Below are 57,671 nucleotides of genomic sequence, written 5' to 3'. Positions count from 1 at the left end.
GGGCCAGGCCCAGCGGCAGGCGGCGCAGGTGGTGGATCTCTCGAACCTTCAGCATGCCATCCGGACCTTCGAGGCGGGCGAAGGGCGGAGGCCCGGGCGTCTGGAGGAACTGGTCGAGGAGGGCTACCTGCCGCGATTGCCGGCGGCGCCGGCGGGGCAGCGGTTCCAGTACGATCCGCGGACCGGGTCGGTGGGACTGGTGGCGCAGGGCGGGACCCCGTGACGCGGCGTCAGACGAGGCCCTGTTCGAGCATGGCGTCGGCCACCTTGACGAAGCCGGCGATGTTGGCGCCGACGACGAGATTGCCTGGACAGCCGTACTCGGCGGCGGTCTCGAAGGCCTCGCGGTGGATGGTGACCATGATCAACTGAAGGCGACGCTCGACTTCGTCCCGGGTCCAGGGGAGGCGCATGGAGTTCTGGGCCATCTCGAGACCAGAGGTGGCGACGCCGCCGGCATTGGCGGCCTTGCCGGGCGCGAAGAGGATCCTGCGGGCGAGGAAGCGGTCCACGGCGGCGGGTTCGGAAGGCATGTTGGCGCCTTCGGCGACGAGGGTGCAGCCCTGGTCCAGGAGGGTCTGGGCGTCCTCGCCGCCGATTTCGTTCTGGGTGGCGCAGGGAAAGGCGCAGTGGCAGGGGACCTGCCAGGGGCGGCGGCCCTCCTGGTACTCCGCGCCGAAGCGGGCGGCGTATTCCCGGATGCGACCGCGGCGGACGTTCTTGAGGTCCTTGATCCAGGCGAGCTTTTCCTCGTTGATGCCGTCGGGATCGTGGATGAAGCCGTTGGAATCGGAGAGGGTGACCACCCTGGCGCCATGATGGAGGAGTTTTTCGACGGTGAATTGGGCGGCATTGCCCGAGCCGGAGACGGTGCAGACCTTGCCCTCGAGGGATTCGCTGCGGGTCTTGAGCATTTCCTGGGCGAAATAAACGCATCCGTACCCGGTGGCTTCGGGGCGGATCAGGGAGCCGCCCCACTTGATGCCCTTGCCGGTGAGGACGCCGGTGAATTCGTTGGCCAGGCGTTTGTACTGCCCGAAGAGGAATCCGATTTCGCGGGCGCCCACCCCGATATCGCCGGCGGGAACGTCGGTGTCGGGACCGACATGACGAAACAGTTCGGTCATGAAGGACTGGCAGAAGCGCATGACCTCATGATCGCTGCGGCCTTTGGGGTCGAAATCGGAGCCGCCCTTGCCGCCGCCCATGGGCAGGGTGGTCAGGGCGTTCTTGTAGACCTGCTCGAAGGCCAGGAATTTCAGGATGCTGGCGCTGACCGTGGCGTGGAAGCGAAGGCCGCCCTTGTAGGGCCCGATGGTGCTGCTGAACTGGACCCGGAACCCGCGGTTCACCTGGAACTGGCCACGGTCGTCCTGCCAGGGGACGCGGAAGGAGACCAACCGTTCCGGCTCGACCATCCGTTCGAGCACACGGCCCTCGCGGTACTTGCGATGGCGTTGCAGGGCCGGATCGATGGACTCCACGAATTCCGTCACGGCCTGAAGGAACTCCGGTTCGCCGGGATTCCGGCGGGCCACCAGTTCGAGGATTTCCTGAACAATTGCCATGGGCTGGGGGTTGCGTCTTGGGTTGATGTTGTCCTGCTGGATCGGAATGCCCGCCGAACGGGGCACCCGGGGAGCCGCCATGATCGGTGGCCTGCCGGGTTGGTTTGCGCCCGGGATCCCGGGTGCCGCCCTGAGCCCGGCGGATCGAGCCGGGCTTTCAGGTCGTCAGGCCATTCGAAACACGCGCAGGGCTCCTAGAGGAACGGGCCGAAGGTGTCGATGGTTTTGAGGCGGGATGCACGAGGGAGGAAGGGATGCTGCAAGGGCGGCTTGCCCGGGGGGAGACGGGAGGCTTCTACTGGCCGGCATGGAGTCCGATGTGGCAACGGGCGGGCTGCCCGGTCCGGAACGGCTCAGCACGGGCATGCCGGGTCTGGACGCGGTGATCCAGGGATTGCATGCGGGGGACAACGTGGTTTGGGAGGTGGATACGCTGGACGACTACCTGCCGGTTCTCGAGCCGCTGGCGGGGGAGGCCCGGAGGTTGGGGCGGCGGTTCGTGTATTTCCGGTTTGCCCGGCACGCGCCGTTGTTCGCCGCCGGGGCTGGAAGGGAGATCCATGAACTGGATCCGCAGGCGGGATTCGAGCGGTTCTTGTCGGGCATCCTGGATCGGATCGAGGCGACGGGCCGCGGCGCGTACTACGTGTTCGACTGTCTGTCGGATCTGGCGGCGGACTGGTTGAGCGACCGCATGCTGGGGAACTTCTTCATGATCGCCTGTCCGTACCTGCACGAACTGGACACGATCGCCTACTTCGCGCTGCTGAAACACGAGCATTCGTTCCATGCCACCGACTGCATCAATCGGACGTCCCAGGTGGTGCTGGAACTGTTCCGCAAGGAGGAACGGCGGTACCTGCATCCGCTGAAGGTCTGGCGCCGGTATTCGCCGACGTTGTATATGCTGCACAGCTGGGAGGGTGCGGCATTCCGGCCGGTCACCCGCAGCGCCACGATTACGGACATCCTGGGGGCGGTGCCCAAGCCGTGGCTGGAGTTCACGATTCACCGGCCGGGGATCTGGGTGCGGACGTTCCAGCGGGCGCAGCAGATGGCCCAGGCGTTGGAGCGGGGCGAGGCGGTGGGGCGTGAGGCGGGGGAATTGTTCGAGGACCTCCTGCGGATGGTGGTGACCCGGGACGAGCGGTTGTCGCGGCTGGCCCGCGAGTATTTCGATCTTCGGGCCGTGGTGGAGATCATGCAGCGGATGATCGGGACGGGGCAGATTGGCGGGAAGAGTCTCGGCATGCTGCTGGCGCGGGCCATCCTGCTGCGGTCGGATCCGGCCTGGGCGGGGCGGTTGGAGAGCCACGACTCGTTCTATGTGGGATCGGATGTGTTCTACACGTACCTGGTCCAGAACGGTTGCTGGTGGCTGCGGCGGCGGGCCCGGGACTTCGAGGTTCACCTGGAGCGGGCGGAGGAGGCGCGGCGACGGATTCTGACGGGGACGTTTCCGGATTTCATCCGGGACCAGTTCCTCGAGGTGATCGAGTATTTCGGGCAATCGCCGCTGATCGTGCGATCGAGCAGCCTGCTGGAGGACAATTACGGCAACGCCTTTTCGGGGAAGTACGAGAGTGTGTTCTGCGTCAACCAGGGGACCCCGGAGGAACGGCTGGCGGCCTTCATGGCGGCCGTGCGGACGGTGTACGCGAGCGCCCTGAGCGAGGAGGGGCTGAGGTATCGCCTGCAACACGAGCTGCTGGACCATGACGAGCAGATGGCCCTGCTGGTGCAGAGGGTTTCGGGGGAGATGCACGGGCACCTTTTCCTGCCCCAGGTGGCGGGCGTCGGCTTTTCCTTCAACCCGTATGTGTGGCACGAGGACATCGACCCGGCGGCGGGCGTGCTCCGGCTGGTCTTCGGGCTGGGGACGCGGGCGGTGGACCGCACCGGGGACGACTACACCCGGCTGGTTGCCCTGAACGCCCCCGGGAAGCGGGTGGAATCGAGTCCGGAGGAAGTGCGGGAATTCGCTCAACGCCGGGTGGACGGGCTCGATTTGCGGGCCAACCGGATGGTGAGCCCGGAGTCCGGGACGGTGGCCGGACTGCTGCCGGAGGCGGTGCGGGGCTGGTTTTTTCCCGACGATGGGAGCGGGGCCGGGGGGGCGCCCTGGATGCTCGATTTCGAGCGGGTGCTGGGTGAGACCCGGTTCGTCCCGGCGATGCGGGCACTGTGCGCCACGCTTCAGGAGGCGTACGACTACCCGGTGGACATCGAGTTCACCGCCAATTTCGAGGCGGACGGGAGCTTCCGGGTGAATGTGGTGCAGTGCCGGCCGTTCCAGGTGACGCTGCGGGGCCAGGGGAGCCGGATCCAGTTCCCGGAGGACCTCGACCCTGCGGACGTGCTGTTCCAGTCGCGGGGACCGGTGGTGGGGCAGAGTCTGGCCACGGTGATCGACCGGCTGATCTACGTGGTGCCGGCGGTGTACGGGCGGATGAGCATGACGCAGCGATACTCGATTGCGCGGACGATCGGCAGGCTCACGCACCTGGAGACGGCGGGGGTCCGTCCGATCGTGCTGCTGCTGGGGCCCGGGCGGTGGGGTACATCGACGCCGTCGCTGGGGGTTCCGGTGTCCTTTGCCGAGATCGACACCGTGTCGGTGCTGGTCGAGATGACGGTGATGCACGAGGGGTTGGTACCGGACGTGTCGTTGGGGACGCATTTTTTCAACGACCTGGTGGAGATGGACATGCTGTATCTGGCGATCTCGCCCGGGCGTGAGGGGCATCACCTGCGGGAGGATTTGCTGCGGCGGCATCCCAACCAGCTGGTCCGGCTGCTGCCATCGGCGGAGCCGTTGGCCGACGCCTTGTGGGTGATCGATTCGGACCCGCCCGGTCCGGCGGGTGGCCGGTTGCTGTTGAACGTCGATGCGATGGGGCAGCGGGCCTTGTGCTACCGGGAGCCGGTGGTGTGAGGGAGCGGGTGGCAGCTTCGGCTTGGCCGACGGGAGGCGGGTCTGGCAGCCTGCGGTTCTCGTGCACGACTTTCGTTACCGGGGCGGGCAACTGTATTGCGAAGAGGTGTCGATCGAGGCGCTGGTGGAGCGTTTCGGGACGCCGCTTTTCGTGTATTCGCGGCATACCCTGCGCGACCACTTCGAGAAGCTGGACCGGGCGCTGGACCCGCTCGACCACCTGATTTGTTACGCGGTGAAGGCCAACTCGAATCTGGCGGTGCTGCGGGCCCTGGCGAACCAGGGGAGCGGGTTCGATGTGGTGAGCGAGGGGGAGTTGCGCCGGGTCGAGGCGGCGGGGGGCGATCCGGGGCGTTGCGTATTTGCGGGGGTGGGCAAGACGGAGCGGGAGATCGAGTACGCACTGCGGCGGGAGATTTATTCGTTCAATGTGGAGAGCGCGCCGGAGCTCGAGCGAATCCAGCGGGTGGCGCGGCGGTTGGGACGCAAGGCGCCGGTGGCGGTGCGGGTGAATCCGAACGTGGATGCCGGGACGCACGCGAAGATCACGACGGGGACCTACGAGAACAAGTTCGGCATTGCCTTCGAACGGGTGGAGCGGCTTTACGCGGCGGCGTCGAAGCTTTCGAACATTCGGTTGCGCGGGATCCAGATGCACATCGGCTCGCAGTTGACGGATGTGGAGCCGTTCCGGCGGGCGGTGGAGAAGATCGTTCCGATGGCGGAGCGCCTGCACCGGCGGCACGGGTTCGACTTTCTCAGCATTGGCGGTGGCATCGGTATTGTGTACGACCCGGCCCTGGCCAGCGGCGATCCGGACTGGTGGCGGAAGGAGCCGGAGGCGCGCCGGATTCTGACGCCCTCGACCTATGCCGAGGCGTTGAAGCCGCTGCTGGCGCCGCTGGGGTTGAGGATCCTGCTCGAGCCGGGGCGGTTCATCGTGGGCAACGCGGGGGCTTTGGTGACGCGGGTGGAGTTCGTGAAGCGCACCGGGAAGAAGAACTTCGTGATTGTGGATGCGGCGATGAACGACCTGATCCGGCCGGCCTTTTACGATGCGTTCCACGAGATTGTCCCGGTGACGCGGAAGCGTGGCCGGGCGGTCCCTTCGGACGTGGTCGGGCCGATCTGCGAGAGCGGGGATTACTTTGCCAAGGACCGGCCGTTGCCGCGGGTCGGGGAGGGGGATCATCTGGCGTTGCTGAGTGCCGGGGCCTACGGGTCGGTGATGGGGTCGAACTACAATTCGCGACCGCTGGCGGCGGAGGCGCTGGTGGACGGACGGCGGTTCGCCCTGGTGCGGGAGCGGCAGCGTGTCGAGGACATCTGGAGCCGGGAACGGGTGCCGGCGTGGTTGCAGCGGTCGTCCCGGCGATGAGGCGGCCCGATCCGATGCGGCGCGGGGCGGGTTCCATCGATGCGGGGACGGTGGCCGGGGTGGGGCGGTCTGGCTGCGTGCTGGCTTGTGACGCTGGGTTGGGGGCCCGGAGTCTGGGCGTGGTGCGCTGGCTGCTGGGTTGCTGGCTGGTCTGGGCGACGACGGGATGCAGCGGGGCTCCGGGGCTGGAGGGTCGGGCGGCGAGCCGGTCGGAGGGCAGGGTACGGGTGGTTGAGGCTCCGCAGGAGGGCGGGTTGCGGCTGAGTGTGGAGAACACCCATCTGGCGGCGGTGACCCTGACGCTCTGGGTGACGGGGGAAAACTGCGTCCCTGATCGGGCCATGCCGGTGGTGCTGAGCTGCCCGGGGCCGGGGGCGTTTCCATTTGTGCGCATCCGGCCGGGGAACGAGCGGGAGGATTTCAGCTACCGGGTGCGGTACCACTGGCAGTTTGGTCAGACGGGGGTGCGCCACGACCGCGGGGCGGAGTACCGGGTGCCATTTGCTTCGGGGGTACGGGCGAGGGTGTCGCAGGGTTGGGGCGGCACGTTCACGCATTCCGGGAACGACGCCTACGCGGTGGACTTCGATCTGCCGGTGGGGACCGCGGTCCACGCGGCGCGGGAGGGCCGGGTGGAAGTCGTGGTGGACGAGCATGCCGAGGGCGGGCTGGATCCGCGGCTGCGGGACCGGGTGAACCGGATCCTGATCCGGCACCCCGACGGCACCTATGGGGAATACGTCCATTTGCAGCATCGGGGAGCGCGGGTGCATCCGGGCATGCGGGTGGCGGCGGGGGATTTTCTGGGGTACTCGGGGAACACCGGGTATTCGCAGGGACCGCACCTGCATTTCGCGGTATTCCGGGCGGTGGATGGCGAGCGGCGGGAGACCTTCCCGGTACGGTTTCGGGCGCGGGAGGGAAGGGCGGTGGAGCCGGCGGAGGGAAGGTACCTGACGGCGCCCTGAGAGCCTGTGCATCGCGGAGTTGTGGGGCGAGGTGCGAACTCCGCCAGGCGGTGCTTCGGAGGGCCGGGTTCCACGAGGCGGCAACGGTGGGGGGCGTTGGGTGGAGGACTCGCAGAGCTCGTCCCTCCGGTTCGCTGCCTCCTCACCCACCACACCGGGATGCACCGGGGGGAATCTACGGGGCCGAGATTCCGGTCGCGGCGGGTTCGGGGGGGCGGTAGCCTGCGCCCATGCTCGATGTTCTCACGGAAGGAATCCGGCAGGGCCGGGAGCTGGTCTCGACGGAGATTTCGAAGGCGGTGGCGGCATTGACGGACGAGGGGGTGCCGGCGGAGGTGAAGGCGGAGTTTCTGATGGCCCTGGCGCGGCGGGGAGAGACGCCGGCGGAGATTGCTGGATTTGCGTTGGAATTGCGGGATCTGGCGGTGGCGCCGCCGATCCGGGTGGCGACGCGGGAGCGGGGGATTGTGGATGTGTGCGGCACGGGGGGGGACCATCGGAACACGTTCAACATTTCGACGACCGTGGCGCTGGTGTTGGCGAGCGCGGGGGTGCCGGTGGCCAAGCACGGGAACCGGGCCATCACGTCGAAGGCAGGGAGCGCGGATGTGCTGGAGGCGCTGGGGATTCCCATCGAACTGCCGCCGGCGGAGGCGGCGGAGGCGTTGGAGGCGAAGGATTTCGCCTTCTTTTTTGCGCCACGGTATCACCCGGCGTTCAAGCATCTGGCGGCGGCCCGGAAGCTGTGTGCCGGACAGGGGCAGCGTACGATCTTCAATTTCCTCGGGCCGCTGTTGAATCCGGCCCGTCCGTCAGGGCAGTTGGTGGGGGTGTCGGTGCCGTCGCTGTGCGCTCCGCTGGCGCGGGTCTTGCAGGAGCTGGGGCTGCGGCGGGCCATGGTGGTGTGCGGGGAGACGCCGGAAGGGGCGCTGGACGAGCTGTCCGTTCTGGGGGACACGCAGGTGGCGGAGTTTCACCATGAGCGGGGGTTTTCGACCGGCACATTGTCGGCGGCGGACTGGGATCTGCCGCCGGCGACGCTGGCGGATCTGGCCGGGGGGGATCGCGAGGAGAATGCGGCGATCGTGCGCCGGATTCTGGCGGGCGAAGAGCGGGGTGTGAAGCGGGAGGCGGTGTTGTTGAACGCCGGGGCGGCGCTGTTCGTGGCGGGTCGGGCGGGGAGCATCCAGGAAGGGCGGGAACGGGCGGCTGAGGAGATCGATTCCGGCGCGGCGGCGGCGAAGCTGGACCAACTCCGAGCTTAGATCACGGATTCCGGCTTGCGGGCCGGAGGCTGGTTCGGGAACGTCGTTGCCGAAGGGCACCGGAAGGGCATCCATGTACAAGATCATTGGCGGCGACCAAAAGGAATACGGGCCGGTCAGTTTCGATCAACTTTGCCAGTGGGTTCGGGACAACCGGGCCAATGCGCAGACCCGGGTGCAGAAGGAGGGCGGGGAATGGGCGCCGATGGGGGCCCTTCCGGAGTTTGCCGAGGTGCTGGGCGAGCAGGCCCAGCAGGCCCGATTGAGGGAGTCGAGGGAGGTCTCCGCCCCCGGCATGGCGGGCGGTTCGGCGATGGGTTCGGGGCCGGCCATGGCGCCCGTGCCGCTGCCGGCCTTTGGAGGAGGGCTGGACGGACGGGAGCAGGTGCGGGCGATGGTGCGGGGTCCGGCGACGGCGCTGCTGGTCACCGGCATTCTGTGCGTGGTGCTGGCCCTGATCGGGCTGGTGGCCAACATGTTCGGCAGCGGGTTCCAACCGTCGCCGGAGGATGTCCCGCCGGAGATGCGGCAGATGTTCGAGATGCTCTCGCAGATGCAGGGACCGATGGCGGTGGTGAGTTCGCTGATCGGGCTGGCGATCTCCGGATTGATGATCTACGCGGCGCAGAAGATGCAGGCGCTGGAGAGCTTCGGGCTGGTGGTGGCCGCCGCCGTTCTGGGCATGGTGCCCTGCACGTCGCCCTGCTGCTGCATTGGCCTGCCGGTTGGGATCTGGGTGCTGGTGGTCCTGTTCAAGCCCGAGGTGAAGTCGATGTTCCAGTAGGGACGGGAGCGGCGGTGCCATGATGAACGAGGCGCCGCCCATGATGGATGCGAAGTCCGATTCTGAACCGACGGGCTCGGGTTGGCGGTGGTGGGGATGGGGCCTGGCGGCGGTCGCGGGTGTGGCCGTTCTGGGGGTGCTGCACTTCCACCGACCCGAGGGTCAGATCTTCTTTCCGCGATGTTCGTTCCACGCCATCACCGGGCTGCTGTGCCCGGGGTGCGGCGGGATGCGGTCGGTGCATGAACTGCTGAATGGCGACGTCATTGCGGCGGCCCGGAGCAACGGGCTGTTCGTGATTGGGTTGCCGGCGGTGCTGGCGTGGTGGGGATGGCGGAGGCGACGGGGGCTTCCGGCGGCGGTCACAACCCGTGCGATCTGGGGGTTGCTGTTGGCAGTGCTGGTGTTCACGGTGGCCCGCAATCTTCCCTGGGCCGTGTTTGATGGGTTGCGGCCTTGAGGCGTGGGCGGGGCTCGATGGGGGTGAAGCAGTCATGCTTCACTTCCTTGCCGGCCTCGTGGAACCCGGCCCTCCGAAGACAGGATGCCTCGTGGAACTCGGCCCTCCGAAGACAGGATGCCTCGTGGAATTGGGCGCTCCGAAGGCAGACGGCGCGGGGCACTTCCTTTGCCGGGAGCGGACGGATTCAGCGGCATTCAGCGGGGGTGCGGGGCCTGTCGCGCGAGGGTGCGCCAGAGGATGGCGGGGTGGTCGGTGATGATGCCGTCCACGCCCATGGAGAGGAGTTCGGCAGCCAGCGGGCCTTCGTTGATGGTGTAGATCCAGACCTTGAGGCCGCGGTCGTGGGCGTGGCGCACGGCGGCGGCATCGATCTGGCGGTTCCAGACGACGAGGCGGGCACCGAGGGCATGGATCTGATCGATCCAGTCGGCGTTGAGGAACTTCTCGGCATCGGTGAGGCGGCGTCCGTCGCGGCTGCCGGGGGGGCCGAGGGCACCGAGAATCTGGCGGGGTTCGAGTTGCCGGAAGTCGGCGAGGAACGACCAGTCGAAGGCCTGGACGACCACCTGGTTGACCCAGCCGCGATCCTGGAGGAGGCGGACGAGCGTGGCGGCGTCCCCGGCCTTTCGTTCGATCAGGGTGACGCCGCGGGTCTGGATGGCTGCCACCGCGGATTCGAGGGTGGGGAGCTTCAATCCCGGGAAGGGGGGTGTGAACCAGCTTCCCGCATCGAGCGTGGCCAGTTCCGCGGCGGTGCGGCGGGCGACGGGCAAGTCCTTCCCGCCCCAGCGGGCGATGGCGTCGGTGGTGCGATCGAGGGTGGTGTCGTGGAGGACGATGGGGACGCCGTCGGAGGAGTGGTGGTAATCGAGTTCGACCAGATCGGCGCCGGCGACGAGGGCGTACTGGAAGGCGGGCAGGGTGTTTTCGGGGGCCCAGGCGGAATAGCCGCGATGGGCGATGACGAGGGGGTGTGGCGCATGGACCAGCCGTTCAGCCGGGCTGGGAGGCTCGGAGGCGGGGAGTGCCGGCATGAGGAGGGCGGCGGCGAGGAACCCGGCGAGGGCGAACCGGGACAGCCGACGAGGGCTGGGGGTTGGGACGAGGTTCATGGCTGCACGGGCTGGACCCAGGCGACCTCGAACTCGCCTTCGCGGTAGGGGTTTTCCTTGAGCTTCGAGGAGATCACGCGGGCACGGACGTAGAGTTCCTGTCCGGTGAAGGTGTAGGACGGCGTCGTGCCTTCGACGGTGGCGAGGACGCGGCCGACGTCATCGGTGTAGCGGTGGGTGACTCGGAGGGGCGAGCCGGCGGGATTGCGGATCGGCTCGTTGGTGCGGTCGAAGTCGCGGAGGGTGCCGATGAATTCGGTGCGGTAGGTGACGCCGGGTTCGGGATCGACGGCGATCTCGAGGGTGTTTCCCCGTCGGCCGAAGGTCCGGAGGGTCACGCCGCTGCTGGCGTAGAAGTCGCCGGCTTCGAGGGCGAGGATGAGGGATTCGGGGGTGAGGAAGGGGGCACGGACCATGACCCAGCCGCGGCCCGGATTGCTCTGGGGGATGGCCCAGTCGTGGTAGTTGTGGGAGTCGTCCACGGCGAGGCCGTACATGATGGGGAGGTCGAGGACGGCGAGGCGCCAGGTGAGGACGATGTCCCATATCCGCTCCATGCTGGCGTGGGTGGCATCGCCTTCGTTCCGGACGGCGGGGTGGCCGTTGTACACTTCGAAGAACTGTTCTCCCTGGAGTTGCATCAATTCCTCGGCGGTGATGGCCCAGCCGAAGTTGGGATGATTGACGTGGGGTATCATGACCTGGCCGGTGGCCTCGCGCTGGGCGAGGACGGCATCGACGTTGCGCTGGAGGACGTCGAGGACATTGGTGCCGCCCTGGGGCGGGATGAGGTCGCGGAGGTTGGTGGCATTGAGATGGACCGGTGCGACGAGGTGGCGGTCGGTGATTTCCTCGGCGGGGATGAGGAGGAAACGGTCGGGTTCCTCGAAGCGCGTGCGGAACTCGGAGAGCGGTTTGAGGCGGACCTCGGGCATGCCGCGGTGGATGCGGCGCTCGACCCACGGCGTGCCGAAACGTTCGAGGTATTTGTCGAGGACCCGTCCCCCTCCGCGCTGGTCGGTCACGGGGAACCAGCGGGTGCCTTCGGGCACGACGTTGTGCTCGGAGAAGGCGAGGAAGTGGTAGCCCTGGCGCTTGTACCAGTCGGCGATCATTTCCGGGTAGTCATCGCCGTCGCTCCAGAGGGAATGCGTGTGGAGATTGCCCTTCCACCAGCGGGGTTCCTGGGAGTCGGCGGCGTGCAGGTGGGCGGGACCCAGGGTGAGGGCGGCGGCGAGCGCGGTGAGCGCCGCGAGGAGCGGGCGGTGGAGCGGTGTGGGATGCATGAGCCGGGAAGGGGGGCGGTCGGGGGAGGTGTCGGAGGGTTACTGGGCGCCGCGGACGCGGAGTTTCACGCCGTAGATCGACTTGCCGGCGGTGATGAAGAGGAGATCGCGGTCGGGACCGGCGAAGGTGACGTTGGCGGTCCAGGGTTCGGGCACGGTGATGCGTTCGCGTTCGCGTCCGTCGCGATCGAAGACGGTGACGCCCCGGCCGGTGAGGTAGAGGTTGCCCTCGGCGTCGAGGGTCATGCCGTCGGAGCCGAGTTCGCAGAAGAGGCGTTTGTCGGCGAGGGAACCGTCGGGGCGGATGGTGTAGGCGTAGGTGCGGGCGGCGCGGATGTCGGCGACGTAGAGGGTGGTGCCGTCGGGGGTGCCGATGATGCCGTTGGGCTGGACGAGGTCGGTGGCGACGGGTTTCACGGCGCGGCGGTCGGCGCTCATGAAGTACACGTGCTGGCCGGTCTGCTGCATGGCCGGGTCGCGGTCCCAGTAGGACCGGCGGTAAAGGGGGTCGGTGAAGTAGAGGCCGCCATCGGGACGGATCCAGAGGTCATTGGGGCCATTGAGGCGTTTGCCGGCGTAGTCTTCGAGCAGGACGGTGACCGTCTTGTCGGGGGCGATGGACCAGAGCTGGTTTTTTTCGTCGGCGCAGGCGAGGAGGTTGCCGTCGCGGTCGAAATACATGCCGTTGGCGCGGCCGGAGGGTTTGAGCCAGTCGAGGGTGGAACCGTCGGCGGCGATCCATTTCACGATGCGATCGTTGGGCTGGTCGGTGAAGAAGACGTTGCCGTGGCGGTCGGTGGCGGGGCCTTCGGTGAACTCGTAGCCGGTGGCGAGGCGTTCGAGGCGGGCGCCCGGGGCGAGGAGGGATTCGGCGGCGCGGAGCGGGACGGCGGCGGCGGCGGCGGCAAGGAAGAGGGCGATGGTTTTCATGGCGGTCGAGTGCGGACATTCCGGGTGCGGAACGGGGTGGACGTCAACAGGGGAGTGCCGCGGGGGTGGAAACGATTCGGGAACAATGGCGCTTGCGGGGGGTTTCGGTCCTTCGGCATCAATGGGCCCGCATGAGCACCGGTATTGCGGCCATCAACGAGGAGGTCCAGCAGGCAGCCGCCTTCGTGCGCCCGCTGTTCACCGAGATCAACAAGGTGATCGTGGGGCAGAAGTACCTGGTGGAGCGGCTGGTGATCGGGCTGCTGGCGAACGGGCATGTGTTGCTGGAGGGCGTGCCGGGGCTGGCCAAGACGCTTTCGGTGAAGTCGCTGGCGTCGGCGTTGAACGTGCGGTTTTCCCGGCTGCAGTTCACGCCGGACATGCTGCCGGCGGACGTGATCGGGACGCAGGTGTACAACCCGCAGTCGGGGGCGTTCAGCACGCGGAAGGGGCCGATCTTCGCCAACCTGGTGCTGGCCGATGAGATCAACCGGGCGCCGGCCAAGGTGCAGAGCGCGCTGCTGGAGGCGATGCAGGAGAAGCAGGTCACCATCGGGGAGGTGTCGTTTCCGCTGGAGGAGCCGTTCCTGGTCCTGGCCACGCAGAACCCGATCGAGCAGGAGGGCACCTATCCGCTGCCCGAGGCGCAGGTGGACCGGTTCATGTTGAAGTTGAAGATCGGGTATCCGAGCCGGGAGGAGGAACGGCAGATCCTCGACCTGATGGCCCACACGGTGAATCTGCCGGCGGTGCAGGCGGTGGTGGACGCCTCGTCGATTCTGCAGGCGCGGCGGGTGATCAACGAGGTGTACATCGACGAGAAGGTGAAGGATTACATCGTGGACCTGGTCTGCGCCACGCGGACGCCGGAGGCATACAAGATCGACGTGAAGGACTTCATCCAGCTCGGCGCCTCGCCCCGCGCCACCATTGCCCTGGCGCTGGCGGCCAAGGCGTATGCCTTTCTGCACGGGCGGGGGTATGTCACGCCGCAGGACGTCAAGAGCATCGGTCTGGATGTGCTGCGCCACCGGGTGGCCATCACCTACGAGGCGGAGGCCGAGGACAAGACCAGCGAGACGGTGATCCAGAAGATCTTCGACGAAATGCCGGTGCCGTGACCGGGCCGGGGTTTGAGGGAAGGGTTGATCGCAGCCTGCCGCCGCCATGATTCCGCGCGAGATACTGAGGAAGATCCGGCAGATCGAGATCCGCACCAAGCGGCTGGTCTCGGAGTCGGCGGCCGGGCAGTACCATTCCGCGTTCAAGGGGCAGGGCATGGATTTCGACGAGGTGCGGGAGTACCAGCCGGGGGACGACGTGCGGGCCATCGACTGGAACGTCACCGCGCGGATGAACCATCCGTTCATCAAGAAGTTCGTCGAGGAACGGGAGCTGACGGTCGTGCTGGTGGTGGACGTGAGCGGGTCGGGGTTGTTCGGGTCGTCGGACTACACCAAACGGGAACTTGCGGCGGAGCTGGCGTCGGTGCTGGCCTTCTCGGCGATCCGCAACAACGACAAGGTGGGGCTGCTGTTGTTCAGCGAGGAGGTCGAGGCCTTCATTCCGCCGCGGAAGGGGCGGCGCCATGTGTTGCGGGTGATCCGGGAGATCCTGTTCTTCGAGCCGCGCCACCGGGGCACCGACATCCAGGCGGCCCTGGACTTTGTGCAGCGGGTGGTGACGCGGCGCGCCGTCGTGGTGTTGATCTCGGACTTTCTCGGGCAGACGCGCACGGCGCAGCGGGACATTGCGGGGCATCTTCGGCGCGGGGTCGTGTTCAGCGCCACGCTCGGGCAGGTGCCGCTTTCGTCGCTGCGCCAGGCGCGGCGGCGGCATGACGTGGTCGCGGTGCAGGTTGTGGATCGATTCGAACTGGAGCTGCCCCCGCTGGGCCGGATGATCCTGAAGGATGCGGAGACCGGGGAGGTGGTGGAGATCGACACCGGCCACCGGCTGCGGCGGGAGGGGTTCACGGAGCGGCAGCGTCGCGGGCAACGGGAGCTGGAGAAGCTGTTCCGGTCGGCGGCGATCGACTTCATCCAACTGCGAACCGACCAGCCTTATGCCCGGGCGCTGGCGCGGTTCTTCGAGACCCGCGAGAAGCGCCGCCTCCGCGGTTGAGCTGCGTTGCCATGGCCAGTCCCGCGTCCCCGCCACCGCCTGCGCCCGACAGTCCGTCCCTTGCCGACGGCCTGCGGGACATTGCGGGCCCGGTGCCGGTGGGGTCGGTGTGGGATTGGATCCTGTGGGGGTTGGTGACGGCCCTGCTGCTCGGGGCCGTGGCGGCGGCCCTGTATCTGTGGTGGCGGGCCCGGCAACGCCGGCTGAACCGGAAGGAGCCGGAACCGCCGCCGTTGCCGGCGCATGTGCGGGCCCGGCAGGCGCTCGATCGGGCCCTTGCCCTGCTGTCCGACCCCGACCGTTTCTGCACCGAGGTATCGCGGATCCTGCGGGGGTACCTGGAGGAGCGGTTCGGGTGGAATGCGCCGGACCGGACCACCGAGGAGTTTCTGGCGGAGATGGGCGGGGCGGCGGAGTTGCCGGAATCGCATCGGGAACTGCTGGCGGATTTTCTGACCCGGTGTGATCTGGTGAAGTTCGCGCGGCACGATCCGACGGAGGGCGAGTTGCGGGGATTGCATTCGGCGGCGATCCGGTTGGTGGAGGACACGGTGCCGCCACCGCCTCCGGTGGGCGGGGTGCCGGCGGAACTGGCGAGGTTGAAGGCATGAGTTTCGCGCATCCATGGTGGTTGCTGCTGCTGCTGGGGCTGCCCTGGCTGGCATGGTACCGGCGTCGGCGGGCGCGGGACGCGGCCTTCCTCTATTCCTCGGTGCAACTGGTGCAGGGGGTGGCGTCGCTGCGTCAGTCCTATGCCGCCCTGGTGTTGCGACGGCTCCGGTGGCTGGCCCTGGCGCTGCTGATCGTGGCCCTGGCGCGTCCCCGGGTGGGGGAGGGGGAGGTCACGGTGACGGCCAGCGGGATCGACATCGTGGTGGCGCTGGACCTTTCGATGAGCATGGCGGCGGAGGATTTTCAACTGGGCGGACAGCGGGCCAACCGGGTGGCGGTGGCCAAGGACGTGCTCGAGCGGTTCGTGGCGCGGCGCCCCAACGATCGGATCGGGCTGGTGGCCTTTGCGGGGCGGGCCTATGTCGCGGCGCCGTTGACGCTGGACCATCGGTTTCTCCGGGAACGGATCGAGCAATTGAGGCTTGGCATCGTCGAGGATGGCACGGCGATCGGCTCGGCGATTGCGGCCTCGCTGAACCGCCTGCGGGACGTGCCGTCCCGGAGCCGCGTGGTGATCCTGATGACCGACGGGCAGAACAACGCCGGGAAGATCCCGCCGCTGACCGCCGCGCAGGCGGCCGAAGCCCTGGGCGTGCGGGTGTACACGATCGGGGTGGGGACGCGGGGGGTGGCGCCGTTTCCGCAGACGGACGTGTTCGGGCAGACGCGTTATGTGCCGATGAACGTGGACATCGACGAGGAACTCCTGGAGAGGATTGCGGAGAGCACGGGTGGAAAATACTTTCGGGCGGTCAGCACGGACACCTTGCGCGCGATTTACGATGAGATTGACCGGCTGGAAAAGACCGAGACCGAGGTGCGACGATATCAGCGGTTCCACGAGGTTTTCGGGTGGTTTGCCGTGCCCGGGCTGATCCTGCTGCTGATGGAACTGGTATTGGGACACACGATCTGGCGGAAGCTGCCATGACCTTTGCGCATCCCAGGCTGTTGTGGGTTCTGCTGATCGGGCTGCCGGCGGTGGCGGTGTTCCTGTGGTGGTCGTGGCGGGAGCGGCGCCGCCTGATCGGGCTGTTCGTCCCGCAGCGGCTGCAGGATGCGCTGACCATCGGGTTGTCGCCGCGGCGGGCGCGGGTGCGGGGGCTGCTGCTGGTGTTGGGGCTGGGGGCGTTGGTGGTGGCCCTGGCGCGGCCCCGCTACGGTGTGGGCACTGTCGAAGTCACGCAGCGCGGACTGGACATCCTGGTGGCCGTGGACACGTCGAGGAGCATGCTGGCGGAGGATGCGGGACCGGGTTTGTCCCGGCTGCGGAGGGCGAAGCTGGCGGCGTTGGATCTGGGGCGGTTGGCGCGGACGGACCGGGTCGGGTTGATCGCCTTTGCCGGGACGGCGTTTCTCCAGTGCCCGCTGACCATTGACGACGAGGCGTTCCGGCAGAGCGTGGAATTGCTCGACACCGAGATCATCCAGCAGGGGGGCACGTCGCTGGCGGCGGCGATCCGTACCGCCATGGAGGCGTTCCGGTCGCAGCCCGAGGGCATCCGGGTTCTGGTTTTGATCACGGACGGCGAAGATCACGAAGCCGGCGCGGTGGAGGCGGCCCGGGAGGCGGCGTCCCAGGGGGTGCGGATCTTTACGGTGGGTGTGGGGACGAGCCGGGGAGAGATCATCCGGTTGCTGGCGCCCGACGGGACGGAGACGTATTTGAAGGATGCCGAGGGACATGTGGTGAAGTCGTCGTTGAACGAGCCGTTGCTGCGGGAGCTGGCGGTGGCCACGGGGGGGCTCTACATGCCGTTGCAGGGGCCGCGGGCGATGGCGGAGCTGTTCACGCGGGGGCTCGAACCGTTGCCGCGGGTGGAGATGGCGACACGTTCGATTGAGGAGTTTGAGGAACGGTTTCAGTGGCCGCTGGTGCTGGCGCTGGTGCTGCTGGCGATCGAGGCGGTCCTGCCCGAGCGGCGCGGCCGGTCCGGGACCGTCCGTCCGGTCCGGCAGTCGCATCCGTCGCTGGCCCAGGTTGCCGGGACGTGGATTGTGCTGCTGCTGCCACTGGCCGCGATCGGGTCGCCACGGTCGGCCATGAGGGACTTCCGGGAAGGCCGTTTTCGGGAGGCGGAGAGTGAGTTTGATCGATTGGCCAGGGAACGGCCCGACGATGCACGGCTGCGATTCAATGCCGGGGCGGCGGCCTACCGGGCCGAGGACTATGAACGGGCCATGAGCCATTTTGCGGAGACGCTGCGGACGTCGGACCTGGAGTTGCAGCGGCGGGCGTTTTACAACCTTGGGAACACGCAGTTTTCACGGGGCGAACGGATTTCCGAGGCGGAACAGCGTCAGCGGCTCTGGCGGGAGGCCATCCGCAATTTCGAGGCGGCGTTGAAGCTGGCCCCGGAGGCCGAGGACGCACGCCATAATCTGGATTACGTCCGGCAACGACTGGAGGAACTCGAACAGGAACAGCAGCAGTCCCAGCCGCAGCCGCAGCCGCAGCCGCAGCCGCAGCCGCAGCCGCAGTCGGAACGGTCCGACGAGTCCGGGGAACCGGAGCGTTCCCCTGCGGAGGCGCCCGAGGAACCCGACCAAGGCGATTCGCAGGAGGAACGGTCGCGTCCGGAGGAGAGTCCCGGCGTTTCCTCCAAGGCCGATTCCGAGTCGGAAGGCGGGGCTGACCCGGGTCAGGCTGGGGAATCGGCTCCCGAGGACGGCGAGGGGGAGCAGGGCGAATCGTCCGCGGACGGCTCCAGCCCCACGGATCGGGGGGAGCCCGAGGCCACGGATCGGATGACTCCGGAGCAGGCCATGCGGGTGCTGGACGCAGCGCGGGGGGAGGAGCAGCCCATGCCGCAGGAACGACGTCGGAGCCGGGAACGCATCTGGAAGGACTGGTGACGTGACGCAACGATCTTCGCGAACCTGCCGCCTGCCGGGGGCCTCGTCGGACGGGGTTCGGAAGGGTGGCTTTTCGAGGTTCGGGCGGGTTTGGGCGGTACTGTCCGGGATGATGGTCCTGTGGATGACGGCTCCGGCGTGGGCGGCCGGCCTGACCGCCACGTTGGATCGGGAAGTGCTGGGAATGGGGGACAGCGCCATGCTGAAGGTGGTGGTCGAAGGGGGTGGCGGGAGCGAATCGCCGCGGATCCCGACGGTGGCGGGGATCCGGGTCACACCGGCGGGCCGGGCGACGCGGTTCGAGATGGTCAATCGACGGCAGCGGGTGTTCGTGGAGCTGTCCTACCTGGTGACGGCCACCCGGGTTGGCCGGTATTCGATCGGACCGATCACGGTGAACGTGGGCGGGCAGACCTTGCAGGCAGAGGCACTGGACCTGAACGTCGTGGCAGCGGGGGATCCGGCCGCCAACACGGGCGACGGGATGGACCAGGCGGCGTTTCTGGAGCTGCGTGTGCCGGAGCGGGATGTGTACGTGGGCGAGCCATGGGTGGCCGAGGTATGGCTGTACGCGCTGGGCGGGCGCCTGCTGCAGGCGCCGCAGTTGCAGGAGGAAGGGTTCCTGCTGGGCAAACTGCAGGACGGAGGGCAGGAACCCAACATCCGGACCAATAACCGGCTCTACATGCGGGCCAGGTTCCTCCAGCCCCTCACGGCGGCACGTGCGGGGGATCTGCCGGTTCAAGCGGCGAATTGCATCATCGAGATCCCGGTGTCGCGTCGCTCCGGGCTGTCGGACTTGTTCGACGACACCTTCTTCGGACTGCGCGAGAATCGCCGCTTCAGCCTGTCGTCGCCGTCCCGCACGGTGCGGGTACGGTCGCTCCCGGTCGACGGCGTTCCGGAGGGATTCCAGGGAGCGGTGGGCGACTTCGAGGTCGCTCTCAGCGCCTCGCCCACCAACCTGACGGCCGGCGATCCGATCACGGTGCGTGTCGAAGTGCGCGGCCGCGGCAATTTCGATGCGGTCCAGCTTTCCGAGCAACCCGGATGGCGTGGGTTTCGGGTGTACCCACCCACGGCGAACTTCGTCACCCAGGATTCCCTGGGTCTGTCCGGCACCAAGCGATTCGAGCAGGTCATCACGCCGGAGGCCGCCGGGTTGGCGGAAATACCGCCCTTGGTGTTCAGCTACTTTTCGCCCTCGGCAGGGGCCTACCGGACGGTGCGGACGGCGCCACTGCCGATCCGCGTGGAACCGGGCACGGGAACCCCGGCGCTGGCGGCTTCGGCGATCGGCGGGGGGGCGACCGGCACGTCCGCGCCCGAGTTGCCGCCTCTGCGGCCGCACCTGGGAACCGGACCGGGAATGGCGGTGGCGTGGGCAGCGCGCCCGTGGTTTCTCGGGTTGGCCGTCCTGCCATGGGGGATATGGCTTGGGGCATGGGTGGCGACGCGCTACCGGGAGCGGGCGGGGGCCGACATCGAGGGGCGGCGTCGGAGGCAGTTGGAGCGGCGCATCGAGGCCGGTTCGGTGGCACTGGGGCAATGGGCGGACGCAGGGGATTCAGAGGCCTTTTTTGCCGGGCTTTTTCGGCTGCTCCAGGACATGGTCGGCGCGCGGGTGGGGTTGCCACCGGCATCGATCACCGAGGGGGACGTGGAAGGGTTGCTGTCGGCCCGAGGGGTGGATCGGGAGACCATCGAGGGGTTGCAGCGGCTTTTTCAGGCCTGCAATCAGGCACGTTACGCCCGAACCGGCGGCTGGGTGGATCTGCAGGGGCTGCGAGGCGAGGTTGACCGGGTGCGGGCCATGCTTCGGCAGCCTGGCGATTCCCGTCGAGAAACGCATTGACAGTTTTTCGCCGGATCCGTAACAAGTCCCTTCCAAGCTGGGCCGCAGCGCTACGGACAACACAGCCCGAGCCAAAAGTTGGGACGGGCTGAGTGTCTTTTCGTCGTCTCGCGGGGTCAGCATGGAACGTGGAACGAGCGCCCATGTAGCTCAGTTGGTAGAGCACGTCCTTGGTAAGGACGAGGTCACCGGTTCAAGCCCGGTCATGGGCTCCAAGCCTCGGATTTGATTTAGTCAACGCACGCGAGAAACGAACGACCGCAAGTAGGAGTCAGGCAATGGCAAAGGAAAACTTCCAACGGACGAAACCGCACGTGAACGTCGGCACGATCGGGCATGTCGATCACGGCAAGTCCACCCTCACCGCCGCGATCGTAGAGGTTCAGGCCCGCAAGGGATTGGCCCAGCGCATCTCGTATGCGGACATCACCAAGGGCGGCACGGTGCGCGACGAAACCAAGACGGTCACCATCGCGGTGTCCCATGTGGAGTATCAGAGCGATCAGCGCCATTACGCCCACGTGGATTGCCCGGGGCATGCGGACTACATCAAGAACATGATCACCGGGGCGGCCCAGATGGACGGCGCCATTCTGGTGGTCAGCGCGGCGGACGGACCGATGCCGCAGACCCGCGAGCACATCCTGCTGGCCCGTCAGGTCGGTGTGCCGGCGATCGTGGTGTTCCTGAACAAGATTGACCTGGTGGACGATCCTGAGCTCCTCGACCTGGTCGAGATGGAGATCCGCGACCTGCTCTCCAAGTACCAGTTCCCGGGGGACACCACCCCGGTGGTGCGGGGCAGTGCGACGGCGGCCATGGCGGGCAAGCCGGAAGGCGAGAAGGCGATCGCGGATCTGCTGGGCGCGATCGATTCGTTCGTCCCGCTGCCGACCCGTGAGGTGGACAAGCCGTTCCTGATGTGCATTGAAGACGTGTTCAACATTGAGGGACGCGGCACCGTCGTCACGGGCCGGGTGGAGCGCGGCATCCTGAACCGGATGGACGACGTCGAGATCGTCGGATTGCGCGACACGCGCAAGACGGTGGCCACCGACATCGAGATGTTCCGCAAGCTGCTCGACAAGGCCGAGGCGGGCGACAACGTCGGGGTCCTGTTGCGCGGCACCAAGAAGGACGACGTCGAGCGCGGAATGGTGTTGGCAAAGCCGGGAACCATCAAGCCGCACACCAAGTTCAAGGCCGAGGTGTACGTGCTGTCGAAGGAGGAAGGCGGCCGGCACACGCCGTTCTTCACCAACTATCGTCCCCAGTTCTATTTCCGGACGTCGGACGTGACCGGGACGGTGGCTCTGCCGCAGGGGGTGGAGATGGTCATGCCGGGCGACAACGTCTCGGTTGAGATTTCGCTGATCGCCCCGGTGGCGATGGAGCGCGGGCAGCGGTTCGCCATCCGCGAGGGTGGGCGAACGATCGGTGCCGGACGCATTACGGAAGTGTTGAACGACTAACGAGAACGGGGTTCCCCCGCCGGGGGAACCCCGCCTCCCTCCCCGGTTGGGGCTTGCCAAGGCAGGTCCCATCGGTTTTGGATCGGTGACTGTCGCATCGCAGGGCGTTAGCTCAATTGGTAGAGTAGCGGTCTCCAAAACCGTTGGTTGGGGGTTCGAGTCCCTCACGCCCTGCCAGCGACCGGTCAAGTGGAGGGGTGGCAGAGTGGTCGAATGCGACGGTCTTGAAAACCGTAGTGCGGGAAACTGCACCGGGGGTTCGAATCCCTCCCCCTCCGCCACAATCCAGCTTTAATCCATGACAAGTTTCATCGTATGGTCCGTGATCGTGGCGGTCGCCTTCGCGATCGCCTGGCGATTCGGTTGGTTCGCCCGCATTACCAAGTTCGTCCAGGAGACGCGCGAGGAATTGCGGAAATGCACGTGGCCGAACCGGGAGGAACTGTGGGGTTCGACCGTGCTGGTCATGGTGGCCACCGCCATGCTGGCCGTCTTCACCGTGGTGGTGGATATGGTGCTTACCTGGGTGGTGAGCAGTATTGTCTGATCGACCCTTTTCTCCCCCTTCCATGCGCCACCGCTGGTTCGTCCTCCACACACTGTCCGGGCAGGAGCAGAAGGTTAAGGACAATATCGAGAAGCGCGCCCGGGCGGAGGAGATGTCCGAGTACATCTCGGAAGTGCTCGTCCCGATGGAAAAGGTGGCGGAGGTGCGTAACGGGAAGAAGACCGTCACGTCACGGAAGCTGCATCCCGGGTACGTGTACATCCAGATGGCCCTGGTGGACGAAGAGCACCGGCTGCTGGACCGGCCCTGGTATTTCATCCGGGAGACGCCGGGGATCATCGGGTTCGTGGGGGGGGAGCGGCCGGTGGAAGTGGGTGAGGACGAGATGGCGGCGATCAAGGTGCAGATCGCGGAGTCGGAGGATGCCGAGCGCCCGAAGGTGAGCTTCACGGTGGGCGAGACGGTCAAGATCAACGACGGTCCGTTCCTCAACTTCAACGGGGTGATCGAGGAGATCGACAACGACAAGGGCAAGCTGAAGATCTCGGTGAACGTGTTCGGCCGGAACACCCCGGTGGAACTCGAGTATTGGAAGGTGGAGAAGGCTTAATCCGTTACGCACATGGCAAAGAAGGTTACTGCGAGCATCAAACTGCAGATTCCCGGCGGGCAGGCGAATCCGGCGCCGCCCGTGGGTCCCGCGCTCGGTCAGCACGGGGTCAACATCATGGCTTTCTGCAAGGAGTTCAACGCGCGCACCAAGGACTCGGGCGGCATGGTGGTGCCGGTGGTCATCACCGTTTACCAGGACAAGTCGTTCACCTTTATCACCAAGTCCCCGCCCGCCGCGGCCCTGCTCAAGCAGGCGGCAGGGATCGCATCGGGAGCCAAGGCACCCAACAAGGACAAGGTTGGCAAGGTGACCCGGAAACAGATTCTTGAGATCATCAAGACCAAGAAGGACGACCTCAATGCCTCGTCGGAGGATGCCGCGATCCGGGTGATTGCCGGCACTGCCCGAAGCATGGGCATCGAGGTGGTCGATTAACCCCAGCGGCGGGAGGGTCTTCCAGGCCCGGTTGCACCGCCAATTCCCATGCCCAGCAAACGCTATCGAAAAGCCCTCGCCCTGGTCGATGCCGGCAAGTCCTACCCGCTCAAGGCAGCGGTGGAACTGCTTGCCAAGATGCCCAGAGCCAAGTTCAACGAAACCCTGGACCTCGCCTTCCGGCTCGGGGTCGATCCCCGGCAGTCCGACCAGATGGTGCGCGGAACCGTCCCCCTGCCGCACGGCAGCGGCAAGACGGTCCGGGTCCTGGTCTTCGCCAAGCCCGGTGCCGCGGCGGATGCCGCCCGCCAGGCGGGTGCGGAGTTCGTCGGGTTCGACGACATGATCAAGAAGTGCACGGACGGGTGGACGGACTTCGACATCGCGGTGGCCACGCCGGAGGCGATGGTGGAAGTCAGGAAACTTGGCAAGGTGCTCGGGCCGCGCGGGCTCATGCCCAATCCGAAGACGGGGACGGTGACCGATGACACGGCCAAGGCGGTGCGGGAGTTCAAGGCGGGCCGGGTTGAGTTCAAGGTGGACAAAACGGCCAATCTCCACGTGGCCATTGGCAAGGTCTCATTCACCCCGGAGCAGATCGAGGAGAATGCCCGGGCCGTGTTTGAGGCGGTGCTCAAGGCCAAACCAGGTTCCGCCAAGGGTATCTTCATTCGCAATTGCGCGCTCAGCTCGACCATGGGTCCGGCCATCCGGATCGACGCCCGCGACATCGCCCACTAACGCCCCCTCCCCATGCGCGAAGAAAAGAAGTCCATCAGCGCGGAGTATCTGGAGCGACTCAACAAGTCGCCGTACTTCATCGTCACCGACTACACCGGTCTCCAGGTGCACCATTTCAGCGAGTTGCGGAAGCGGCTGAACAAGGCGCACGCCGAGATCCACGTCGTCAAGAACAACATCTTCAAGATCGCCACCCGGGAGGCCGGCATTGCGGATCTTGGGGCGACTCTCGCCGGGCCCATTGCGGTGGTCACCGGATCCCAGGAGATCTCGACGGCGGCCAAGGTCATCAAGACGTTTGCCTCGGAGTTCGATCGTCCGAAGGTCCGGTTCGGTTTCCTGGACAACCGCCACTTGAGCGCCGCCGACGTGGGGGCCATGGCGGACCTGCCGTCCCTGGAGGTTCTCCGGGCCAGGTTGCTGGGGCTGTTCCAGGCCCCCGCCGGGCAGCTGGTCCGCCTGTTGAACGAGCCCGCGGCACAGCTCGCGCGGGTGCTCCAGGCCAAGGCCGACCGCGACGGGAAGGGCGGCGCCTGATCCTCGATCCACACTTTCGCCCCGGCAGCGGCGGTCCGTTGCCGGGGCACAACACCAACCCTGAAGAGTCCCTCGTCGGCGGGCAGGCTTGCCCGCTGAAATCCGCAGCGGCCGCGGCGGGCGACGAAACTGAACGAAGCAGACCATGGCAGACATCAACGCAATCGCATCGGAACTCGGAAAACTGACCATCCTGGAGGTGGCCGAGTTGGTTAAGAAACTGGAAGCCGACTGGGGGGTGAGCGCCGCCGCACCGGTGGCCATCGCCGCCGCAGTTCCTGGCGCCGGGGCCGCCGCTCCTGCCGCCGCGGAGGCCAAGACCGAGTTCGACGTCGTTCTCGTGTCCTTCCCGGCCGACAAGAAGATCGCCATCATCAAGGTGGTGCGCGAGATCAAGGCGGGGCTCGGCCTGGCCGAGGCCAAGAAGCTGGTCGAAGAGGCTCCCAAGCCCGTGCTGGAAGCGGCGAATCAAGCCGACGCCGACGCCGCCAAGAAGAAGCTCGAGGAAGCTGGCGCGAAGGTGGAAATCAAGTAGAATCGCGATCCGCAACCGGGGTGGTTCGCCACCCCGGTTGCATAACTTATTCCAACGACGATCAACCAGCCCACTGTGTCCGATGGCCGTCCCGGGCGGAGGGACGCAGGGGGCTCAAAACCAATCGAGCGGGAAGCCGGCGCCGGCCGGGCTCCTGCTTTTTTATTCTCCGCCCAAACACCCAACCCTGGCCGGCCGACGATCAAGCCCTAAGCCCCCATCACCATGCCACAGCGCGCGACGGAACGGACGAACTTCGGCAGGATCCGCGAGGTCATCGCCCCGCCCAATCTGATTGAGTTGCAGGTCAATTCCTACGAGGAATTCCTTCAACGGGACCTCGCGCCCTCCCGGCGCAAGAATACCGGGCTGCAGGCCGTCTTTACCGAGGTCTTCCCCATCGAGAGCTACGACGGCAAGGTCGTACTGAAATTCCACAGTTACGAGATTGGCGATCCGAAGATCGACTGGCTCGAGTGCATCCGGGAGGGCCTTACCTATGGGGCGCCCCTTCATGTGACCTTCCACCTCGAGGAGGAGGCGGGGACCAAGGAGGAAAAGGTGTTCATGGGCGAACTGCCCCTGATGACCCCCCAGGGCACGTTCGTCATCAACGGCGCCGAACGCGTCATCGTCAGCCAGCTCCATCGCTCCCCCGGTCTGGCCTTCGAAGCGACCCAGCATGCCAACGGCAAGATGCTGCACGGATTTCGTATCATCCCCGATCGGGGCTCGTGGTACGAGGCCCAGTTCGACACCAGCGATCTCCTCTACGTCTATCTCGACCGCAAGAAACGCCGCCGCAAATTTCTGGTCACCACGTTCTTCCGGGCGCTTGCCTTTCTCGATGACCGCGAGAAGGGGGAGGACAAGGACAAGCTCCGCGGCACGGACATCGAGGTGCTGCGCCACTTCTACGACATCGAGGAGCTGACCATCAAGCAGGCGGAGGCCCTGGAGGACATCCAGAACAAGGTCCTCATCGAGGATGCCATGGATCTCGACAAGGGGATCGTCGTGGCCCGTGCCTTCGAGCCGCTCTCCAAGGTGGTCGTCCGGCAGATCGCGGAACTGGGCATCAACAAGATCCGCGTGGTGGATACCACCGTGGATGACGCGATCGTCATCAAGTGCCTCAAGAAGGATCCCACCCGCAATGAGGACGAGGCCCTCAAGGACATCTACCGGCGGCTGCGTCCCGGCGATCCCCCGACGGCGGCCAATGCTCGGGCCCTGATCAAGCGGCTGTTCTTCGATCCGAAACGGTACGACCTGGGCCGGGTGGGACGGTACAAGATCAACCAGAAGCTGGGCCTTCCCGACAAGCAGGACTCCAGGATTCTCACCAAGCAGGATCTCATCTCGGCGACCCGGTATCTCCTGATGCTCAAGCGGGGCGAGGGAAGCCTGGACGACATCGATCATCTCGGCAGCCGCCGGGTGCGGACCGTGGGAGAATTGCTGGCCAATCAGTGCCGGGTCGGCCTTGCCCGGACCGAGCGTCTGGTGAAGGAGCGGATGACGCTGTTCGACCAGAGCATGGACACGATGACGCCCCAGAAGCTCATCAATCCCAAGGCGTTGTCCGCGGTGATCCGTGACTTCTTCGGCCGTTCGCAGCTCAGCCAGTTCATGGACCAGATCAACCCGCTGGCTGAACTGACGCACAAGCGCCGGTTGTCGGCCCTCGGGCCCGGGGGACTTTCCCGCGACCGCGCCGGCTTCGAGGTGCGCGACGTCCATCCGTCCCACTACGGCCGGATCTGTCCCGTCGAAACACCGGAAGGTCCGAACATCGGGCTCATCGCCTCCCTGGCGACCTTCGCCCGGATCAACGACTTCGGGTTCATCGAAACCCCTTACCGGAAGGTCGAGAACGGCCGGGTCACCACCCACATGGAGTATCTCACGGCCGACCGCGATGAGAACTACGTCATCGCCCAGGCCAACGCCCTGATCGACGACAAGGGGAACTTCCTCACCGAGCGCGTCACCTGCCGCCGCAAGGGCGATTTCATCGATGCCGAGCCCAAGCAGGTGAACTACATGGATGTGTCGCCCAAGCAGCTGGTCTCGGTGGCGGCGTCGCTGATTCCATTCCTCGAACACGACGACGCCAACCGCGCGCTGATGGGTTCGAACATGCAGCGGCAGGCGGTGCCGCTGCTCCTGACCGAGGCGCCCTTCGTGGCAACCGGTCTCGAGGAGCGTGTGGCCCGCGACTCCCGGGCGGTGCTGGTGGCCGAGGAGGGCGGAAAAGTCGCGTCCGTCACCGGGAATCAGATCGTCATCACCGCGGACGGGCGGATGCCCGAGGGCAAGAAGCGGCTCAAGAACGACCCGGGCAACGGCGTGTTCGTGTATCCGATCCGCAAGTTCATGCGGTCCAACGCGGCCACCTGCATCAATCAGAAAACCCTGGTCGCCAAGGGAGATGCCGTGAAGAAGGGACAGGTCATCGCCGACGGGCCCTGCACCTCCGAGGGCGATCTCGCCCTGGGCCGCAATGTCCTCGTCGCGTTCATGCCGTGGAACGGCTACAACTTCGAGGACGCCATCCTCATCAGTGAGCGCATCGTCAAGGACGACGTCTTCACCAGCATCCACATCGACGAGTTCGAAGTGGGCGCCCGCGACACCAAGCTCGGGCCGGAGGAAATCACCCGGGACATCCCCAATCTCGGCGAGGAAGCCCTCAAGAACCTCGGGCCCGACGGCGTCATCCGGGTCGGTGCGGAAGTCAAGCCGGGCGACATCCTGGTCGGCAAGATCACCCCGAAGTCCGAGACCGAACTGGCCCCCGAGGAGCGACTGCTCCGGGCCATCTTCGGCGAGAAGGCCGCGGATGTGAAGGACACCTCCCTCAAGGTGCCGTCCGGCACCTACGGGATCGTCATGGACGTCAAGGTCTCCTCGAAGAAGGAGAGCGAAAAGGGAGCCGTGGTCACCGCGGCGCCGAAGGCCATGGACGGCGACTCGCGGAAGGCGGCCAAGCAGGTTCAGGACGATCACAAGTCCAAGACCGAGGAGTTGCGGGAGCAACTGACGGAGGCGCTCTCCAACATCCTGCTCGGCGAGAAGATCCCGCTGGACGTGGTGAACAGCGAGACCGGGGAGATCATCATCCCGGCCAACCGGAAGATCACCAAGACGCTGCTGCGCAAGCTCGCGCAGGTGTACGACCGCATCGAGATCGATCCCTCGCCGATCCGCAACAAGATCAACGAGATCATCGGGCAGTTTAAGAAGAAGTTCGACGACCTGCAGATGCAGCACGACGAGGAGATGGAGCGCCTGGAGTCGGGTGACGACGTCGATCCGGGCATCATCAAGCAGGTGAAGGTCTATATCGCCTCCAAGCGCAAGCTCTCGGTGGGGGACAAGATGGCGGGACGCCACGGGAACAAGGGTGTGGTGGCCAAGATCGTTCCCGAGGAGGACATGCCGTTCCTCGCGGATGGAACCCCGGTGGACATCGTCCTGAACCCGCTCGGCGTGCCGTCCCGCATGAACGTGGGCCAGCTCCTCGAGACCCATCTGGGCTGGGCGGCAATGGTCCTGGGGATGAAGTTTGCCACGCCGGTGTTCGACGGCATCAAGGAGACGGAGATCCGCGAGCATCTCCGGCGCGCGGCCGCCAAGCTGAAGACCGACCACGGGGAGCCGCTGGTCACCGAGGCGGGCAAGACGACGCTGTACGACGGCCGGACGGGCGAGTCGTTCGATCAGGAGGTGGTGGTCGGCTTCATTTACATGATGAAGCTGGGCCATCTCGTGGCGGACAAGATCCACGCCCGCGCGGTGGGACCGTACTCTCTGGTGACGCAGCAGCCGTTGGGCGGCAAGGCCCAGTACGGCGGGCAGCGTTTCGGGGAGATGGAGGTGTGGGCCATGGAGGCCTATGGGGCGGCCTACACCCTGCAGGAGCTTCTCACCGTGAAGTCCGACGACGTCCAGGGCCGCACCCGGATCTACGAGAGCATCGTCAAGGGCGACAATGCGCTCGAAGCCGGCGTGCCCGAGTCGTTCAACGTCCTCGTCAAGGAAATGCAGTCCCTGGGACTCGATGTCCGCGTCGGTTACACCGGCCCGGTGGATCAGACCGTGCCGGGCGCGCCCCTCGCCTTCACCGGCCTCGCCTCGTAACTCAACCGCTCCACCCCGCCCCGTGAATTCTATGCTCACCAATGCCAAGGACACCGCCCGCGAGTTGCTCGGGCTGGACAAGGTCAACCAGGTGGACCACGTGTCCATCGCGGTCGCCTCCCCGGAAAACATCCGCACCTGGTCCAAGGGCGAGGTCAAGAACCCCGAGACCATCAACTACCGGACCTTCAAGCCCGAGAAGGGCGGTCTCTTCTGCGAACGCATCTTCGGTCCGGTCAAGGACTGGGAATGCTCCTGCGGCAAGTACAAGCGCATCAAACACCGCGGCGTCGTCTGCGACCGCTGTGGTGTCGAGGTCACCCTCAGCCGGGTGCGGCGCGAGCGGATGGGTCACATCGAACTCGCCGTGCCGGTGTCGCACATCTGGTTCTTCAAGTGCATGCCGTCCCGGATCGGTCTGGTCCTCGACATGACCGCCCGCAACCTCGAGCGGGTGATCTACTACGAGGATTACCTGGTGATCGATCCCGGGAACACGCCGCTCAAGGAGCACCAGCTTCTCAGCGAACTCGAATACCGGGACGCCCGGGCCACCTATGGCAACGACACCTTCGTTGCCAAGATGGGGGCCGAGGCGGTGCGGGACGCCCTCGCCAAGATTGAACTCAGCTCGCAGGTGGAAATCCTGCAGCAGCAGATGGTCGAGACCAAGAGCAAGCAGACCCGCAAGAAGCTGGCCAAGCGCATCAAGCTGTTCCAGGGCTTCCTGATCTCGAAGTCCCGCCCCGAGTGGATGATTCTCACCGTGCTGCCGGTGATTCCCCCGGACCTGCGTCCGCTGGTGCCGCTCGAGGGCGGACGGTTCGCCACCTCGGACCTCAACGATCTCTACCGCCGGGTCATCAACCGCAACAACCGGCTCAAAAACCTCCTCCAGCTCAAGACGCCCGAGGTCATCATCCGCAACGAAAAGCGCATGCTCCAGGAAGCCGTGGATGCGCTGTTCGACAATGGCCGGCACGGACGCCCCGTCACCGGCGCCGGCAACCGCGCCCTCAAGTCCCTCTCGGACATGCTCAAGGGCAAGAGCGGCCGCTTCCGCCAGAACCTCCTCGGCAAGCGCGTCGATTACTCCGGCCGTTCCGTCATCGTCATCGGTCCGGAACTCAAGCTCAACCAGTGCGGTCTCCCCAAGAAGATGGCGCTGGTGCTGTTCGAGCCGTTCATCATCCGCAAGCTCAAGGAACGCGGGCTCGTCCACACGGTCCGTTCGGCGAAGAAGATGATCGAGCGGCAGGTGCCGGAAGTCTGGGACATCCTCGAGGAGGTCACCCGCGGCCATCCGGTGCTGCTCAACCGCGCCCCGACCCTGCACCGCCTCTCGATCCAGGCCTTCGAGCCGATGCTGATCGAGGGCGAGGCCATCCGGATCCATCCGATGGTCTGCACCGCCTACAACGCCGACTTCGACGGCGACCAGATGGCCGTGCACGTCCCGCTGTCGGTCGAGGCCCAGATGGAGGCGCGCCTGCTGATGATGGCGCCGCTCAACATCTTCAGCTTGTCGAGCGGCAAGCCGATCATGACGCCCACCCAGGACATCACCCTGGGCTGTTACTACCTGACCGCCGAACCCCGCCAGGTCCGCAAGGCCCCAGAGCACCTGCGCCTGTTTGCCACCAAGGACGAGGTGGTCTTCGCCCATCATGAGGGCGACCTTCGCACCCACGACCGCGTCATCCTCGCCAACCCGGATTTCGGCCGCCAGACCATCTACGGGGATCCGACCCGCAAGACGATCGAAACCACCGTGGGCCGGGTGATCTTCAGCGAGATCTGGCCCGACGCCCTCGGGTTCCCCAACCGCCCGATCAAGAAGAGCGAGATCGGGGACCTGATCTGGAACTGTTACAAGGTCTGCGGTCACGAGACCACGGTCCAGGTGCTCGACAAGCTCAAGGAACTCGGGTTCCGCGAGGCGACCCGGTCCGGATGTTCGATCGGCATCGACGACATGATCATCCCGAAGGAGAAGGATCAGGAGATCGCCAGCGCCCAGAAGCAGATCGCCGACGTCGAGAAGCAGTACCGCAAGGGCGTGATCACCCCGGGCGAGCGCTACAACAAGATCGTCGATATCTGGACCCACTGCACCGACCAGATCGCCAGCGTCATGCTCCGGACCCTCGAGACCAACCACGGCAAGCGGGAATACAATCCCGTCTTCCTGATGGTCGATTCAGGCGCCCGCGGCAACAAGGCGCAGGTCCGCCAGCTCGCCGGCGTCCGCGGCCTCATGGCCAAACCGTCCGGCGACATCATCGAGAAGCCGATTCTGTCGAACTTCCGCGAGGGCCTCACCGTGCTGGAGTACTTCATCTCCACACACGGCGCCCGCAAGGGCCTGGCCGACACGGCGCTCAAGACCGCCGATTCCGGGTACATGACCCGCAAGCTCGTCGATGTCGCCCAGGACGTCATCATCCGCGACGAGGATTGCGGCACCTCCAACGGCATCTTCGTCCACTCGATCTTCGAGGGTGAGGAGGAGGTGGTGAAGGTGGCCGACCGCGCCATCGGCCGCTATGCGGCCGAGGACATCGTCGATCCCAACGATCCGCGCAATCCGGTGGTCCATGCGGGCGAACTGATCGACGAGGAGAAGGCCAACCGCATCTCCCGGCTCGGCCTCGAACGCCTCCGCATCCGGTCGGTTCTGACCTGCGAAACCAAGCAGGGCATCTGCAAGAAGTGCTACGGGCTGAACCTCGGCACCGGGAACCTGATCGGCATGGGCGAGGCCGTCGGCATCATCGCCGCCCAGTCCATCGGCGAACCCGGCACCCAGCTCACCATGCGGACCTTCCATATCGGCGGGGCCGCCACCGGCGCCTTCAAGCAGCCCCAGATCCGGGCCAAACACGACGGCACCCTCCGGTACAACGACATCCGCTACGTCTCCCTGGGCGATGGCGGCAACATCGTCCTCAACAAGACCGGGTCGGTCAGCATCCTCGATCCCAACGGACGCGAACTCGAATCCCACATCGTGCCCATCGGCTCCGTCATCTCCGTGCCCGACGGCGGCACGGTCAAGGGCGCGGTCATCGTCTCCGGCAAGCAGAAGGTCGAGGGCGAGATGTTCGTGCAGTGGGACCCGTACAACGCGCCCATCATCTCCGAGAAGGCCGGGTACGTGAAGTTCCACGACATCATCGAGGGCGTCACGATGAAGTACGAGATCGACGAAACCACCGGCCAGGAGGCGGTCGTCGTCATCGAGCACAAGGAGGATCTGCATCCCCAGATCATCATCTCCGACGACAAGGACGAGATCATCGCCAGCTACCCGATTCCCTCGGCCGCGCACATCGTCGTGGAGGAGGGGGCCCGGATCGCCGCCGGCGCCCTGCTGGCCAAGACGCCCCGCAAGACCTCCAAGACCAAGGACATCACCGGCGGTCTGCCCCGTGTCGCCGAGCTGTTCGAGGCGCGCCGGCCCAAGGACGCCGCCGAGATCTCCCGGATCGACGGTATCGTGGACTTTGGTCCGAGCGTCCGCGGCAAGCGTTGCATCCTCGTGCAGGATCCCCACACCGGTCAGGAGGAGGAACACCTCATCCCCATCGGCAAGCACGTCATCGTCTTCAAGGGCGACATCGTGAAGAAGGGCCAGCAACTGACCGAGGGGCCGGTGGTGCCGCACGAGATCCTGGACGTCCTCGGGGCGCAGGCCCTGCAGGAGCATCTGGTCAACGAGATCCAGGAGGTCTATCGACTCCAGGGCGTGACCATCAACGACAAGCACATCGAGATCATCATCCGGCAGATGCTCAAGAAGGTGCGCATCACCGAACCCGGGGACACCACCTTCCTGTGGGGCGAGCAGATCGACAAGATCGCCTTCGAGGACGAGAACAACCGGGTCGAGAAGATGGGCGGCAAACCCGCCGAGGCGGTTCCGGTGCTCCTGGGTGTGACCAAGGCATCGCTCGAGACCGAGTCGTTCCTCAGCGCCGCGTCGTTCCAGGACACCACCCGGGTGCTCACCGACGCCGCCACCATGGGCAAGTTCGACTACCTGCGCGGGTTCAAGGAGAACGTGATCATGGGTCACATCATCCCGGCCGGCACCGGGTACCTCGACCATCGCAACGTCAAGGTGAAGCCCCTTGTCGAGGTGGATCCCGAGGAGGCTCTGCCCGGGCTGCCGCTCATTGATGATGAGCCTCTGGCGGGGTAGGGGGCGAATCGGGAACGGCGAGTGGCGAGTGGCGATTAGGGGGGAGGAGGGTTGCCTGGAAGTTGGGCAACCTTCCGCGCCGGCCGTCGCGATAACAGGGTGCGCCTCCTGATCGGAGATGGGTGCCCCCTGTCCGCTCGGAGCGCGGACAGCCTTGTCCGCCCCCTCGGTCCGTTCGGAGCGCGGACAGCCCTGTCCGCCCCCTCGGTCCGTTCGGAGCGCGGACAGCCCTGTCCGCCCCCTCGGTCTGTTCGGAGCGCGGACAGCCCTGTCCGCCCCCGCGGTCCCCGTTCGGAGCGCGGACAGCCTTGTCCGCCCTCTCACCGCATTCTGACCGTTGTGGGATGCCCTTGCTGCGATTCGCGATTCGATGCACCGCGTCCCGGCTTCATCGTACTCGTACTCGAGGCCTTGAAGCGGCATAGGACCGGATCGTCCCGGTTCGGTCCCTCGAAGGATCGGCAATCTGTGCACGCCCTCGTGACGGATTCGAGGCTGAGCGGGTGAGGGCCGAGGGTTTCGTCATCGAACAGGGGCATGGTTCTTCGAGTACGAGTACCGTCCTTCGGGCTGAGTACGAGGACGCGTGGGATGGCGCACGTTCCTGTGCGGGCGAACCGCAGTGGCTGTTCCTCACACGGAGGCACGGAGACACGGAGGCAGACCAAGGCGCTCCCGCATGGATTTCGGATGCCTGTCCGCGTTTCCCCTCCGGGCCTTGGAGTCTCTGTGTGAGCGATGGCGGATGCCAGGATGGAGCGATGGGATGAGGACTCGCGGAGCTCGTCCCTCCGAAAGGTGGAGCAGGGTGGTGGGGCCGCCGGGGTCAGATCTCTGATTTTGACAATTGGAAGAAGCCAAGCCGCACTCCGAGAGTAATTGTCAAAATCAGAGATGTGACCCCGGGGTCGTTTTTTCTTCGAGTACGAGTACCGCCCTTCGGGCTGGGTACGAGGACGGGAGTGAGCGGAAACGGGCTGTGGAACGACGGCTGCGGGAGGCCGAAGGGGCTTGAATTGTAAAAATATAGATTTGACCCCATTGCCTAGAGTGTTGCCTTGAACTCCCCCTCCCGACTTGCCACTCTCGCAAGACGCCAGGCGGGAAGTTCCTGTAAGGAACACGGCTGGCAACGCCAAACCCCTTCCACCAGGGCCCATGCCCGGCGGCTGCGGCTTCCGCCGGGACGGCTCGACCACCAAGTTCGACGAAGTGTTTTTCGACCCGGCGAACAGCCAAGACATGGCGTGCGGCGTCACTGCGGCCGTCTTCCCTGCGGACCGCGCCGCCCGACTTGCACTGCCGCGCGGGACGCCAGGTTATCCCGCCGTGGACAGCTGCCGCGACTTCGTGTTGCGGATGCACACCACGTTGCGATGACCCGCGTATCGATGGAACCCATGCCATGAGACGACGACGCTTCCTCCAGGCCACTGCCGCTGCGGCAGTGGGATTTCAGATCGTGCCCCGACACGTCCTCGGCCAGGGCCAGACACCCCCGAGCGAGAAACTGAACATCGCCGGTATCGGTGTCGGCGGCCAGGGCGGCGGCGTGCTCAACGATCTCAAGAGCGAGAACATCGTGGCGCTCTGCGACGTGGACGAATCCAGGGCCGCCGGCACCTTCAATGCCTTTCCGCAGGCCGCGCGGTTCAAGGACTACCGGGTCATGCTGGACAAGCAAAAGGACTTTGACGCCGTCATGATCGCCACTCCCGACCACATGCACGCGCCCATTGCCCTGGCTGCGCTGCGCGCGGGCAAACATGTCTATGTCGAGAAGCCGATGGCGCACACCATCGAGGAAGCGCGGATCATGACGCGCGTGGCCCGGGAAACCGGCCTCGTCACCCAGATGGGCAACAACGGGCACGCGGGGGAAGGGTTGCGCCTGACGCGCGAATGGATTCAGGCAGGGGCCATCGGCACGGTGCGCGAAATCCACGGCTGGTCCGACCGTGCGGGCAGATGGTGGAGGCAACCCGCCGAACGTCCGGCGGACACTTCAAGCGTGCCGGCGACACTCGATTGGAATCTGTGGCTGGGCGCCGCGCCGGAGCGACCGTTCCACTCCGCGTACCATCCCTTTCAGTGGCGCGGTTGGTTTGACTTCGGCACCGGCGCGCTGGGCGATATGGCGGTTCACAACCTGGACCCCGCGTTCTACGCGCTCGATCTGGGTGCGCCCATCGCGGCGGCGTGCGAGAGCAGCGCGCTCGGACGCGAGACCTACCCCGCGTGGCAAATCCTGACCCTGGAGTTTGCCGCACCGTCAGGCCGGCCGCCGCTAAAGGTACGTTGGTACGACGGCGGGAAGATGCCGCCAACCCCAGAGCATCTCGGCGACGAGATGGATTTGGCGGACAACGGCATCTACTTCGTGGGTGACCTGGGGACGATGGTTTGCGGGGGCTGGTCCGGCAGTCCGAAACTGTTTCCGGAGAGCCGGCGCGCGGCGTTCAAGCTGCCTCCGAAGACGATTCCGCGTTCGCCCGGGCATCGCATCGAGTGGGTCCAGGCCTGCAAGGCGGGAAGGCCCGAACTGGCGCGGGCGGGCTTTGCCTACTCCGGCCCGTTCACGGAGGCGTTGCTGGTGGGGAATCTAGCCACGCGCCTCCAACGCCGCATCGAGTGGAACGCCGCCGACATGCGCGCAACCAATGCCCCCGAGGCCGAGCCCCTGATCCGCAAATCGTACCGGGCCGGATTTGGACTCGGGACCTGAACCGTACCGTTCTTCGCCTCTCGGGCGGCCCGGCTTCCCTCCGCCTTCAACATGCCGCCCGCGCTGTCATTGTCGCGAGTCGCAGGTTGGTTCCATGGCGGTCATGGCTCCAACGACGGGGAATCCTGGACGGAGCTGGACCGCCGGACGGACATCCAATGGGCCTGCCAAACCAACCGCCGATCGTTCGAGGTCTCCTCTCCGGGGTATTACCCGCGCTACCGGATTTCCATTGAGCGGGTGGGCGATCCGGCACGAAACAAGGTCGCCATCGCACAGGTTGAATGGCTGGGCCTTGAGGAACCCTGACGGATCGCTGCGGTTCAGTCGGCCCGAAGGGGGGTCATGGGGTCCAGGCGGGCGGCACGGCGGGCGGAGGTGGCGCCGGCGAGGACGGCGAGGGTGAGAAGTCCAAGGGCAACGAGGGCGACGTGTGTGGGGGTGGGGCGGGTGGAGACGACGAGGGCGATGTCGGCCAACCGGGGGGACAGGAAGGCCGCAGCAGAGGCGCCGAGAACGAGGCCGAGGGTGGTGGGAACGAGGGCTCCACGCAGGACCATGGCGACGACGCGGGATCGGGAGGCACCCAGGGCGAGGCGCAGGGCAATCTCGCGGGTGCGACGGGCAACCTGATGAGTGAGGATGGCGAAGATGCCGAGGCTGACGAGGATGAGCCCGATGGCACTGGCACTGGCGAGGAGACGGGCGCTGAGGCGCTGGTCCCTGAGGGTTTGCCGGGCAAAGGCTGCGTAGGATTCCACAAGAGGAGGCTGGCGACCCGGATCCGCGGCCTGGATACGTTCCGTGACGGCCTGGCTGAGGGACAGGGGCGGGAGGATGGCGGATCTGCCGATCAACCACGGTTGGTCGCCGTAGGAATGCTGGGCCCCGCTGAAGTAGGCGGTACCAAGAAGGAAAGGGGGCTCGAAGCGAAGGTAGCGGGCTTCTTCGACGATGCCGACGACCCGGTGGGACCGGCCTTGGAGAGAGACAAGAGTGTCGAGGACGGAGCCGTCGGTTGTCAGGGCTTCAGCAAGGCGGCGGCTGAGGATCACAACCGGTTCGGCGTTGGAGTGGTCGTGTGGGGCGAAATCACGACCCGCGAGGAGGGGAATGCCAAGAGTGGCGAAGAAGCCCGGAGAAACGGCGTTCATGGTGTACAGGCGGGGGGAGTCGGCGTGCGGGTGACCTCCCAGCGTTGCCATGCGCGCGGAGGGACCGAGGGGCGGATCGGTGGCCAGGGCGACGTGGGCCACGCCGGGCATGGTTTGGAGTTGGGCCTGGAGCGCCTCGAGTTGGAGGGCAAAGACCGGGGGAGCGGCGGAGGGTTCACGGAGCCACAAGCGGGCGATCCATGCTGGGCCGGAGTCGATGCCGGACGGAAGGGAACTTCGCTGGCGGAGGGCTTGGGCGACATTGAAGGCGCCCAGCAGAAGCACCGCGGACAAGGCGACCTGCAGGGCAATCAAGGCACTGCCGAGGATGCGGTGGCGACGGCCTTCGGTCACTCCTCCCGAGGCCCCGCGCAAGGTGGCTTCGAGGTCGTGGCGGTGGCTCTGCCCCAGGCACGCGAGTCCGAAAACGGGGACGATGGTGAGGGCCAGGAGCCCGGTGAGAAGGGCGGGGAGAACCCCGGGAGCGTCGGCGGCGAACGGGGCCAGGGATGGGAGGACGGCGGACAGGGCACGCCAGGCAGCGCTGGCGAAGAGGGTTCCAAGGAGGGTGGCGGCTGCGGCGAGGAGGACTCCTTCCCCGAGGGATTGGCGGAGGAGGGCGCCTCGGGTGGCGCCGAGGGCGAGACGGACAGCGCGTTCCCGGTCGCGTTGAAGGCTGTGGGAAGCGATGAGACCTGCCAGATTGGCAACGGTTGCCAAGAGCACCATGGCGACGGCAGCCTGCAATCCGGTGAGGGCGCGACGGCCCTCGGCGCGTCGTTCGAACGGGATGAGGCCGCGCCCGGCGGGTACCAGTTCGAGGTGCCGGCGCTCCTCGATCATCCAGGGTTCCAGCAGGTCCGACTCGATGACGCGGAGTGCGGCGGCGGTGGTGTCGGGGGTGCGGCCGGGGTGGAGTCGGACGAGGGTTTTGAGCCAACGCCCTCCCCCGTACGTGAATTGTCCGGGCAGTCCCAGATCCGATTCGAAGTCCAGGGGCAGCCAGCCATCGGCAGGATCGAGGGGGGTGCAACCCGGGAAGTTGGGCGGGGCAACGCCGGTCACGGTGAACGGTCGTCCCTGGATCTGGACGGTCCGACCCAGGACGTCGGGGCTGGAACCGAACTCGCCTTGCCACCAGGCGTGGGCGATGACCAGGTGCGGGAGGCTGCGGTCCGCCGTGGTCAGCGGGCGTCCGAGGGCAGGGGTGATGCCCATGAACTCGAAGTAGTTGGGGGCGACCAGTTGGAGGTGTCGGCGCGAGGCATGATGATCGTGCCGAACGACCTGGGTGCTGGTGGCGAACGCGGTGGTGTCGGAGAAGAGGTGGGTTTGGGATCGAACGGAGTCGAAGCCGGGTATGGAAAAGTGGCTGCCGACTTCGGGGACGACCAGGGCGAACACCTCGCCGGGTGTCCGGATGGGAAGGGGGCGATCGAGGGCGAGATGTCCGAGACGAACGACGACCATGACGGCTCCAAAAGCGAGGGCGAGGATGACTGCGATGGTGCTGCTGAAGCGGGGATGACGTCTGAGGGAACGGAGGGCCTGGGACAGGTCGGTCATGGGGGGAGCGTCGAAGGAGCGTCAGGAAAACTGGAAAACAGGGGGGGAGGCTGTCGAGACGAGATCCGGGAATCCTCATGGCTCCAGTCAATACCGATTCCCATAGCGACCCCGACCCCGGTGCATCCCGGAGTTGTGGGTGAGAAGGCAGCGAATCGGAGGGACGAGCTCTGCGAGTCCTCAACCCAACGTTCCACACCGTTGCGGGCTCGTGGAACTAGGCCCTCCGAAGCGCCGCTCGGCGACGTTCGCACCTCTCCCCACAACTCCGGGATACACGGCCCCGACCCCGATCCGTTGCGACTTCCGGACAACTCGCAGATGCGCCCTTTGCGGGGTGGTGGTGAACGACAAGTGGGAGGAGCTGGGGCGGTGGCATTCAGTGGAGCAGGGGGGCCCGAAATCCATCGCGGGGGCAGGGGTGTCAGGGGAGGAATGGGACGCAAACGGCGTGCATATGCACGCCGTTTGCGTCGATTCACGGGACGGGACTGGAAGGAATGTGGCGGTCGGGGACGCAGCGGGGAAGGAGCAGGGCGGATGACACCCCGCTCACGGGTCTCGCAGTCGCCCCGGGAAGGTGTTGCCGGTTGATTTGGGATGACGCCCGCGGCTGGGATTCCGGATGACTGGGCCACCCGCCAGATTTTGGCAATTCATCCCCGGCGCCCGGATCTGTCACTCCCATTCCATCGCGACGTCTCCGGGCGTGGGCCAGCAGACTCAGACCCAATGGTGCAAGGCTCGAAAGTCAGGACACATGGTTCATGTGGGGATGGATTGTTCAGGGTGTCGACGCCGGACACGTTTATGGATGAAGAGGACGGGCGGCAGTCGCAGGGCAAGGACGAGTGCAGCCTTCAGCATCCCCTATTGAATCGCCTTGATGCGCTTTGCCCGGCGCACTTCGCGCGTGTTGGAGAGGAACAACTGTCTAACGAGGTTCCTTCCGATAGTGGGAAGAGAATTCTTCATGGCTTTGGGTTCAATCCCCGATAGCGACTACTATCGTTCTTGTGCTTTTGGAATTCTCCTTCGCCAAGCTGGGCTTGATTGTTTCGGGCAAGAGCTTCGTCGTTCGCTCCTGGCGGATCCGGGCTCCGAAACGCGCCTCGCTTACGCCTCGTGTTGCCCGGGAATCTGCGGCGCCATCGCTTTCGTCCTTACTGCATGGATACGGCATAATCCGTCAGGACAACTCGTGCGACGCGGTCGGGTGCCCCCACTGTGCGGACGTCGAGCCCCGCGATCTTCACGGTGCGGCAGGCGGTACGGTTGGGCCAATCCTGTGGGATGGCAGTGGATCTGCTGGGAACCGGATTCCAGACCTTGGTGAAGATAGGGTGTCAATGAATGGCGCCTTCGCGGGCAGCACGGAAGCGCATCGCAGACTCCTTCGGCAGGCCTCGTACCTGTACTCGTACCGGCACTCGTACCCTCATGGCTGGGCTTGCAGGGTCGTGACTTCCATCAGGCGGTAGAACCGCGCGACTGAGGCGGATGGGACCGGGTCGACGAGGGTCCGGGTGAGATCATCCCCCAGCAGGACGCCGGCTGCGTGCGGCTCCCAGGGTCCCGGGACCTCCGAGCTGTGCTGCAGCCGGTAGGTGCGGCCCGCCACCGTTGGGAAAACCAGTTCCATGCCTGCGTCCACGGGTCGGACGGAGAAGAATCTGGGCGCGGCCACGGCAAGATCGGCGAGGCGCCGGTCGAGGGACGGGACTGTCTCGGGTTCGGAATAGGCAAAGGTCGGATGGGCGGCCAGGAGGTATTCGGCCAGGGCATCCTGCTCGCTGCCGGGGGGCGCGAAGGTGGCGGTGCCTGGGCGGTCTGCAAGGACGGGTGCCAGGTCCAGGCGTTCATGTCCAACGGCCGGAAACGGATATCCGTCGCCTCCCAAGCCCGGCTGGGTTGCCTGGGGATCGGCCAGGAAATTGAGCGTCACCACCCGGAAAGTCCGCCCGGGATCGCCCATCCATTCCCCGTCCCGCACCAGCACATCACTTCGTTCGTTGCGCCATCCGGTGACCCGAAGGTGCCGCACGCGCTCGCCGGGGGTCATGACGGAGCCGTCCGGGTGAAACCGGGCCGGCGTGCGGGTGAGGTCATACAGGCACTCGATGCCGGAGACCTGGGGAAACTGACCTGGAGTCGCCCCTGGCCGGCTGGCGGCGATTCCGTGTTCGAGGAGTTGTTTCAATCCGGCGGCGGAGACGGTGACGAGGGTCAGGCGGTTGTTGAAGCGGAGGCTGTTTTCGATATCGAGCTGGGAGATTTCACCCGCCTGCTTGCCGGACAGGGGATTCGGCAACGTCGGTTTCAACTCGCCTGTGCGGCCGTCGATCGATCCGATTTCGGCGCGGATGCCGCCGCCATTTTTGAGGGAGATGCTGGTGGTGGGATCCACGGTTCGCGCCATCCAGAGGTTCGCATCGGCGGTCAGGTTCCCGAGATTGCTCTCTTCGGTACGAACCGCCAGCCGGCGGCCTTCGAGGAAGACGGACGAGCGGCCCAGCACATGGCCATCTTTTGCGGTCACGATTCCGGCCACGCCCGTCGTGACGGCGCGCACCAAGGCCCCGCGGGTGCCCGGGGCAAAGGGTTGGCCGGCCTCGCCCCACAGCGCCTGCACGCCATCGTCGTCGGTTTTCCACGGTCCGGATTCGGCGGGGTCCAGCCGTTCGGGGAGGACCCGGCCCTGCGGGTCGAAGGTGACCACCAGCCGGCCGACGTATTTGTACTGGCCGTCGGTGCTGACCACCAGCGCCGGGTCGCCGTCGGCGTTGCGGGTCACGATGGGGTAGGACTCGACGGCCACGTCGCCGGCGCGAAGGGCGTTTTCCGGATTGGCGAGGATGCTGTCGGATCCCCCGGCAATCACCACATCCACCCCGCGCAGCAGTCCGATGAGTTCCCGTTCCAGTGCGAGTTGCTGGAGATGGGAGACGAGGATGATCTTGTCGATGCCACGTGCCAGCAGCTGGTCGATGTTCGGTTGCAGCACCGCTGCCAGATCGGCCATTCCCTCCAGCCCGGCTGTCATGACGCGTGTCTGACCCGGTGATGAAATTGCCGCCAGCATCGGGGTGGTCGCCCCGACGACCCCGATGAGTTGCCCTCCGCGTTCGAGGGTCACGGCGGGCGCGATTTTTGGGGCTGCGGCGGCCGCCGCGAGATCGTCCGGTTGCGAACGAAATGCGGTGCCGGCCAACAGGGCGTTGGTAAACACCGGGTTCAGACTGCCATCCGCCGTGAAGTCCAGATTCGCGCTCAGATAGGGGAACTGTGCCCCGAGCCAGCGCACGCCCCCCAGGCCCTGCCCCGAGAACACAGGTCCGATCATCTCCCGCAGCACGCCGGTCCCCGCATCGAACTCGTGGTTCCCCAACGCCGAGGCATCGAACCCGATCACGTTCATCACGGTGATGTCGCCACGCCCCGCTCCTTCGCGGATGTCCAGCCCGGAAACCCCGAACCAGGCTTCGTTGACGGCATCCAGCGTGGCCCGCAGCCCCGGATCCGCCGAGGCATTGAAGAACGGGCCGGGGATGGTGTTGTCACCTGCCGACAGAATGACGGTGTGGTCCTCCGTCCCGACCAGATGCTCGACTACGGCTGCGAAATTGGGCGCGTCGCCAATCGCCTCCACGCCGCCCTCGAGATCCGAGGCATGAAGGATCTGGAGCCGGAACGGGTCCGGAGGGGGTGGACTTGCGTGTCCCACCCTGATTGTCACGGCCAACACTGCCGACACTGCCAACACACCGGCCACCGTTTGGATCTTCATGGTCTCTTGGTCGGGGCGGGCATTGTTCCGGTGCGCCGCCACGGATAGGATTTTGCTCGGGGCCCCGTGCCATCTCGATGCGCTCCCGGTGCCGATTGCGCAACGTCCCGGAGCCTGGGCCGGCCGGTACGCGATGGGGAATGCGGCATGGAAAGGAAGGGAACGGGGCAAGGGTTTTGTAACCGGGACGGGAGCGGGCGGGTGGGGTGAGGGTTCGGTGGAGAACTGGAGCGAGGAACGACATGAACTTTCTGCTGGTGATGATTGGATGGTGCGTGTTGCTGGTGTTGTGCTGGCCGCTGGCCGCTGGCGCTGCTGCTGGTGGTGCTGGTGCCGGTGATTGCGATTCTGGCGAGTCTGCTGCTGCCGGCGTTGGGGCGGGCCAAGGAGAAGGGGCGGGCAACGGTGTGTTTGAACCAGCTTCGGCAACCGGGGATGGCGACGTTGATGGACGCGGAGGAGCACCGGGGTGAGGTGATTTTGGATGCGCCATTGCAGCGGGGGGTGACGTGGGGGAGCCTGCTGGCGACCAACACGGGGCTGCGACCTTTCGAGCTGTTTGTGTGCCCGAGCTACCCGCCGCACCGGTTCACGAACTGGCTGACGACGTACGGGGTGCGGCTGGATCCGCCGGAGGGCACGAAGCGGGGGCCGTTCCGTGACGGCCTGCCTGAGGGGCGGGGGCGGGAGGACGGCGGATCTGCCGAGCAACCACGGTTGGTCGCCGTAAGAATGCTGGGCCCCGCTGAAGTAGGCGGTGGCGACGGCCTTCGGTCACTCTTCCCGAGGCCTCGCGCAAGGTGGCTTCGAGGTCCTGGCGGTGGCTCTGCCCCAGGCACGCGAGTCCGAAAACGGGGACGATGGTGAGGGCCGGTTCTTTCATGATCGAACGGGGGCGCGGAACCTCGAGGACGAGTACCGCCCTTCGGGCTGAGTACGAGTACGAGGACGCGTGGGATGGTGAGCGTCCCTGCGAACGGCTGCTTCCTCGATGCCGACTTGGAGAATGCCCTGTTCGCCATTCGCCATTCGCGATTTGCAGCGGAGACACCACTCCGGCTTGCCTACCCAAGTCTGGCGCGGTCTGCTTGGGCGCGAGGTCATGCCATCGATCGTCATGTCGCCCGCGCCCGGCGCCCGCCTCGTCGGACACGTCGGCGACACACTCAACTTTTCCATTCGCGCGGAGGACGGGATCCATCCCGACCAGGGCTGGCGGGCGCGGCTGCGGACGACGTTGGGGCGCGGGCGTGCGTGGCGGGCGGAGATCGTTCGGGCGCACACGGCGCGGGTGCCGCCGTTCGGGGTGGCCTGGCACGACGTGCCGATGACGTGGAACGGGGCGGGTTGGTCCCGGGATCTGCTGCTGACCGAGGTGGGGTATTCCCTGGCCAAACCCTACCTGGTGGATGGGCGCGGGTATCTTCACTGGCCGGAAGGTCCGGACGCCGGCATTGGAGTGCATCCGGACCGCTGTCGTTCGGCCAACCTGGTGTACTGCGCGTTCACGCGGCTGTTCGGGGAGACGCGGGCGGCACGGCACTGGCTGCCGGATGCCGGGGAGGGGGCGATCCGGGAGCTGGAGGAACGGGGGTTCGCGGTGCTGCCCCCTTCGGGGACCTTTCGGGACCTGGCGCGGCAGCTTCCGTTTGTGGTCGGGCGGCTGGGATGCCGGATCCTTCATCTGCTTCCCGTGCATCCGACCCCGACGGTCCATGCGCGGATGGGGCGGATGGGGAGTCCGTATGCGGCCTTGGACCTGACGGCGGTGGATCCGGCGCTGGTGGAGTTCGACCGGCGCAGCAACGGGGTGGATCAGTTCCGGGAGCTGACCCGGGAGGCGCATCGGCTGGGGGCGCGGGTGTTTCTGGATCTGGTGATCAACCACACCGGCTGGGGATCACGGCTGTTCGAGGAGCACCCGGAGTATTTCCGGCGGGAAGCCGACGGCACGTATGTCAGTCCCGGCGCGTGGGGGGTGGTGTGGGAGGATCTGGTCGAGCTGGAACAGCGGGATGTCGCCCTCTGGGATCTCATGGCGGAGGCGTTGCTGACGTGGTGCCGGCGCGGGGTGGACGGATTCCGGTGCGATGCGGGGTACCAGATCCCGGTCCATGTGTGGCAGTACATCACGGCGCGGGTGCGGGCGGCGTTTCCGGACACGGTGTTTCTTCTGGAGGGATTGGGGGGGTCGTGGGAGGCGACCGAGCGGCTGCTGACCGAGGGGGGGCTGCAATGGGCGTATTCGGAGCTGTTTCAGAACTATTCGGGTGCGGAGGTGCAGCGCTACCTGGACTACGCGCTGGAGCAGAGCGCCCGGGTGGGGACCTACGTGCATTACAGCGAGACCCACGACAACGACCGGCTGGCGGTCCGTGGGCGCGCCTGGTCGCTGTTGCGAAACCGCCTGTGCGCCCTGGCGAGTGTGAACGGCGGCTTCGGGTTCACCTGCGGGGTCGAGTGGCTGGCCCCGGAAAAGATCCGGGTTCATCAGCGGACCGGGCTGGCCTGGGATCAGCCGGAAAACCTGGTCGGGGAACTGTCCGCCCTGAACCGCCTGCTGGCCGATCATCCGGCCTTCTTCGCCGGAGCCACGGTGCGCCGGATCAGCCCGCCCGGATCACCCGTCCTCGCCCTTTACCGGTGTTCGGCGGACGGGCAATGGCCGTTGCTGGTGCTGGTCAACACGCAGGTGGATCAGGCGGCGGCTGTGACATTCCCGGCGACAGAGCTGCCGGACGGGGCGGCGTGGTCCCATGATTTGCTGGGCCAGGCGCCGCCCATTTTGGCGACCTCCGAGAAGGGGATCGTGGCCGGACTGGAGGCTGGCGCCGCGTACTGCCTTGCTCCCGGGCCGGGACCCGAACCCGGCTACGGGGATCGCTGGCGCGACGTGAACGCCCGTGCGGCCTGGGCCATTCGGCAGGCGGCCGGTCTGTTGCCGGCCGAGCGCCTCGCGCCGCACCCGGACGGGTCCGTACTCGCCGGACAGATTGAGGTCGGACCCGCAGCCTGGCTGGCGGCGCTTTCAACGGCGGTGGCGCGGGTCCGGGCGGATCGGGAGGTGCTGCTGGACTGGACCGCAGTCGGGCGGGTGAGGGAGTCCGGCGAAGCGTTCCCCAACACGATGATCTGGCGCGTCGAGGATGCGCGCCGGGTGACGCTGGTGCCGCCCGGTTGGTGGCTGGTGATCCAGGATGAATCGGGATTCCGGGCCTGGCTGGAGACGGAGGGGGCCGACACGGCGGAGCATGTCGAGTCGGTGCCGGTGGCTGGCGGATACGTCGCCACACTGGCGCCGCGTGAGCCGGCCGGGTCGGTGACGGGCCGGTTGACGATCGAGCGGCATGACGGGGAGCCCGCGCAGATTGTGGCCGAAGTGCGATTCCTCGCGGACCGACCGGCGCAGGTTGCGCCGGTGGATTCCGAGGGACTGGCCCTGCTCACCAATGGCCGGGGCGGGATGGCGCGGTTGCGGGTGGATTGGGGCGCGATCCGGTCGAAGTACGACTGTGCGTTGGGGGCCAATCTCCATGCGTCGGTGCCGGTGGACCGGCATGTCTTCGTCAAGCGGGTCCGGGCCTGGTTGAACGCGGACGGATTTCTTTCCGCCCTCGACCGGCACAACCTGACCGGGTTCACCGGCGGGCCGGTGGCGTGCTGGACGTTCCGGGCGAATGCCGGGGATGGACGCCATGTTGCCCTGACGATCGAGGCCGCGATGATCGAGGGGCGGAACACCACTGTCCTGCGGTTCAGGCGCGATCCGGGGGATCGGCCGATGGAGGTGCGCCTGACGCTGCGGGTGGATCTCGAAGACCGCAGTTTTCATGGCGAGACCCGGCGGAACCCCGGGGCGGAGCACCATTTTCGGGAGCATTGCCGTCCCCTCAACGGGGCGGCGGGATTTGAGTTTCGGCCGGCGGAGGACCGGCACCTGCGGGTGACCGTGAGTCGGGGAGTGTTTCATGGCGAGCCCGAGTGGTGCGAGGGCGTGCCGCATCCGTTCGAGGCCGGACGCGGGCAGCAGGGTTCGGGCGATGCATACAGTCCGGGGTGGTTCGAGATTCCTCTGGCCCCGGGTGACAACATGGTCCTGTTGCTCGATGCCGAATCGGACGGGCCAGACCTTGATGCGGTGGCGCGGGTGTTTCGGGGCGACTTCGGAGCTGTCGGGGATTCGGCGGGTCGGGAGTTGGAGGTCGGGGACGGGGAGGACGGGTGGCAATCGGCGTTGCGTCGGGCCTGCGCGGCGTTCGTGGTGCGGCGCGGCACCGGACGAACGGTGGTGGCCGGGTATCCCTGGTTTCTGGACTGGGGACGCGACACCCTCATCGCGGCCCGCGGGCTGCTGGTCGGAGGATGGCGTGCGGAAGTGATCGAGATTCTGGAGACCTTCGGGCGGTTCGAGGTTCGCGGCACTCTTCCCAATGCGATTCACGGGGACAACGCCTCGAACCGCGACACCAGCGACGCGCCGCTTTGGTACGCCGTCGTTGTCGAGGAAGCCTCGGTGGAAGGACGGGGAGAGGTGCTGCGCCGACAGGTTGCTCCCGGCGGCCCGACCATCGTCGAGGTGGTGCGTCGTCTGGTCGAGGGATACCTGACCGGCACACCCAATGGCATCCGGGTCGATCCCGAATCGGCGCTGGTCTGGAGTCCGTCGCACTTCACCTGGATGGATACCAACCATCCGGCCTGCACGCCCCGGGAAGGCTATCCCGTCGAGATTCAGGCGCTGTGGATCCGGGCGCTGCGGTTCCTGCGCGACGCCGACCCGGACCGGGCCGGTCGCTGGGGCGAACTGGCGGAACGGGCCGAGGCCCACTGGCACCGGTATTTCTGGATCGAGGAACAGGGTTGGTACAGCGACGTCCTTCTGGCGCCGAAAGGGACGCCGGCCCGGGATGCCACGCCGGACACGGCGCTCCGATGCAACATGCTGCTTCCCGTCGCCTTCGGTCTGGTTCGCGGAGTGTCGGCTCGACGAGCGGTCATGGCGGCCTTGCGCCATCTCCTGGTGCCGGGGGCTGTGCGTTCGCTCGCTCCGTTGCCTGTGTCGCCGCCGCTGCCGCTTCGCGGTCCGGATGGGCGTTTGCTGAATGATCCGGAACGTCCCTATCGGGGCCGGTATGAAGGCGACGAAGACACCTCGCGCAAACCTGCCTACCACAACGGGACTGCGTGGACCTGGTTCCTGCCGATTCTCGCCGAGGCGCTGGTTGAGGCGTGGGACCGGCGGCCCGAGGCTGTGCGCGCTGCCCGCGCCATCCTGGGCAGCAGCGACCGGTTGCTGCATGAAGGCTGTGCCGGGCACCTGCCCGAAATCGTGGATGGCGACGCCCCGCACACCCACCGCGGCTGCGACGCCCAGGCCTGGTCGGTCACCGAGGCCCTGCGCGTGTGGCGGATCGTACGGGAGCGCGAAAGCGGCACGGGGACCGGGTGAGATCGCGCGCCGCGACCACGGAATCGGCTCCGTCGGCATTCCCCGAAATGGGGATTGGCTTCGCGCCCGGGCTTGAGATTCACTCCGGGGTCGCCGTTCCCATTGCTCGTCTTCGAGCCAGCCCATGCGCGAGATCGCCATCCACCTCGAAACGAAGCCGGGAGGCGAGGTTCGGGTCACCGCCGATCTGGACGGAGTGCCGGCGGAGGATCCGCCCGGGCGACCGTGGGAGAGGACGATTCCACTGGAGGTGCGGCAGGCCCTGCTGCGGGACGCCGGGACGTTCGACTCCGGGTTCGGCGCCGGTAGGCGGCCGCTGATGGATCCGGTGGATCTCCTGGACCTCGGTGGGCGTCTGCGAAAGGCCGTGTTCGGGCCGGTCATCGACGGATGGAGTGGGGAGTCGCCGGATGACGGATGTCGGATCGTTTTTCGTTCCTCGGATGCCGGCCTTCTCAATCTGCCGTGGGAACTGCTCCCGGCGCAGGGAGGAAGATTTCTGGTCGAGGACGGGCGATGGTCCATGCGCCGCACCGTGCGCCCGCGTTTTGCCGTGAATGGCGCCCCGGCCATTCCGCGACCGTTGAGGATTCTCTTCTGTGCCTGCGCACCGATCTCCCTTGGCCAACTGGATTACGACCGGGAGGAAGACGCCATCCTGAAGGCGACCGCCAGGCTGGGTGACCGCGTGCACCCCGACTTCGCCGAGAGCGGCACGTACGACGAATTGCGGGAGCTGGCATCGGTCGCCGAAGGGATCGAGGTGAAACCGGCGCATTTGAAAGGACTGGGGCGACTGACGGGCGTGGGCGACGTGTTCCTCGACGAAGGCACTGTTGTGGCGAAGGTGGGACGGACCACCGGGCTCACGCGTGGGCGGGTCACCGCGTTCGAGTTGGACAATATCCGAGTGGCCTTCGGGATCGGGGAGCTCCGCTTCGACAACCAGATCGAGATCGAAGGGGCGGAAGAGGGTTCCTTCTCGGAGGGGGGCGACAGCGGATCGTTGATCGTGGGGAGCGATCTCCGGGCGGTGGCGTTGTTGTTTGCGGGGTCCGACCAGGGCGGGGCAAACGGGCAGGGTCTGACCTACGCCAACCCGATTCATGCCGTGCTTCAGGCCCTGAAGGTCGAGCTGGCGCTCGCGTGATTGGCGTTGAATCGGCGGGGCGGCCCGGTGTAATGGCCGAAATGGTGGTGTTGTCATGAAACCGGCCAGTCTGGAAGCGGCGCGGGCGGCGAAGGTGGCGGCGTTGGCGGCGCTGGGTTCGCTGGGCGGCCTGGCGGGGATCGGGATCACCCGGGCAGGTTCGGGTTACGCGCTGAAGGTCAACCTGAGCGAGCCGCCGTCGCCCGAAGGCTCGGTGCCGGAGGAGTTCGATGGGGTGCCGGTCACGGTCGAGATCGTTGGACCGGTTCGCAAGCGGTAGTTGCACGGGGCGCGTCGGTTTCCGGTTCTCGATGGGGCGGTGGAGGGGTAGGGTCCGGGTCCGTGATGCGCGCTGTCCTCGTACTGTTCCTCGCCCTGGCGACTTCGGCCCGGGGTTCTTCCCACGACGAGTTTCTGGCGGCGGCGCGTGAGCGGCACGGGACGCCCGGCGAAGAGGCGGCGCGGTTCCTGATCGAGCACATGCCGGAGGCGGATCGCGAGGCGTTGTCGGCGGAGTTCCTGATCGAGAATCTGGATCTCGCATTCCGGGCGCGGGAGCGATTCCCGTGGGCGGCGTCGGTGCCGGTCGAATTGTTCCACAACGATGTTCTGCCCTACGCGGTGTTCGATGAACCGCGAGATCCGTGGCGGGCGCAGTTCTACGAGCTGGCCGGTGAACTGGTGAAGGAGGCGACGACCGCGACCGAGGCGGTCCAGACGCTGAACCGCGAGTTGTTCAACCGGATCAATGTCCACTACCACACGGGCCGGAAGCGGGCGAACCAGAGTCCGAAGGAATCGATCGAGATCAGCCGGGCCACCTGCACGGGACTGTCGATCATCCTGGTGGGAGCGTGCCGTGCGGTGGGCATTCCGGCCCGGGCGGTCGGGACCCCGATGTGGACCAATCTGCGGGGCAACCACACCTGGGTGGAGGTTTGGGATGGCGACTGGCATTTCACCGGGGCGGACGAGTACGACGCCAGCGGATTGAACCGGGGCTGGTTCACGGGCGACGCCTCGAAGGCGAAGGCGGATGAACCGCGTCATGCCATCTACGCGACCTCATGGAAGCGCGAGGGGCTTTCCTTTCCGATGGTCTGGTCCCGTCGGCAGAGCAGCGTGGCGGCGGTCAACGTCACCGCCCGTTATACGAGCCCGCGCGCCGGCGCATCCCCGGAGAGCGCCGGTGCGATGCTGGGAGTTCGCCTCTTCGATCGACCGGGTGGGACCCGGATCGTGGCCCGTGTCTGCGCGGTCGAACCGGCGGGCGGCGTGGTCGCCGAGGCCGAAACGAAGGCCGGCACCGCCGACATGAACGACATGGCACGTCTCGGCCTCGAGCCCGGTCTTCGAGGCACACTTCGATTCGCTGTGGGCGACGAGATTCGGGAACTGCCGTTCGGTCCGCTCGAGAAGGGGGAGCCGACGATCGACGCGGTCTGGGCAAACCTCCGTCCGGCCTCTCCGGCGATCGACGCCATCGAGGCGTGGCTTGCGTTGCCGTTCTCCGAGCGCCCATCGGATCTGCCCGCCATGCAGGCCTCCTTATCGAAGGCGGAGGCGGCGCGGTGTCTGGAGTTGCTCTTCGCCGACCGGACCGCGCGCGTCGCGGAGGAGATGCGGAACGCGATGTCGGAAAAGATCATCGGCGACGGCACCCGGGAGCTGCGCTGGCTCGACAAGACGTTCGGGGATGCCCCGACCGACGGACGCAGCCTGTGGATCTCGATGCACGGCGGAGGCAACACGCGACCCGCCGTCAACGATCGGCAGTGGCGCAATCAGATCGATCTCTACGAGCCTGCCGAAGGCATCTACCTCGCCCCTCGTGCGCCCACGGACACCTGGAACCTCTGGCACGAGGCCCACATCGATTCCCTGTTCCAAAGTCTCATCGACGCCCACGTCGCCCTCGCGGGAGTGAACCCGAATCGGGTTTTTCTGCTCGGATACTCGGCGGGTGGCGACGGAGTCTGGCAATTGGCGCCTCGCATGGCCGACCGATTTGCGGCCGCGGCGATGATGGCCGGGCATCCGAACGAGGCCTCGGTCCTGGGACTTCGCAATCTGCCCTTCGCCGTTTTCGTCGGCGGGAACGATTCCGCTTACGGACGCAACACGGTCGTCGCCGAGCGTGCCGCGCAACTCGGCCGGTTGGCCGAGGCGGATCCGGGCGCCTACATCCACATGGCCCGCGTGTACGAGGGCATCGGGCACTGGATGCAGAAGAAGGATGCGGAGGCGCTGCCGTGGATGGCGACCTTCACCCGCCAGCCGTGGCCGAAGAAGATCGTGTGGGAGCAGGACGACGTCGTTCACCGCCGCTTCTATTGGCTGCAGATTCCGCCCGAGACCCCCATCGAGGGGCGCCCCAGGATCGAGGCCGTGTGCGATGGACAGTCGATCGCGTTGAGCGGAGAGGTTCCGGGGACGCTTCGATTGCGGTTGTCCGACGCCCTGCTCGACCTTGACCGGCCCGTCACCGTGACGGTCAACGGCACGGAGGTTTTCGCCGGCAAAGCGGATCGCACCGCCGCCGCCATCGCCGAGTCCCTGGAGGAGCGCCTCGACGCGGCTTCGGCCGCAACGGCCATCCTTCGCTGGAATTGAGCAACGGTTCCCCGAGGGGTTGAAATCGGAGGGACGAGCTCCGCGAGTCCACCCCTGCGATCGAAACCCGTGCCTGGCCTCGCGGGAGCTGGGCCCTCCGATGGAAAGGCGTGCCGCCGGGGAGAATTTCGTTGCCTGAAAAACCCACTACGTGTGTAGTGAGTTCATGCCGGTCGCGAATAGGAAAAAGAAGCACGCGGGCTCGCCTCCCGCGTTGGGGACGCAGGAGTGGCGCTTGATGGAACTCCTCTGGGAACGGTCGCCCCAGACGGCCTACGATCTGATCGAGGCGTTGTCCGAGGGCGGCTCGCGGCATCCGAACACCGTCCGGACCATGCTGGCGCGGCTCGTGCGCAAGGGGCTCGTCGAGGCTCGGCCGCACAAGAATCTTTACCTCTACACACCGCTCGTTACGCGGAAGCGGATGGTGGCCGCGGAGAGCGGCACGTTTCTTGAGCGGGTCTTCGGGGGCGCGATCAAGGAGGCCATCGTTCACTTCGCCACCCGGCAACGGCTGACGCCGGAGGAGGTCCGGGAGATGAAACGCATCCTGGACGAGCACACCGAAAGGCCAAACTCATGAACCTTCCGGAATGGTGGATGGCGGTGTTCGGGGCGGTCGTCAGGGTTTCGATCGAAGGCGCCGCCCTGATTCTGGTCGTGGTGGCCCTTCAGCGCGTGTTGCGGAATCGGCTGGGTCCGGGGTGGACGTTCGCACTCTGGTTCGTGGTCCTGCTTCGACTCTCCCTCCCGACCCTTCCGGCCAGTTCGCTCAGTTGGCAGCGACTGACCGCGTGGCGGACGGAGGAACGGATTCTCGTGCCGGCTCGACCGGTGGCCTCGGAAGCCGTTCTTCCCGCTGCGCCCGCACCCGGGGTCGCGGTGGTGGACGTGAGCGATCGGGAGAGGCTTCGCGCTCCGGATCCCTCGGCTCTACCTCGAGTGTACGGCGCCGACTGGCTGCCGATTCCCGCCGACGACTCGGTCGCTCGAACGGGGACCGGAAGGTTTCCTTGGTGGATGGAGTGGCTGTCGGTGCTTTGGGGTGCGGTGGGGGCCGGGCTGCTGGTGCGGCATGCCGTGGGAGCCGTGCTGTTCCGGCGTTGCCTCCGACGGTGTCCGGCTCCGGAGGACGAGGCGCTGGGACGACTGATCGAGCGTTGTCGTCAGGAGGCCGGAGTGCGCCGGCCGGTGGAGGTGCGGGTGCATCCGGATCTCGACGGTCCCGGTCTTTACGGGTGGTTCCGTCCTGTCCTGGTCCTCCCGGCGAGGCTGGTTCGCGAACTGGGAGCGGACGAATGGCGCCACATCTTCCGGCACGAGTTCGCGCACCTCCGTCGGAGGGACACGTTGTGGAACGCTTGGGTCACCCTTCTGACCTGCATTCATTGGTTCAATCCGGCAGTCCGGTGGGCGGCATCTCGAATCCGTCGCGATCTGGAACCCGCGTGCGATGCCCTGGCGTTGCGGGGAGCGGATCTCGACGCGCGCCGTGCGTACGGGGCGACCCTGCTCAAGCTGGCCACTGTCATGCCCGCCGGGGGAGCCTCCGAGCCGTTGTTGGGAATCGTGGAGCGGTCGAATCCGCTTCCGCGACGGTTGAAGATGCTGGTTCAAGCGCGCCCCACGCCTCGCTTCGCTTCGATCCTCGGGGCGAGCCTCCTGGGACTCCTGGGTGTCGGCGCGCTTACCCGACTTCCTGACGCGGCTCCCGATGGGTCGTCCGAGGCTCCGTACGTCCGGGGCGTGGAGGCCATCGATCTGGGCGGCCACACCGACTTCCCGGGGGATCACCTCGAGCCGGGCGTCTTCCACCGGCAGCTCGATCCGCCCGGCATGTGGTGGCAGATCCCACGGGGCAGGCGGACCTTCCTCGGCGTGCCGTTCTCGATCTCCGGACTCATCCGGTTGGCGGGGACCGATGCCACCCGGGAAGAGTGGTACTTCCGCACCGCGGCGAGGGGGATCGCCGTGGGACGAGCCTTCGGACGCCTGTACCTCCTGCACGGGACCTATTACTACGCGGACAACGGCGCCACCATCGCGCGAATCCGATTGAACTACGCCGACGGCACCGTCGCCGAACTGCCCGTTCGATACGGGCATCACACACTCAACTATTGGCGTCAACGGTACGAAACGCCGACGAGGCTCTCCGATCCCGATTCCCGCATCGTATGGAGTGGCGACGGGCCGAACCTCGCCGAGTATGGCAATTCCGTGAGACTCGGTCTCTCCGCTTTGGCGAATCCGCATCCCGAGAGGACGGTTCGTACGATCGATCTCGTGTCCGCGGGAGAATCGGCTGCGTTCGTCGTCGTCGGGATGGCGGTTGGGGGGGCCGAGTTGCCCGCCGCATGGCGGGAGGAGGCGGTCGTTCCCGCAGTCGAAGCGCCTTGGACGGGCATGCTTCGGTTTCGGGCCGTGGACGGGGAGAGTGGCGAACCGATCGCGGGGATGCGGCTTCGGCTCGAGCTGGCGGAGGACGGGGTCCATTGTCGGGTGGCGACGATCGACACGGACGAGGAGGGTTGGGCGGAGGTGCGTTACCCGGAGGCCCCCCTGAAGTCGATCGGCCTCTGGGCCAATCATGATCGCTACGTGCCGCGCCTCATCCAATGGACCCGCCGCCAGCACGGCGACTTTCCGGAGGAGTACGTTTACCGAGCGGAGCCGGGAGAGCGCATTGCGGGCAGGATCGAAGACGAACAGGGGCAACCGGTACGCAACGCCCTGGTCCGAATCGAAGGGCCCCCGCCCAACTTTGCCGGCGACGCCAAGGAGTTTCCATTCCTTACCAAGATCGTCGCGGTCAGCGACATCGACGGACAGTGGAGTTCCAGCGTCATTCCCCGCGAACTTCCCGCGGAGTCGATTCGCCTGAAGGTGCTGCACCCCGAATTCGCCGAGCCCTTCCGGCGGACCCTGCGACCGGCCGAAAGGAGGGGGGCTCCGATCCGGATTCGCCTTTCGGGAGGGCGGGCCCTTCTCGGAAGCGTCGTGGACTCCCGGCAGCGCCCGATCCGGGGTGCCACGGTCCGGGTGAGGGACCGGCAAAGCCGCCGGGATGTCGTTGGCACGCGCACCGATGCGACCGGGGCCTTTGCGATGAGAATCGCCGGCCAACCCACGGACTGGTTGGGGTTGGTGGAGGCGCCTGGATTCGCGTCCAGGCTGGTGCCGATCGATGCAGGCAGATCGCCCACGGTGATCGAACCGATCGTCCTCCAGCCGGGTGTCGAGCTGACCTTGGACGTTCAGGGGCCCGAGGGTGAACCGGTCTCCGATGCCGTGATCGCGGCGACTTCGATGGAAGGCAGGTGGGTCCTCGATGCGCGGCCGGAAACGGACCTTCGAGGCAGGGCGGTTTGGACCCATGCCCCGGCGTTCGGCACGCTGCTGGAGGTGTCGCGCGACGGATTCGTTTCGTCCATGGTGCATCGGCCCTCCGATGTCACACACGTCACCGTCACCCTCTCGCCCATTCGGGAACTCGCGGGCCGGGTCATCGACGCCGACGACGGGCGGGACGTTCCGCATTTCCGCGTCCGGCGAGGCCGACGGGAATTCGACGAGGATGCCGTCGTTTGGGAATCGAGTCCGATCGCCATCGGTCGCGAGGGTCGTTTTCAAGTCATCGTCAGCGAACCGCGTCCGATCGCTCTCGATGGGGAGGGTCTTTTTCGAATCGGCGCCGCACCCGAGGTCCAGCCTCGGTATTACCGCTTCGATGCGCCCGGGTATGCCCCATCGGACGCCTTCGACGAGGCCACGCTGGAAAGCCGACAGGAACCGATTCGACTGAAGGCCGTGCCGAAGGTTGGGATCGACGAGGCCGTGCCCGACGGTGCCGCCGCGGATCCAGGCCGGTCGCGCGAAACCGAATTGCCGCCCGATCCCCCAGGCGATGCGCCGCAACGACTCGACGCTCTCCCGATCGAAGACGTGCCCGACGCATCCGCGGAGGCTCGCGTCGCGGAACCTCAGGGGAACGGCTCCGGGAAGGAGCATGCGGACGAATATGTCGTCCATGCCATGGGCGATCTCTACGTGCCTGTGTACCGGGTCAACCCGCATCGCATCTCGGTCTCCCTTCGTCCGAGGCATCCCAATGAGTCGATCGCGCGGTTCGCGGTGACGAACGCCGAGTCCCTGGGGATTCTGGTGTGGAACGTCCGGGTCCAGGTGTGGGATCCGGATGACGTCTCCGAACCGGTCGGCTGGAGGACCGTCGCTCGCGACTATCCGTCGGGCAGCACGGCGATGGTCGCACCGGGCACTGTGGAGGAGTTCCTGGTCACTGCGCCGGACCAGTCCCCGTGGCGTGTGTGCATTCTCTATAGCCTGGAGTTGCGAGAAAGCCCCGATGGCGTTTCCGGGCGCCGGTATGGCGGGCGGGACCACGAGAAGATCAGTAACCGGATCGGGGAGTGGTGACGGGCTTCTTGGTGATCTCCAGCCTTTCGGACCATCCAAGGCGAAGATCGGGGCGTCCTTGCCGGTCGGGTGGCGGTCTGTACCCCCGTTCCTTGAACGCGTTGTTGGAACAGGTGATGGAGTTGCCGACGCTTCCCGAGTTCGTGGCCGAATTGGATGCCCGTCTGGGCGCGGAGCGGGAACGCCGTCGCCGGTTCTACGAGGCGCATGGGGTGGGGGAGTACTGGCTGGTGGATCCGCTGTCCGAGATGCTCGATCAGTACCTGCTCGGGGAGGGAGGGTGCGCGCTTGAGATGAAGTCGCGGACCGGCTTGATCTGACCCCCGGGTTGGAAGGACGTCTGCAATTTGTCCCTGGGAACGAAGTGCGGGAACTCCCCTTCGGCCCGGTGGCGGAAGGCGATGGCGGAGAAGTCGATGGCTCATGGCGACCGGGTGCTGCGATGGCTGGACCGGACCTTCGGCGAGGCGCCGCCGGAAGGGAGGAGCCTGTGGATTTCGATGCACGGAGGCGGCAACACCCGTCCGGAGGTCAACGACCGCCAGTGGCGCAACCTAGATCCGCCTGTACGAACCGGCCGAGGGCATCTACGTGGCCCCCCGGGCGCCGACCGACACGTGGAATCTGTGGCACGAAGCCCACATCGATCCGCTGTTTCAGAGCCTGATCGATGCCCATGTGGCCCTGTCCGGAGTGAATCCTGACCGCGTGTACCTCTTGGGCTACTCGGCGGGCGGCGACGTAGTCTGGCAACTGGCGCCTCGCATGGCCGACCGATTCGCGTCGGCCGCGATGATGGCGGGGCATCCGAACGAATCCTCGGTGCTGGGGTTGCGCAATCTGCCGTTTGCGGTGTTCGTCGGTGGCAACGACGCGGCCTACAACCGCAACACCGTGGTGGCCGGGCGGGCGGCGGAACTCGGGCGCCTGGCCGCCGCGGACCCCGGAGGAACAGGCCATCGACGAGCGCGCAAAGATCGAGGCGGCATGCGAGGGGCAGATCATCACCCTCACCGGCCAGGTGCCGGCAGTGATCGACCTGCGCCTTTCCGATGCCCTGCTGGATCTCGACCGCCCAGTGACCGTGCGGGTCAACGGGCGTGAGGTCTTTACCGGGACCGTCCAACGCACGGCCGCCGCGATCGCAGGGTCCATCCAGGAGCGTCTTGATGCCGAATCAGCGGCGACCGCCTTGGTGCGATTGAACTAAGCCGATGCATCCACGGGGTTCCGGGTTGGAAGGTGCGGGGGACAGGGGAATCGTGTCCAGGCGGTGGAGATCGAAGCTCCGGCTGGATCCGCAAGCCAACTACGAGAGTCTTGGTGCAGCACCTTGCTCCACTGCATCGACGCGGAGATCGCGCAGCACGGTAATCCCCGGAATTGGGGCGCCTCGAATGATC

Annotated in this window: 40 protein-coding genes and 3 tRNA genes (1 of these 43 running past the window's edge); 37 read left to right on the top strand and 6 right to left on the bottom strand. The window is 66.5% G+C overall.

Features of this window, described 5'->3' with window-relative positions; all coding sequences use genetic code 11:
• A protein-coding gene (locus tag KF833_16740) for a hypothetical protein (GenBank protein MBX3746957.1) crosses the window boundary here: on the top strand, window positions 1-223 show its 3' portion. 149 nt of this gene lie to the left of the window's left edge; only the last 223 of its 372 coding nucleotides appear in the window; the start codon falls outside the window, past its left edge; its stop codon occupies window positions 221-223.
• A gap of 7 nt (window positions 224-230) precedes the next feature.
• On the opposite strand, the gene gdhA is transcribed toward KF833_16740, so the two are convergent.
• Window positions 231-1,568 carry an NADP-specific glutamate dehydrogenase gene (gene gdhA, locus KF833_16735; protein MBX3746956.1) on the bottom strand — a complete coding sequence of 446 codons (1,338 nt, stop codon included), beginning with the start codon at window positions 1,566-1,568 and terminating at the stop codon, window positions 231-233.
• A gap of 307 nt (window positions 1,569-1,875) precedes the next feature.
• Between gdhA and KF833_16730 the strand changes: the two genes are divergently transcribed.
• The 6 genes from KF833_16730 (at window position 1,876) to KF833_16705 (ending at window position 9,358) form a co-directional block, all read left to right on the top strand.
• Entirely contained in the window at window positions 1,876-4,503 is a 2,628-nt protein-coding gene (locus KF833_16730; protein ID MBX3746955.1) for a pyruvate, phosphate dikinase, read from the top strand.
• 61 nt (window positions 4,504-4,564) lie between these two features.
• Window positions 4,565-5,881, top strand: a complete 1,317-nt coding sequence (gene lysA, locus KF833_16725) for a diaminopimelate decarboxylase (protein ID MBX3746954.1) — start codon at window positions 4,565-4,567, stop codon at window positions 5,879-5,881.
• Entirely contained in the window at window positions 5,878-6,849 is a 972-nt protein-coding gene (locus tag KF833_16720; GenBank protein MBX3746953.1) for a M23 family metallopeptidase, read from the top strand. Before lysA ends, KF833_16720 begins: the two co-directional genes overlap by 4 nt.
• A 230-nt stretch (window positions 6,850-7,079) precedes the next feature.
• Complete coding sequence (gene trpD / locus KF833_16715; GenBank protein MBX3746952.1) at window positions 7,080-8,114, top strand: anthranilate phosphoribosyltransferase; 1,035 nt, start codon at window positions 7,080-7,082, stop codon at window positions 8,112-8,114.
• A 73-nt stretch (window positions 8,115-8,187) separates the two neighbouring features.
• A complete protein-coding gene (locus tag KF833_16710; GenBank protein MBX3746951.1) occupies window positions 8,188-8,898 on the top strand; it encodes a DUF4339 domain-containing protein in 711 nt (236 codons plus the stop codon).
• 40 nt (window positions 8,899-8,938) lie between these two features.
• The gene (locus tag KF833_16705; GenBank protein ID MBX3746950.1) at window positions 8,939-9,358 is read left to right on the top strand and encodes a DUF2752 domain-containing protein; all 420 of its coding nucleotides are present in this window, start codon (window positions 8,939-8,941) and stop codon (window positions 9,356-9,358) included.
• Between the two features lie 197 nt (window positions 9,359-9,555).
• Here KF833_16705 and KF833_16700 read toward each other — a convergent pair whose 3' ends face one another.
• The 3 genes from KF833_16700 to KF833_16690 are packed head-to-tail and all read right to left on the bottom strand — an operon-like array spanning window position 9,556 to window position 12,689.
• A complete protein-coding gene (locus KF833_16700) occupies window positions 9,556-10,473 on the bottom strand; it encodes a hypothetical protein (GenBank protein MBX3746949.1) in 918 nt (305 codons plus the stop codon).
• Window positions 10,470-11,759 (bottom strand): hypothetical protein, encoded by a 1,290-nt coding sequence (locus KF833_16695; protein MBX3746948.1) that lies wholly within the window; start codon window positions 11,757-11,759, stop codon window positions 10,470-10,472. Before KF833_16695 ends, KF833_16700 begins: the two co-directional genes overlap by 4 nt.
• Before the next feature lie 39 nt (window positions 11,760-11,798).
• Complete coding sequence (locus tag KF833_16690) at window positions 11,799-12,689, bottom strand: SMP-30/gluconolactonase/LRE family protein (GenBank protein ID MBX3746947.1); 891 nt, start codon at window positions 12,687-12,689, stop codon at window positions 11,799-11,801.
• Between the two features lie 131 nt (window positions 12,690-12,820).
• Between KF833_16690 and KF833_16685 the strand changes: the two genes are divergently transcribed.
• From KF833_16685 to KF833_16585, 21 genes are all read left to right on the top strand, one after another.
• Window positions 12,821-13,810 (top strand): AAA family ATPase, encoded by a 990-nt coding sequence (locus tag KF833_16685; protein ID MBX3746946.1) that lies wholly within the window; start codon window positions 12,821-12,823, stop codon window positions 13,808-13,810.
• A gap of 46 nt (window positions 13,811-13,856) precedes the next feature.
• Window positions 13,857-14,813 (top strand): DUF58 domain-containing protein, encoded by a 957-nt coding sequence (locus KF833_16680; protein MBX3746945.1) that lies wholly within the window; start codon window positions 13,857-13,859, stop codon window positions 14,811-14,813.
• Window positions 14,814-14,824: 11 nt separating this feature from the next.
• Window positions 14,825-15,424, top strand: a complete 600-nt coding sequence (locus KF833_16675; protein ID MBX3746944.1) for a DUF4381 family protein — start codon at window positions 14,825-14,827, stop codon at window positions 15,422-15,424.
• Window positions 15,421-16,416 (top strand): VWA domain-containing protein, encoded by a 996-nt coding sequence (locus KF833_16670; GenBank protein MBX3746943.1) that lies wholly within the window; start codon window positions 15,421-15,423, stop codon window positions 16,414-16,416. Before KF833_16675 ends, KF833_16670 begins: the two co-directional genes overlap by 4 nt.
• Window positions 16,413-18,341, top strand: coding sequence for a VWA domain-containing protein (locus KF833_16665; protein MBX3746942.1), 1,929 nt, complete (start codon window positions 16,413-16,415; stop codon window positions 18,339-18,341). Before KF833_16670 ends, KF833_16665 begins: the two co-directional genes overlap by 4 nt.
• A gap of 109 nt (window positions 18,342-18,450) precedes the next feature.
• On the top strand, window positions 18,451-20,196 hold the full coding sequence (locus KF833_16660; protein MBX3746941.1) for a protein BatD: 1,746 nt from the start codon (window positions 18,451-18,453) through the stop codon (window positions 20,194-20,196).
• Window positions 20,197-20,335: 139 nt separating this feature from the next.
• Window positions 20,336-20,411, top strand: a tRNA-Thr gene (locus tag KF833_16655).
• Between the two features lie 63 nt (window positions 20,412-20,474).
• Window positions 20,475-21,668, top strand: coding sequence for an elongation factor Tu (gene tuf / locus KF833_16650; protein MBX3746940.1), 1,194 nt, complete (start codon window positions 20,475-20,477; stop codon window positions 21,666-21,668).
• Between the two features lie 101 nt (window positions 21,669-21,769).
• Window positions 21,770-21,845 (top strand) — tRNA-Trp (locus KF833_16645).
• Window positions 21,846-21,859: 14 nt separating this feature from the next.
• A tRNA-Ser gene (locus KF833_16640) sits at window positions 21,860-21,949 on the top strand.
• Window positions 21,950-21,966: 17 nt separating this feature from the next.
• Window positions 21,967-22,215, top strand: coding sequence for a preprotein translocase subunit SecE (gene secE / locus KF833_16635; protein ID MBX3746939.1), 249 nt, complete (start codon window positions 21,967-21,969; stop codon window positions 22,213-22,215).
• Window positions 22,216-22,237: 22 nt separating this feature from the next.
• Window positions 22,238-22,786 (top strand): transcription termination/antitermination factor NusG, encoded by a 549-nt coding sequence (nusG, locus tag KF833_16630; protein ID MBX3746938.1) that lies wholly within the window; start codon window positions 22,238-22,240, stop codon window positions 22,784-22,786.
• Between the two features lie 12 nt (window positions 22,787-22,798).
• Window positions 22,799-23,224, top strand: a complete 426-nt coding sequence (gene rplK / locus KF833_16625; GenBank protein MBX3746937.1) for a 50S ribosomal protein L11 — start codon at window positions 22,799-22,801, stop codon at window positions 23,222-23,224.
• A gap of 48 nt (window positions 23,225-23,272) precedes the next feature.
• Entirely contained in the window at window positions 23,273-23,965 is a 693-nt protein-coding gene (gene rplA / locus KF833_16620; protein ID MBX3746936.1) for a 50S ribosomal protein L1, read from the top strand.
• Between the two features lie 12 nt (window positions 23,966-23,977).
• On the top strand, window positions 23,978-24,502 hold the full coding sequence (gene rplJ, locus KF833_16615; protein ID MBX3746935.1) for a 50S ribosomal protein L10: 525 nt from the start codon (window positions 23,978-23,980) through the stop codon (window positions 24,500-24,502).
• A 145-nt stretch (window positions 24,503-24,647) separates the two neighbouring features.
• Window positions 24,648-25,037 (top strand): 50S ribosomal protein L7/L12, encoded by a 390-nt coding sequence (rplL, locus tag KF833_16610; protein MBX3746934.1) that lies wholly within the window; start codon window positions 24,648-24,650, stop codon window positions 25,035-25,037.
• Between the two features lie 225 nt (window positions 25,038-25,262).
• A complete protein-coding gene (rpoB, locus tag KF833_16605) occupies window positions 25,263-29,183 on the top strand; it encodes a DNA-directed RNA polymerase subunit beta (protein MBX3746933.1) in 3,921 nt (1,306 codons plus the stop codon).
• Between the two features lie 31 nt (window positions 29,184-29,214).
• Complete coding sequence (gene rpoC / locus KF833_16600) at window positions 29,215-33,387, top strand: DNA-directed RNA polymerase subunit beta' (GenBank protein MBX3746932.1); 4,173 nt, start codon at window positions 29,215-29,217, stop codon at window positions 33,385-33,387.
• Between the two features lie 1,158 nt (window positions 33,388-34,545).
• The gene (locus tag KF833_16595; protein MBX3746931.1) at window positions 34,546-34,767 is read left to right on the top strand and encodes a hypothetical protein; all 222 of its coding nucleotides are present in this window, start codon (window positions 34,546-34,548) and stop codon (window positions 34,765-34,767) included.
• A gap of 25 nt (window positions 34,768-34,792) precedes the next feature.
• Window positions 34,793-36,112, top strand: coding sequence for a Gfo/Idh/MocA family oxidoreductase (locus KF833_16590; protein MBX3746930.1), 1,320 nt, complete (start codon window positions 34,793-34,795; stop codon window positions 36,110-36,112).
• A gap of 51 nt (window positions 36,113-36,163) precedes the next feature.
• Window positions 36,164-36,421 carry a hypothetical protein gene (locus KF833_16585; GenBank protein MBX3746929.1) on the top strand — a complete coding sequence of 86 codons (258 nt, stop codon included), beginning with the start codon at window positions 36,164-36,166 and terminating at the stop codon, window positions 36,419-36,421.
• A 14-nt stretch (window positions 36,422-36,435) separates the two neighbouring features.
• On the opposite strand, the gene KF833_16580 is transcribed toward KF833_16585, so the two are convergent.
• Together KF833_16580 and KF833_16575 are read right to left on the bottom strand one after the other, a co-directional pair.
• Window positions 36,436-38,832 carry an ABC transporter permease gene (locus KF833_16580; protein MBX3746928.1) on the bottom strand — a complete coding sequence of 799 codons (2,397 nt, stop codon included), beginning with the start codon at window positions 38,830-38,832 and terminating at the stop codon, window positions 36,436-36,438.
• Window positions 38,833-40,270: 1,438 nt separating this feature from the next.
• Window positions 40,271-42,619: a bifunctional metallophosphatase/5'-nucleotidase gene (locus KF833_16575; GenBank protein MBX3746927.1), complete on the bottom strand. Its 2,349-nt coding sequence runs from the start codon at window positions 42,617-42,619 to the stop codon at window positions 40,271-40,273.
• Window positions 42,620-42,883: 264 nt separating this feature from the next.
• Between KF833_16575 and KF833_16570 the strand changes: the two genes are divergently transcribed.
• The 9 genes from KF833_16570 (at window position 42,884) to KF833_16530 (ending at window position 57,372) form a co-directional block, all read left to right on the top strand.
• Window positions 42,884-43,486, top strand: a complete 603-nt coding sequence (locus tag KF833_16570; protein ID MBX3746926.1) for a hypothetical protein — start codon at window positions 42,884-42,886, stop codon at window positions 43,484-43,486.
• Between the two features lie 235 nt (window positions 43,487-43,721).
• Window positions 43,722-48,068 (top strand): glycogen debranching enzyme N-terminal domain-containing protein, encoded by a 4,347-nt coding sequence (locus tag KF833_16565; GenBank protein ID MBX3746925.1) that lies wholly within the window; start codon window positions 43,722-43,724, stop codon window positions 48,066-48,068.
• Between the two features lie 124 nt (window positions 48,069-48,192).
• Entirely contained in the window at window positions 48,193-49,218 is a 1,026-nt protein-coding gene (locus KF833_16560; protein ID MBX3746924.1) for a hypothetical protein, read from the top strand.
• 55 nt (window positions 49,219-49,273) lie between these two features.
• On the top strand, window positions 49,274-49,498 hold the full coding sequence (locus KF833_16555) for a hypothetical protein (protein MBX3746923.1): 225 nt from the start codon (window positions 49,274-49,276) through the stop codon (window positions 49,496-49,498).
• A gap of 65 nt (window positions 49,499-49,563) precedes the next feature.
• Window positions 49,564-51,831 (top strand): hypothetical protein, encoded by a 2,268-nt coding sequence (locus tag KF833_16550; protein MBX3746922.1) that lies wholly within the window; start codon window positions 49,564-49,566, stop codon window positions 51,829-51,831.
• Between the two features lie 166 nt (window positions 51,832-51,997).
• On the top strand, window positions 51,998-52,414 hold the full coding sequence (locus KF833_16545) for a BlaI/MecI/CopY family transcriptional regulator (protein ID MBX3746921.1): 417 nt from the start codon (window positions 51,998-52,000) through the stop codon (window positions 52,412-52,414).
• Window positions 52,411-56,268, top strand: a complete 3,858-nt coding sequence (locus tag KF833_16540) for a carboxypeptidase regulatory-like domain-containing protein (GenBank protein ID MBX3746920.1) — start codon at window positions 52,411-52,413, stop codon at window positions 56,266-56,268. Before KF833_16545 ends, KF833_16540 begins: the two co-directional genes overlap by 4 nt.
• A 92-nt stretch (window positions 56,269-56,360) precedes the next feature.
• On the top strand, window positions 56,361-56,588 hold the full coding sequence (locus KF833_16535; protein ID MBX3746919.1) for a Uma2 family endonuclease: 228 nt from the start codon (window positions 56,361-56,363) through the stop codon (window positions 56,586-56,588).
• A 271-nt stretch (window positions 56,589-56,859) separates the two neighbouring features.
• The gene (locus KF833_16530; protein MBX3746918.1) at window positions 56,860-57,372 is read left to right on the top strand and encodes a hypothetical protein; all 513 of its coding nucleotides are present in this window, start codon (window positions 56,860-56,862) and stop codon (window positions 57,370-57,372) included.
• Window positions 57,373-57,671 lie beyond the last annotated feature (299 nt).

Source organism: Verrucomicrobiia bacterium (assembly GCA_019634625.1).
GTDB lineage: Bacteria > Verrucomicrobiota > Verrucomicrobiia > Limisphaerales > CAIMTB01 > CAIMTB01.
The sequence above is the reverse complement of the archived record's forward strand: the minus strand, read 5'-3'. Positions and strand labels throughout refer to the sequence as shown.

Excerpts from the sequence above, each read along its gene's own strand:
- gdhA (MBX3746956.1), bottom strand. The coding sequence starts at position 1,568 with ATGGCAATTGTTCAGGAAATCCTCGAACTGGTGGCCCGCCGGAATCCC.
- KF833_16730 (MBX3746955.1), top strand. The coding sequence starts at position 1,876 with ATGGAGTCCGATGTGGCAACGGGCGGGCTGCCCGGTCCGGAACGGCTC.
- KF833_16720 (MBX3746953.1), top strand. The coding sequence starts at position 5,878 with ATGAGGCGGCCCGATCCGATGCGGCGCGGGGCGGGTTCCATCGATGCG.
- trpD (MBX3746952.1), top strand. The coding sequence starts at position 7,080 with ATGCTCGATGTTCTCACGGAAGGAATCCGGCAGGGCCGGGAGCTGGTC.
- KF833_16710 (MBX3746951.1), top strand. The coding sequence starts at position 8,188 with ATGTACAAGATCATTGGCGGCGACCAAAAGGAATACGGGCCGGTCAGT.
- KF833_16705 (MBX3746950.1), top strand. The coding sequence starts at position 8,939 with ATGATGGATGCGAAGTCCGATTCTGAACCGACGGGCTCGGGTTGGCGG.
- KF833_16700 (MBX3746949.1), bottom strand. The coding sequence starts at position 10,473 with ATGAACCTCGTCCCAACCCCCAGCCCTCGTCGGCTGTCCCGGTTCGCC.
- KF833_16695 (MBX3746948.1), bottom strand. The coding sequence starts at position 11,759 with ATGCATCCCACACCGCTCCACCGCCCGCTCCTCGCGGCGCTCACCGCG.
- KF833_16690 (MBX3746947.1), bottom strand. The coding sequence starts at position 12,689 with ATGAAAACCATCGCCCTCTTCCTTGCCGCCGCCGCCGCCGCCGTCCCG.
- KF833_16685 (MBX3746946.1), top strand. The coding sequence starts at position 12,821 with ATGAGCACCGGTATTGCGGCCATCAACGAGGAGGTCCAGCAGGCAGCC.
- KF833_16680 (MBX3746945.1), top strand. The coding sequence starts at position 13,857 with ATGATTCCGCGCGAGATACTGAGGAAGATCCGGCAGATCGAGATCCGC.
- KF833_16675 (MBX3746944.1), top strand. The coding sequence starts at position 14,825 with ATGGCCAGTCCCGCGTCCCCGCCACCGCCTGCGCCCGACAGTCCGTCC.
- KF833_16670 (MBX3746943.1), top strand. The coding sequence starts at position 15,421 with ATGAGTTTCGCGCATCCATGGTGGTTGCTGCTGCTGCTGGGGCTGCCC.
- KF833_16665 (MBX3746942.1), top strand. The coding sequence starts at position 16,413 with ATGACCTTTGCGCATCCCAGGCTGTTGTGGGTTCTGCTGATCGGGCTG.
- KF833_16660 (MBX3746941.1), top strand. The coding sequence starts at position 18,451 with ATGATGGTCCTGTGGATGACGGCTCCGGCGTGGGCGGCCGGCCTGACC.
- tuf (MBX3746940.1), top strand. The coding sequence starts at position 20,475 with ATGGCAAAGGAAAACTTCCAACGGACGAAACCGCACGTGAACGTCGGC.
- secE (MBX3746939.1), top strand. The coding sequence starts at position 21,967 with ATGACAAGTTTCATCGTATGGTCCGTGATCGTGGCGGTCGCCTTCGCG.
- nusG (MBX3746938.1), top strand. The coding sequence starts at position 22,238 with ATGCGCCACCGCTGGTTCGTCCTCCACACACTGTCCGGGCAGGAGCAG.
- rplK (MBX3746937.1), top strand. The coding sequence starts at position 22,799 with ATGGCAAAGAAGGTTACTGCGAGCATCAAACTGCAGATTCCCGGCGGG.
- rplA (MBX3746936.1), top strand. The coding sequence starts at position 23,273 with ATGCCCAGCAAACGCTATCGAAAAGCCCTCGCCCTGGTCGATGCCGGC.
- rplJ (MBX3746935.1), top strand. The coding sequence starts at position 23,978 with ATGCGCGAAGAAAAGAAGTCCATCAGCGCGGAGTATCTGGAGCGACTC.
- rplL (MBX3746934.1), top strand. The coding sequence starts at position 24,648 with ATGGCAGACATCAACGCAATCGCATCGGAACTCGGAAAACTGACCATC.
- rpoB (MBX3746933.1), top strand. The coding sequence starts at position 25,263 with ATGCCACAGCGCGCGACGGAACGGACGAACTTCGGCAGGATCCGCGAG.
- rpoC (MBX3746932.1), top strand. The coding sequence starts at position 29,215 with ATGCTCACCAATGCCAAGGACACCGCCCGCGAGTTGCTCGGGCTGGAC.
- KF833_16595 (MBX3746931.1), top strand. The coding sequence starts at position 34,546 with ATGCCCGGCGGCTGCGGCTTCCGCCGGGACGGCTCGACCACCAAGTTC.
- KF833_16590 (MBX3746930.1), top strand. The coding sequence starts at position 34,793 with ATGAGACGACGACGCTTCCTCCAGGCCACTGCCGCTGCGGCAGTGGGA.
- KF833_16585 (MBX3746929.1), top strand. The coding sequence starts at position 36,164 with ATGCCGCCCGCGCTGTCATTGTCGCGAGTCGCAGGTTGGTTCCATGGC.
- KF833_16580 (MBX3746928.1), bottom strand. The coding sequence starts at position 38,832 with ATGACCGACCTGTCCCAGGCCCTCCGTTCCCTCAGACGTCATCCCCGC.
- KF833_16575 (MBX3746927.1), bottom strand. The coding sequence starts at position 42,619 with ATGAAGATCCAAACGGTGGCCGGTGTGTTGGCAGTGTCGGCAGTGTTG.
- KF833_16565 (MBX3746925.1), top strand. The coding sequence starts at position 43,722 with ATGCCATCGATCGTCATGTCGCCCGCGCCCGGCGCCCGCCTCGTCGGA.
- KF833_16560 (MBX3746924.1), top strand. The coding sequence starts at position 48,193 with ATGCGCGAGATCGCCATCCACCTCGAAACGAAGCCGGGAGGCGAGGTT.
- KF833_16555 (MBX3746923.1), top strand. The coding sequence starts at position 49,274 with ATGAAACCGGCCAGTCTGGAAGCGGCGCGGGCGGCGAAGGTGGCGGCG.
- KF833_16550 (MBX3746922.1), top strand. The coding sequence starts at position 49,564 with ATGCGCGCTGTCCTCGTACTGTTCCTCGCCCTGGCGACTTCGGCCCGG.
- KF833_16545 (MBX3746921.1), top strand. The coding sequence starts at position 51,998 with ATGCCGGTCGCGAATAGGAAAAAGAAGCACGCGGGCTCGCCTCCCGCG.
- KF833_16540 (MBX3746920.1), top strand. The coding sequence starts at position 52,411 with ATGAACCTTCCGGAATGGTGGATGGCGGTGTTCGGGGCGGTCGTCAGG.